Below are 57,671 nucleotides of genomic sequence, written 5' to 3'. Positions count from 1 at the left end.
CCTATTCCTTCGAAAGCCCCAAGGTGTTTGACAAGCTCTGTCTGCCGGCAGATTCTCCGCTGCGCCGGACCGTTACCATCATGAATCCGCTGGGCGAGGACTTCAGCATCATGAGAACGATTTCTCTTAATGGTATGCTGACGTCTCTGGCAACGAACTATAACCGAAGAAACAAGAATGTGAAGCTTTATGAGCTGGGCAACATCTATCTGCCCAAGGCTCTGCCTTTAACCGAGCTTCCCGACGAGCGCATGCAGATGACGCTTGGCTTCTACGGAGACGGTGATTTCTTCACCTTAAAGGGGGTTATCGAGGAAATCTTCGACCGCCTTGGCATGACGGAGAAGATCACCTATGATCCCAAGGCAGGAAAGCCCTTCCTGCATCCGGGCCGCCAGGCAGCGATCCATTACGCCGGACGGTGCATGGGGTATCTGGGCGAGGTTCATCCCGATGTGCTGGATAACTACAATATCGGTGATCGGGCCTATGTGGCCGTTCTTGATATGCCGGAGGTGACGGCATGCGCAAGCTTCGAACGCAAGTACACCGGAATCGCCAAGTTCCCGGCTGTAACCCGTGACATCAGTATGGTTATGGACAAGAGCATCCTGGTGGGCCAGGTCGAAGAGATCATCGAGAAGCGTGGCGGAAAGCTTTTGGAGTCCTATCATTTGTTTGACCTTTACGAAGGCTCCCAGATCGCGGAGGGCTGCAAGTCTGTAGCCTATTCCATCACATTCCGTGCGGCTGACCGTACCCTGGAAGACAAGGATGTAAGCGCCATCATGGAGAAGATCTTAAAGGATCTGAAGGAAATGGGAATCGAGCTTCGTGCGTAAAATCAGAATATATGAGGCGTCCGCAGAGTAATCTGCGGACGTTTTTCTTATGGGGCAAGGCCCTGTTTTCGTTTCATAGGAAAGTATGTCCCATGAAAAAATTTTTTATGGGAAATTTTTGTCTGCATATTCTGGACTCCTTTTTTTCACACTAATCAAAAAGGAGGATCGGATCATGGAGCGATATTTGAAGATCATCGGAGTACATGGAAGGGAAATTTTAGATTCCAGAGGAAATCCCACAGTGGAAGCGGAGGTGACAGTGGAGGGCGGAGTCATGGGGCGGGCTTCCGTTCCTTCCGGAGCGTCCACCGGCTCCTTTGAGGCGAAGGAGCTGCGGGATGGCGGAACACGGTTCGGAGGGCTTGGCGTCCGCCAGGCCGTAACCCATGTCAATACGGTGCTGGCTCATGCCGTTTTAGGGAAGAATGCAGCCAACCAGACGGAGATCGACCGCTGCCTGATCGAAGCTGACGGGACAGAGAATAAAAGCCGCCTGGGGGCCAATGCCATTCTCGGAGTCTCCATGGCAGCGGCCAGGGCAGCCGCTCAGGCGCTGGGGCTTCCGTTGTATGCGTATCTTGGCGGAATCCACGGAGAGCGGCTGCCGGTGCCCATGATGAATGTTTTAAACGGCGGGCGTCATGCCGACAACACCATCGATTTCCAGGAATTTATGATCATGCCGGTGGGAGCAGAATCCTTTTCCGAGGCGCTGGAGGCCTGTGCGCGGGTTTATCATAGCTTAAAGAAGCTTTTGAAGGAGCGGGGGCTGTCCACTGCTGTCGGTGACGAGGGCGGCTTTGCGCCGGATCTGCCGGATACAGAGGCAGTGCTGGGGCTTCTTTTAGAGGCCATGGAAGCATGCGGCCAGCGTCCCGGTATCGACATGTCCATCGCCATGGATGCGGCGGCCAGTGAGCTTTATGATGAGGAGCGGGATGCTTATTATTTCCCCGGAGAAAGTCGGATGCGGGGCCATGAGGTATGGCGGGTGAGGGACGAGATGATCGCGTATTATGAGGAGCTGACAGCACGGTTTCCCATTGTATCGCTGGAGGACGGTCTCACGGAGGAGGACTGGTGCGGCTGGAAGCTTCTCACAAAATATCTGGGAAACCGGATCCAGCTGGTGGGTGACGATCTGTTTGTCACCAATACGGAGCGGCTCCGCCGCGGGATCGATCAGCGGATTGCCAATGCAATCCTGATCAAGGTCAATCAGATCGGGACGCTGAGCGAGGCCTTTGCGGCGATCCAGATGGCTCAGAATGCCGGCTACCGGGCGGTGATCTCTCATCGGTCCGGAGAGACCGAGGATACCATGATTGCTGATCTGGCAGCTGCCTCCGGCGCCGGTCAGATCAAGACCGGAGCTCCCTGCCGAACCGACCGCACTGCCAAATACAACCAGCTTTTGCGGATCGAAGAGCAGCTGGGAGGAAGGGGAAGATTTGAAAATCCTTTTTCCGGGTATTGAGCTGCTGGCAAAGAAAAAAGCACTAAAATCAGTGCGAACTGCGATAAAAAGCACCGAAATTAGTGTTGAACTGCGATAAAAAGCACCGAAATCCGTGCGAACTGCTTGCCAAGAAAAGTCTTTTATGGTAAGATAATTGTGTTTGTACTGTAGGAGGTGTGGAAATGACAGTTCTTAAAGTGATTTTAACGGTAATCTTCCTGATTATATGTGTGGCTATGGTTGTGATCGTGCTGATGCAGGAGGGCGATCAGTCTGGCCTTACCGGTTCCATCAGCGGTGGTTCCGGAACATTCTGGGAGAAAAACAAGGGACGTTCGGCAGAGGGAAAGCTGGAAAAGCTCACCAAGTATGCGGCGGTTCTTTTCTTTGTACTTGCCCTTGTTCTGAATATTCTCTAATCAGAAATTGTGAACAGAAAAAACAGGACCCGATTACCGGCCAAGGCACAGATGATAACCTGGCGGTGAACGGGTCCTATTTTATGGAGAAATATGGAAGAAAAAAAAGTTTTGGAAGAACAGAAGAAACGGCTTCTGGAGCTGTTTCATCATAAAGATTATGTGCCCATGAAGGTGAAGGAACTGGCGATCCTTCTGGGGGTGCCGAGAGAGGAGCGCCCGGCGCTCCAGGCAGTGCTGGATGCACTGCTGTCCGAGGGAAAGATCGGAATATCCAAGAGGGGAAAGTATGCACTGGCGGAAAACTTTCTGATCACGGGAACCTTTCTTGGAAATAAAAAGGGCTTTGGATTTGTGACAAGAGAAACGGAGCCGGGAAAAGAAAAGCAGCAGGATTTATTTATTCCGGAGACCGAAACGGGAACCGCCATGGACGGCGATACCGTCCAGGCAGCGCTGCTTTACGGACATTCCTATGGGCGCCGGAAAAATCCCGAGGGCCGTGTGGTTCGGGTACTGGAACGTGCCCATAAACAGATCGTTGCTACCTATGAAAAATGTAAGAATTTCGGCTTTGCTGTGCCGGTAAATCTGAAGCTGGGGAACGATGTGTTTATCCCGGAGGAGGCTTCCATGGAAGCGGACAACGGGGAACGGGTTCTGGTAGAAATCCTGGATTATGGAAATGCCAGAAAGAATCCCGAGGGCCGCGTGGTGGAGATCCTGGGACCGGCGAATGCCCCGGGCGTGGATATTTTATCAGTGGCAAAGGCTTACGGCTTTGAAAGTGAGTTTCCGGCGCAGGTCATGGAGGAGGTAAGAAAAATCCCCACGGAGGTGCTTCCGGAGGAGCGGGAGGGCCGCATGGATTTTCGGGATCTCCAGACGGTAACCATAGACGGAGAGGATGCGAAGGATCTGGATGATGCCATTACCCTTTCGGAAAAGAACGGTGTGTACCGCCTCGGCGTACATATCGCGGATGTGTCCCATTATGTGAAGGAGGGAACGGCGCTGGATAAGGAGGCATTGAGCCGCGGAACCAGCGTGTATCTGGTGGATCGGGTGATCCCCATGCTGCCGAAGGAGCTGTCCAACGGGATCTGTTCGTTGAATGCCGGTGCAGACAGGCTGGCCTTCAGCTGTATCATGGAAATTGATCAGAAGGGGCGTGTTCTGGGCCATGAAATCGGAAAGTCTGTGATCCGGGTGGATCGGCGCATGACCTATACGGCAGTTAATGCGGTGATTTCCGGTGATGAAACGGCAGAGAAAGAGCATGAGGAGTTTGTGCCGCTGTTTCTTCGGATGAAGAAATTGTCGGATATTCTGCGGGAAAAGCGCCGGAAGCGCGGCTCCATCGATTTTGATTTTCCGGAGAGCAGGATCCTTCTGGATGAGAAAGGACGGCCGGTGGAGATCAAGGCTTATGAGCGCAATGCGGCAACCATGCTTATCGAGGATTTCATGCTGCTGGCCAATGAAACGGTGGCGGAGGATTATTACTGGCAGGGACAGCCCTTTGTCTATCGGACCCATGAAAATCCCGATCCCGATAAGATTCGGGAGCTGGGGCTTTTGATCAGCAATTTCGGGTATCATCTCCGGACAAATCAGGAAGAAATCCATCCGGGAGAGCTTCAGAAGCTGCTGGCAAAGATCCAGGATGCACCGGAGGAGGATCTCATCAGCCGTTTGACGCTGCGCTCCATGAAACGTGCCCGATATCAGACAGACTGTATCGGACATTTCGGGCTGGCAGCCAAGTATTACTGCCATTTCACCTCGCCCATCCGCCGTTATCCGGATCTGCAGATCCACCGGATCATGAGCGATGCCCTGAGCGGCCATATGGATCAGAGGCGGCAGGAGCATTATGAAGACTGCCTTCCGGCTGTCTGTGTCCAGTGCTCCAACAAGGAACGGCAGGCAGACGATGCCGAGCGGGAAGTGGAGAAGATGAAAAAATGCCAGTACATGGCTCATCGGATCGGTGAGGTTTATGACGGCGTGATCTCCGGCGTGACCGGCTGGGGAATGTATGTAGAGCTTCCAAATACAGTGGAGGGAATGATCGCTCTGGCAGCCATGGACAGCGATTACTATGAGTTTGATGAAAAACAGTACCGCCTTGTGGGCGTCGGAACGGGAAAGATTTATAAGCTGGGCCAGAAGATCCGTGTCCGCGTCATGGCAGTTGACCGGGTGGGCAGTACCATTGATTTTATGCCGGAGGAGGATTCGTAATGGCAAAAGAAAGTTATAAGCTGGTGGCTAATAATAAGAAGGCATACCATGATTACTTCATTGACGACACCTATGAGACCGGGATCGCCCTGGCAGGAACAGAGGTGAAATCAATCCGCATGGGGAAATGCAGTATCAAAGAGTCCTTTGTGAAGATCGAAAAGGGAGAGGTTTACATCTACGGTATGCACATCAGTCCTTATGAAAAAGGAAACATCTTCAACAAGGATCCCCTCCGGGTTCGGAAGCTTCTGCTCCATGGATATGAGATCAATAAGCTCATCGGAAAGATCCAGCAAAAGGGCTGCACACTTGTACCGTTAAAGGTCTATTTTAAAGGAAGCCTTGTAAAAGTCGAAATCGGTCTGGCACGCGGAAAAAAACTTTATGACAAACGCGCCGACATCGCCAAAAAAGATCAGAAACGCGAAGCCGAAAAAGAATTTAAAATCAGAAACTTGGGATAAGCACTGAGCCGTGCAAAAAGATCGGTCAATGCCGAAGAAAGCTTGCTTTCGAAAGGCAGATGACCGATCTTTTTATAGGGCGAACGCCCGCATCCAGAAAAAACAAAGTTTTTTCTGGATGGGAACGGCGAAGGATGTACCGTCGAGCAGAGCCGTGGAGGGCGAACGCCGGAAGCAACGGCGAAGAAAGCAGAGCCGTGCAGGCGAAGGCTTACACCACACACACAATTTCCATGAGGTGCTGTGACAGGATTTTATTTCCGATATTCCGAAGCAGCTTTTTCTGCCACATGGAGGCGATGAAGGTCTACATCAGTGGGCAGAGTGCAGTCGGCACCGAGGATCCAGCGTTTATCGCCGAAGGTATCCATGATCTCATGAACGGCGGCGATGATTTCCTCATCGGTTCCGTCCACCAGCACACCGTCACGGTCATCGAGACCGCCTAAGTATACCTTGTCTTCACCAAAGATCTTCCGGCCTTCGATCAGGCTGGGATTGTCGGAGAATACGCCCCAGTTGTAAACCGGAACATCGTATGCCTTGTAGCGGTTCAGGTTCAGATGATCCTTGCACATATGGAGCACGTTGCAGGGCGCATCCTTGGCGGCCTCCAGAATCTGAAGCTCGTAAGGCTTTACAAAGGTCTCGAATTCCTCATCGGTGAGCAGGAAATCTTCTCCTCCGAGAGCAGCATAGTAAACGCCGTCACAGCCGGCAGCCAGACATTCCTTGGAAAGGGTTGTCAGATAGTCAGCCAGAATGCCGAATACATGCTTCATGCCTTCCGGATTTTCACGGAGATATTCCACCAGGATCGCACGGTTTTCTTCAAAATTCTTTTCCACACCTACCAGTGCATGGAATGCGGAAGCGATGATCCCGTGAACGGTGATCAGCATAACAGCTTCTCCGTTCATTTTGCTGCAGATGTTCTTTACAAGCTCCACTTCACGGGTGATGATCGGATCATCATGGGAGATGGGCTTCATCTTATTGAGATCAGCGGCACAGTTGATCTCGGTCTGTCTCGGAACCGTATTTTCATTCATGATCTTGCACAGAGAGGTTCCGCTTTCCCGGAAAAATTTCAGGTGGGTATCAACGGCAGCCTGGCCATATTCATTTCCGGCAGGAAAGTGAAGCCAGAAGCCGCAGGGCATTTCATCGGGGCGCTCGCCGTTCAGAACCGCAAGTACCTGTTCTTTCTTTGTCATAGTGAGACTCCTTTCATCGGTCAGCAGGATTTGAAGAGATCCCGCCACTAATATGATTAGTTATAGTTTGATTATATACAGAAGCACCGGGAAAATCAACCAGATTTTATAAGGCAGCGGCCGGTAAAATTTATCTTGCCCGTTGCCAAAACAGGAGCAATTTGTTATAATACCCGGAAGAACACAGGATTTTCAGTGCCGTATGGCGGGAGACATACGGGTAAAAGGGAACCGGGTGGGAAGCCCGGACGGTCCGGCCACTGTAATCAGGGAGTGAACCTGCAGGATGTCATTGTATGGAGGAAAGTCCATATGAGAAGGCGCGGGGAAACGAAGATCTGTAAGTCAGGAAACCTGCTGAAAAGGTTGGTGAATTGCTTCCGAAGAAAGCACAGGGTTCATCGAATAAAGCTGCGAATTTTATTCAGATTCACCGACGGGTACACGGCCGCTTCCTGGGGCCGATATTTTTGTGCAATGACACAGACAGGAGGAATTATGAAACGTAGAGGCATGAGTATTCTGGCTCTGCTGCTGTCCTGCTCTATGGCGCTTTCTCCGGTTTCCTATGTAAGGGCATCGTCATCGTCGGTTTTGGAAGAATCTGAAACGGCAGCCGAGGAAGAGACAATACCGGAGGAAACAAAAGCACCGGAGCAGAAACCGGAGGAAGAAACCGGGACAGAACCGGAAACGAAAGAATCTGAGACTGTGGAAACGGTTCCGGAAACAGAGTCTTCCGTGGAGACAGAAGCCGGAGAAACAGACCCAGAAGAAACCAAAACGGAAACAGATGCAGAGACGGAGACCGCAGAAGAACCGACGGAGGCAGAAGCGGAAACGGTGCAGCCGACAGCATCTGTACGAAAAGAAGAAGTAAAGAAGATACAGAAAACTGCAGCTGATGCAGCGGAGACCATTGAGGAGATCGCACTTTTCGCAGCAAGGGAGACAGGACTTGCAGTGGCACCGACTATGGCGATTACCGGTGTTAATGTGCTGAAAAGTAATCCTGAGTCCGAGGACGGATACAGCGAATACGGGATGTTTCCGATCACAGATGCGGTCTGCACGGTAAAAGGAGATCAGATTGAGATCACCTTTCATACAGGCAGAAAAAAAGTTTTCGATGGAATCTATCTTGGTTTAAAGAGTGATGAAGGGAAGACCGTACAGTACAGCGGAAGCGGAAGTCCCGTGACGTTTACAATCCAGGTACCGTTATCAAAGAAAAATACCTGGATTCCCGTTACCCTGTATCGTTCAGATAAGGGAACCTGGAATGATAATGAGCTCTGGCTCAGCATTCCGGATGTAACAACTTTGACAAAGCAGCCGGAGGCAGCATCGAAGAAGAGCGGAGAAACAGTTTCGCTTTCCGTGGCAGCTGCCGGAACGGCCTCTTACCAGTGGCAGAAGAGCAGCGACAACGGTGCGACCTGGACAGACTGTCAGGGAGCCAATGTGGCAGTTTATGAATTTACCATGAGTGCTGAGACGGCCGGTCTGTACCGCTGCAAGGTAACAGCTGAGGGAAAGATCGGAACCGTTTCCGAGAACGTACAGGTAAGCGTGGCAAGCGAACAGGAGGGATATGTTTCCGATGATGGAGTATCCGCTGTTTATGCGAGTGATGATACCAAGAAGCCCGGACAGGTCTATTCGATGTTTAAAATCGGTGCATCAAGGGTTACGGTAAAGGGAGACCGTCTGGAGGTAAGTATTTGGGTGAAGCCTGCCAGCAGTGGAAAATTCTCCTATGATGCAATTTATATCGGAGACCGGAATGATGAAACGAAGGAGCCGGTCGTTCTTGGGGCAGAGGATCCGACTATGAGCGACAAGCTTCAGAAGTTTACCTTTACGGTACCTGTTTCCATGGCAGGAGGAGAAGTCCACTTTGTCCCGAGAAGTGCTTCCAAGGGAACCTGGAGTGTTACAAGTTCGCTGGCGTTTAAGCTTCCGAAGCTTTCCGATTTCAAGAAGCCTTCGGTGATCAATATTACGACTCAGCCCAAGGATGTAACCGTTAAGGCAGGAAAGCCTGTAACACTTTCGGTTGAGGCAGCAGGAGAAGCGGGCGTGACCCTGTCCTATCAGTGGCAGAAGAACAATGGAACCGAATGGGTAAACTGTGACGGAGACGGTGCACAGACCGCTTCTTATGGATTTACTATGAGCGAGGCGATGGCAGGAAGCTATCGCTGCCGGATCACAGACAGCACCGGAACAACGGTGACTACCAATTCTGTCAGTGCGGTGATCGCGACGGCACCGGCCGTGACCGGAACAGCTGTCTGCGTAGTAAAGAACAGCGGCGCGGTGTTCACAATGTTTAAAATCGCTGATTCCAGGGTTGTAGAGGATGGCGATGAGCTGGAAATCACCATTACCACAAAAAATACATCGTTTGATGAGCTGTATCTCGGGGAAAATGATGAGGAAAATAAGACTCCGGTGATCCGGGGAACAGAACTGACGGATGGTGGATGGAGCTTCACATTCCGCGTACCGAAGAGCCAGAAGGGTGCGGTTCTGCCTGTAGCTCTCCATAAAGTGAAGGACGGAAGCTGGTACACAAACCAGGATCTCTGGATCTATATTCCTGATGAGGGAATTGAAACCATTCCCACCGCAGAAAATGAGATCAGACTGACAGAGGGCGGAACAGGAACTGCCTCCAAGAAGCTGAATATCCAGAGCTCCAAGGCAGTATTAAAGGGTGATTCCGTGATCGTAACCCTGAATGTGACCGGAAAAGAGTATGACCGTCTCTACCTCGGGGTCCAGGCGGATTCCAATAAAACACCGGTGATCAGTGGAAGCTATTCGGCGGAAACCGGTCTGACAACCTTTACCTTTACGGTTCCGGCAGAAAAGCAGGGCATGAATATTCCGGTGACACCGGGAACCGCAAACAGCTGGTTTACGTATGCGAGAGACTTGTTTATCAGCATTCCCAACCTGGCCGGAAATGCCAATACTTCTGCAGACGGTATTTATGATCTTTACGGATCGGCTTATCCGGCAAGCAATACCTACAGCCTGAATTTTGAGCGGGAGAGCAGTCTTACCATCAAGGGCGATACCGCGACGGTGACCATGGTTACCCAGGCAGGAAATTATGACAAGCTGTATATCGGCGAAGTGTTCGATCCGGATTCGGAAAAGAATGCGAAAGCGGCAGAAGCCGTGGATCGTTCTGATATTGCCAGCGGATATAAGAGCTTTACCTTTACGATTCCCACCGCAGATCTCGGAAAGGATCTGAATTACGTGGTGCATCTGTCCAAGAGCGGTACCTGGGCAGTCAAGGCAGGAACGCTTCATATTAACGGAATCCTGCCGAAGACAGGGGACCTTCCGGATCCGGTTGATCCCAATCCGGTCGATCCGAATCCCGGCGTGAATGTTCCGGCAGACGGCATCTACACCATGGATGTTACCTCCAGCGCCGCCATGTTCCGCGTGGTGAACTGTGTGCTGACCGTTAAAGATGGAAAGATGAGCGCGGTTCTGACCTTAAGCGGAACCGGATACGGTTATTTGTATATGGGAACCAAGGAGGAGGCAGCCGCTGCGGCAGCATCCAGGTGGATTCCATTTGTGACGGATGCCGATGGAAAATATACCTATACCGTACCGGTGGAAGCACTGGACAAGGGAATTTCCGTGGCTGCATATTCGACAAAAAATAAAATCTGGTATGACCGGATCCTGACCTTTAACTCCGATACCCTGAAGAAGATCGGTGATGTGGATAATACAAAGCCTGCGGATCCTTCGAATCCGACAAAGCCGTCCGAGCCCGGAAACAACGGAACTGATAACGGAAACAATACGATTCCGGACAATGACGGCAAGGAAGATCATGAATCCAAGTATGAATCCGATACCAGCGGTTCTACAGCTAAGGTGGACAGCGCGACCGGACTGGCGGACGGCGTATATAAACCCGACAAGTTTTCCTGGTCTGGCGGAACCGGAAAGGTTCGGATCTCCTGCAACAAGATTACCGTGAAGAACGGTCAGGCTTATGCGACACTGGTATTCAGCAGCAGCTCCTATCAGTATGTAAAGGCAAGCGGAAACACCTATTACACCACAAAGAGCGGCGGATCGGCAATGGTTACGATTCCCATTGCATTAAATAAGAATAACAAGATTATCGGCATGACCACGAAGATGAGCGCGGCCCATGAGATCGAATACAGCATCTTCGTATATCTGGCTGTGGACGGAGCACAGTCCATCGGGGAGAACAGCAACAAGAAGCTGGATGAGGAAGCACCGGAGATCATTGGTCTGGAGTATCAGTCCGAGACCAAGCTGGATTATGCCGAGTATTTTAAGATTTATCATTATGATCAGGGGATTGTGCTTCTGGAGATCGATACCACAAAGGATACGGCAAGAGATCCGGAAAAACAGGAGTCTGAGGAGTCCGAGAGCACGGCAGATAACAAGGCAGATCAGACGGAAAGCAAGAAGACAGATGCTGCCGAAGAAACAGAAGATTTCTCCGGACAGGCGGCTGACAGCGATATCGTGGACGGTGAGGAGCTGGTTCCCAGCGAGGCAGAAAAGGCCGCAGAGCTCTATAAGGGCAATGTGGTAAAATATCTGCTGATCCCGGCCGGCGTGGAGGTTCCTGTTGGTCTGGAGGACGACATGATCCTGGTTCAGATGCCTGAGAAGGACGAGGATGCAGACGGGACCTCTGATACAAAGAAGGACGATACAAAGAATAAGGAATCTGCTTCTGAGAAGAAGAGCGATGAAGAAGAATGGATCACAGAGCGGAAGGCCTATGTGGCTGACGAAACACTTCTGGAGACCATGAAGGAGCTGGGTCTGTTAGACATGGTGGCAGCAGTCGGCATGGAGAAGGAGGAGTGCCAGGTTCCCGAGATCGTTCAGAAGATGGAAGCAGAGCAGGGCGAAAAGACGGCAGAGATCGTTTATGGCGGACTCTTTGATATGCCAGACTTTAAGACTCTGATCAAGCAGGAAGTCAATCTGGCTCTTATGCCGGCAGAGCTTCTTCCCAGGGAGGAAGAAACCGGTACCGAGAATGCAGACAGGACAAAGACTGAAGCAAAGGCTGTGACCGGAACAAAAACCGACAAGGCAGCCGCAGGCGAAACGGAGGAAACCGATGAGCCTCTTTCTGTGGAAGCACAGACAAAGCTTTATGAGGATCTGACTGAGAAGTTTGCCATGTTTGACATTCCGGTGATCGTGGACCGTTCCGCAGATGAAAAGACGGATCTTGCAAAATACGAGTGGATCAAGGTTTATGGTGTCCTGTTCGGCTGTGAGGAAAAAACAGACGAGCTGTTCCAGGATGCCGTGAAAGAAGCAAAGCAGCAGGAGAGCAGATCATGAGAAAGAAGTTTTATCGCCTGACCGCTCTGGCCCTGTCAGCAGTCCTCCTTCTGGGGGGCTGCGGCAGCCGGACGGCAGAAAATACAGAGACCACAAAGGCTGCGGCCGAGACGACGGCCGAAGCAGCGGAAACAAAGGAAAGCGAATCAAAGGCGGACGGAGAAACGGAAGCTGAGGAAAGCAGCAAGGCAGCTCAGAAAGACGAAAATGCACCGGAGCTTCCCGGACTGACTTATGAATCCACCATGGAGCTGACCTATGCGGAGTGCTTTGATGTATACAATTATGAGGGCGGCTATTCTCTGATCGATGTTCATGACAGCGCCAGATATCTGGTGGTTCCCGACGGGAAGGAAGCACCGGAGGGGCTGGATCCGGACATCATCGTGCTCCAGAAGCCGTTAAATAAGATCTATCTGGCGGCCACCTCTGCCATGGCATTGTTTGATTCCATCGATGCCCTGGATTCGATCCGGTTAAGCGGAACTCAGGCATCCGGCTGGTATATTGAGGATGCGGTGACTGCCATGAACGACGGAAAGATTCTTTATGCCGGAAAGTACAGCGAGCCGGATTATGAGCTTCTGGTAGACGAGGGCTGTAATCTGGCCATTGAGTCCACCATGATCCTTCACACGCCCAAGGTTCAGGAGATGATCGAAATGCTGGATATTCCGGTATTCATCGACCGATCCAGCTATGAGACCCATCCGCTGGGAAGAACCGAGTGGATCAAGGTTTATGGTGTCCTTACCGACAAGGTAAGCGAAGCAGAGCAGTTCTTTGAGGAGCAGACAAAGGTCATCAGTGACCTGAAGGATTTCCAGAACACCGAGAAAACGGTGGCGTTCTTCTATGTGAGCACCGATGGCTCCGTGGTTGTACGGAAGGCAACCGATTATATTCCCAAGATGATCGAGATTGCCGGCGGCCGCTATGTCTTCGCGGATCTGGCGGACGATTCCGGAAAAACCAACGTTTCCCTGTCTATGGAGGAATTTTATGCAACGGCAGTCAACGCCGACTATCTGGTATATAATGCGGCCATTGATTCGCCCATCCAGAGCATGGATGAGCTGATCGGCAAGAGCGAGCTGTTTGCAGATTTCAAGGCCGTAAAAGAGGGGAATGTCTGGACAACAGGAAAATCCCTGTATCAGGCAACTGACATCGTCGGAGAGCTGATCCGCGACCTGAATCTCATGCTGACAGACGGGGACGCTTCCCAGATGACCTTCTTAACAAAAGTACAGTAAAAGAGGAATGATATGCAGCAGAACTTTCACATGGAAAATTTTAAACGGCGCTCGCGTTATGTGCTGGTGTTCGCCGTTCTGACCGCAGCCTTTCTGGCCATCACGGTGCTGAATATCAATACGGGGAATGTGGATATTTCTGTTCCGGAGATCCTCCGGATCATCTTTAAGGGCGGAGGCTCCCAGACAGAGTATAACATCATCTGGAAGATCCGCCTGCCCCGGATCCTCATGGCGGCATTGCTGGGAGGGGCGCTGTCCCTTTCCGGTTTTCTGCTGCAGACCTTTTTTGAAAATCCGATTGCCGGGCCGTTCGTGCTGGGAATCTCTTCCGGTGCGAAGATGGTGGTGGCATTGACCATGATTTATTTTCTGGAGAAATTCCGGACGGTTTCCTCTTACACGCTGATCCTGGCGGCGTTTATCGGATCCCTGATCACGATCGGGTTTATCCTGCTGTTTTCAAGAAGGCTGCGCCACATGGCGACGCTTCTGGTGGCCGGTATCATGGTCGGGTATATCTGCTCTGCGGTTACGGATTTTGTGATTACCTTTGCAGAGGATTCTGATATCGTGAATCTTCACGGCTGGTCCCAGGGCAGCTTTTCGGGCATGAGCTGGAGCAATGTGGCAGTGGCGGCAGTGGTGGTCGGGATTACGGTCTGCATCACATTTTTCTTGTCCAAGCCCATCGGCGCGTATCAGCTTGGTGAGGCTTATGCACAGAGCATGGGGGTTAATATTAAGGCGTTCCGGGTGGCACTGATCCTGTTGTCCAGTATTCTGTCAGCCTGTGTGACGGCCTTTGCCGGCCCCATTTCCTTTGTCGGGATTGCCGTGCCGTATCTGATCAAGCAGTGTCTCGGCACCTCGCGGCCTCTGGTGGTGATCCCGGGAACATTCTTAGGCGGAGCCGTGTTCTGTATGCTGTGCGATCTCATTGCCAGAATTGCCTTTGCACCGTTGGAGCTGAACATCAGCACGGTAACCTCGGTGTTCGGTGCGCCTATCGTGATCTTTATGATGTTAAAACGGCAGAAAGGAAAGCGCTGATGGAAGAGTATTATCTGAAGCTGGAAAATCTGGAGGTGGGCTATGACGGAACCCCGCTGATCCATGATATCAATATCGGGATCCGGAAGGGGGAGATCGTGACCCTCATCGGCCCCAACGGCTCCGGAAAATCCACGATCTTAAAGAGCATTACCAGACAGCTGAAGCTCATCGGCGGAAAAGCCGTTCTGGATCAGAATGATATCGGTTCCATGTCTTATAAGAGCCTTTCCACGAAAATGGCGGTGGTTCTGACGGAGCGCATGAAGCCGGAGCTGATGACCTGTCATGACATTGTTGCCACCGGCCGTTATCCCTATACGGGACGACTGGGGATTCTGAGCCGGGAGGACGAGAAAAAGGTGGAGGACGCCATGTGCGCCGTCCATGCAGAGAATCTGGGAAGCCGGGATTTTAATGCCATCAGTGACGGACAGCGCCAAAGAGTCCTGCTGGCCAGAGCCATCTGCCAGGAGCCGGAGATCATCATTTTAGATGAGCCTACCTCGTTTCTGGATATCCGCCACAAGCTGGAGCTTCTGTCCATTCTGAACACCATGGCGAGGGAGAAGCAGATCACGGTGGTCATGTCCCTCCATGAGATCGATCTGGCCCAGAAGGTTTCTGATAAGATCCTCTGCGTCAAGGGTGAATATATTTCCCATTACGGCCGGCCGGAGGAGATCTTCCGGGAGGAGATCATACGGGAACTGTATGAGATCGATAACGGATCCTACGATCCCTGCTTCGGAAGCATCGAGCTTCCGGGGATTCTGGGAGAGCCGCAGGTACTGGTGCTTTCAGCCTGCGGGACGGGAATCCCGGTCTACCGCAGACTTCAGAAGGAGCAGATCCCCTTTGCGGCGGCCATTCTTTACGAGAACGATCTGGATTACCGGCTGGCCAGGGTTCTGGCGTCAAGAGTCGTTTCCGAGACCCCGTTTCAGGAGATCAGCGACCAAGCATTTTCGGAGGCACTGAAGCTGGTTCAGTCCTGTGACCGGGTCATCGATGCAGGTGTGCCCATCGGCTCCTGCAATCGCCGTATGGAGGAGCTTTTTAGGGCTGCGGGAGAAAAGCTGAAAAAAATCTAATATTTATAAAGAATTCAAAAAAAATAGAAAAAAACAAAAAAGCCGGACGCTGCGGGGTTGACAATCCGGGCGCTCCGGCTTATAATGTCAATACTGATTCTTCACAAACCAGGGCTTGTACTGGTTTCGACGGGGGTTCAGAAATCTGGGAAGCCATCCGTAGACCATGACTGCGTCACCAACATGGAAACCTAAATATAAACGCAGACGAACAGTTAGCGTACGCTGCTTAATTGCAGCTGTCGGCCTTAGGTCTCCCGCAGCTTAAGTAACCGGCATCGACGATGCGGGGAACTTCGCCTCCTAAGCTTTGCAGAGGTGGAAGATCTGATGAAGCTACTGAGCATGGAAGCCTGTCTTTCGGCATTCATGTGAGGGAATGTCCGTAGAGAGACTGTGATGGAAGAAACCTGGCTGGAAGGACTTTCGGACAGGGGTTCGATTCCCCTCAGGTCCATTAGAAAATGGATGAAAACCATGGCTTTTGGGCACATGGTAATCGAAAGGTAATCCCAAAGGTGATCAGACATATGTTCGATTGCCGTTGGGATCAGAAATTTCGACTCCTGGACAGACCTGCCCGGACCGATTCGGTTCCGGGCGGTTTTCATATAAAATACCGTTGCCTTGTAAACCGGGCAGGAATAAGACCTGCCGCTGTACAGAAGAGAAATACCACGGAGGTGACGAGGATGGATCAGGATATGAGAGACATGGTTCACATGATCATCGATGAGATGGCCCGTATGGAAGAGCGGATCTATAAACGCTTTGATTCCCATGAGAGCCGGCTTGGACGTATCGAAGAACGGCTCGATCGTATGGATCGGCAGCTGGATGCAATCTGGCATGAGGTCAATGCGAACCGTCTGGAGAAGGATACGCTGGTGATCATGGACAAGCGGATCACGCGGCTGGAACAGCTGGCCGGTGTGACAGTGTCTGTCTGATCTGCGGATACATAGGATTCGCGGATGATACAAAAGAGAAAAAACGGGAGCGCGGCCGGGATGGTTTGTGCTCCTGTTCTGTAATCGGAGACCGGTTCCCGAAAGAAAGGCAGTTCATGAAGGTTCTCAGAGTGAAGAAATATCTGAAATATGTGATTCTTAGTGCAGTTCTTATTTACCTGTTGTTTCTGATCATTCCCTATGTGAGCCATAAGGCAGTTTCGGAAGAACTAAAACAGTCGTTTTCTGCTGCGTCCTGTTACGGAACGGTGGCAGGAGAGGAGCGGGTTGCCTATGTGGCAGACAATGAGGAAGCATTAATCTGCCGGCTGCGTATGATCCATACGGCAAAAAAGGAGATCATTCTATCCACCTTTGATTTTAATGCGGACACCAGCGGAAAAGGGATGCTTTCGGCACTTCTGGAAGCATCGGAGCGCGGTGTGTCTGTAAAGGTGCTGATCGACGGGCTGAGCGGATTTCTGGATGTCCGCGGGAATCCCTATTTTCAGGCACTGGCCTTATCGGACAATGCTCAGATCCGGATCTATAATCCGGTAAATGGTTTAAAACCATGGAAGTTCCAGGCACGCCTCCATGACAAGTATGTGATCGCAGACGGTGTCCGGTATCTGTTAGGCGGGCGGAATACCGATGATCTGTTTCTGGGAAATTATTCAAAATCCCAGAATATTGACAGGGAGCTGTTTGTATGTACGGAAAGCGGTGCGGCCGGCCGGTCAGTCTGCCAGCTCCTTGATTATTTTGATGAAATATGGAATCTGGAAGACAGTAAAACGTTTCAGCCCGGACACTGGAATTCCAAAAAAGAAAAGGCCCGGAGTGAACTGGAAGATACGTATCGGCTGCTCACGGAACGATTACCGGAGGTATATGAAGAGAAACCGGACTGGACGGCAGAAACCATGCCGGTGAACAAGATCACGCTGCTGTCAAATCCAGTGGAAGCTGAAAATAAGGAGCCGAAACTCTGGTACTGCGCCGGTGAACTGATGAAAACAGGAACAGAAATCACAATCCAGACACCTTATATTATCTGCGGGCCGGAGATGTATCAGGATTTAACAGAAATCTGCCGGGGACGCCAGGTTGGGATTATCACCAATGCCGTGGAGAACGGGGCCAATCCATGGGGATGTACCGATTATCTGAACCAGAAAAAGAAGATCCTTCATACCGGAGTTACGGTTTATGAGTTTGTCGGAACCCATTCCAGCCATACCAAGACGATCCTGATCGATGACCGCATGAGTCTGGTCGGTTCGTATAATCTGGATATGCGAAGTACTTATCAGGATACGGAGCTTATGCTGGCTGTGGATTCCGAAGAGCTGAACGCAGTGCTCCGGAAGGAGGCAGAAGCCGACATGGCCTCCAGCAGAATGGTAAGGAAAGGCGAGGAACCGGTTTCAGGGGAAGCATTCCATGAAAAACCCATGGGAATCGGGAAAAAGATCCTGTATAGTGTTTTAAGAATTGTGACGCTGCCGATCCGTCGGTTTTTATAGCGGCGGAAGCTGTTGTACAAATGCAGACAGGCAAAAAAGGCAGTCTGGAAAGTTTGAGAAAGACATTGACTTTTTCAGGAAAGTATATTAGTATAAGGAAAGACGAACGTTTGTTCTAAATAAAACGGTAACGAAAGAACAGACGGATTTTGAGCGGAGGAGAAATTATGATAAGAGAAGAGAAGCAGAAAGCCCTGGATGCGGCGCTGGTAAATATTGAAAAAGCTTACGGAAAAGGTGCGGTTATGCGTCTGGGTGATTCTTCTGCCCATATGAATATTGAGACGATTCCTACGGGATCTCTGAGCCTGGATATTGCTCTGGGACTGGGCGGTGTACCGAGAGGAAGAATCGTGGAGATTTACGGACCGGAGTCCAGCGGTAAAACAACCGTAGCGCTTCACATGGTTGCGGAAGTCCAGAAGCGTGACGGGATCGCCGGTTTTATCGATGCGGAGCACGCGCTGGATCCTGTGTATGCAAAGAGCATCGGCGTTGACATTGACAACCTGTATATTTCCCAGCCGGACAGCGGCGAGCAGGCGCTGGAGATCGCGGAAACCATGGTGCGTTCCGGTGCTGTGGATATTGTAATTATTGACTCGGTTGCAGCTCTGGTACCCAAGGCGGAAATCGACGGAGATATGGGCGATGCCCATGTGGGTCTTCAGGCACGCCTGATGTCCCAGGCCCTCCGGAAACTGACGGCTGTGATCGGAAAATCCAACTGCGTTGTGATCTTTATCAATCAGCTTCGTGAAAAGGTTGGAGTTATGTTCGGAAATCCGGAGACGACCACTGGCGGACGTGCACTGAAATTCTATTCTTCTGTCCGGCTGGATGTAAGAAGAATCGAGACGTTAAAGCAGGGCGGAGAGATGATTGGAAACCGTGTCCGTGTGAAGGTGGTAAAAAACAAAGTGGCACCGCCGTTCAGAGAGGCAGAGTTTGACATCATGTTCGGAAAAGGAATTTCCAGAGAGGGAGATATCCTGGATCTGGCTGCAAAGGAAAATATCGTGGAAAAGAGCGGGGCCTGGTATTCTTATAACGGGAACAAGATCGGACAGGGACGGGAGAATGCAAAGATCTTTCTGGCAAACAATCCGGAGATCATGTCTGAGATTTCCGAGAAGGTAAGAGCACATTACGGATTGACAGACGGTGCGCCGGCACCGGTCTGGGGAAATGAAAAAGCAGCAGAAGAAGACCGGAAAGAAGAGAACGATAAATAGGACCATTTTTTCTGAGGACTTGCTTTCAGACCGGAATAATGCTTGACAATAACCTTAGAAAAGTTTAAAATTGTATTGTTGTGATGCTCATGGTATTATCGGCCATAAGATACCTGGGCAGCGTACAATGAAAACTAAATAAGGAGGTGCTCCTGTGGGAGGAACTATGATAGCTGTAATCGTAGCAATTTTAATTACACTATGCGTTGTAGCTCCTGTTACTTGGTTCATTGCAATAGCATACCGGAAAAAGGTATACGAGAGCAAAATCGGAAAAGCGGAAGAGAAATCCCGGGAAATCATAGATGAAGCTTTAAAAGTTGCGGAAACCAAGAAGCGCGAAGCTCTCTTAGAAGCCAAAGAAGAATCCATGAAGACAAAGAATGATCTGGAGAAAGAGGTTCGGGAGAGAAGAGCAGAGATACAGCGTTACGAAAGACGAGTTTTAAACAAAGAAGAAAACTTAGAAAAAAGATCCGAGGCACTGGAGAAAAGGGAATCCGGCCTGGCGTCCAAGGAAGAACAGCTTGTGAAGAAGAAGAAAGAAGCGGAAGAGCTGCTCGAAAAGGAAGTGCAGGAACTGGAACGGATTTCAGGATTTACCTCCGAACAGGCAAAGGAATATCTTTTAAAGACTGTTGAGAATGATGTAAAGCACGACACTGCGAAGATGGTCAAGGAGCTGGAAGCCAGAGCAAAGGAAGAAGCCGGTAAGAAAGCAAAAGAATATGTGGTTACTGCGATCCAGAAATGTGCAGCGGACCATGTGGCAGAATCTACGATCTCTGTGGTACAGCTTCCTAATGATGAGATGAAGGGACGGATCATCGGACGTGAGGGTCGTAACATTCGAACCCTGGAAACACTGACAGGTGTTGATTTGATTATCGATGATACTCCGGAAGCAGTGATCCTTTCCGGATTTGATCCGATCCGAAGAGAGATCGCAAGAATCGCTCTGGAGAAGCTGATCGTAGATGGACGAATCCATCCGGCCAGAATTGAAGAAATGGTGGAGAAAGCCCAGCGTGAAGTTGAAACCATGATCCGTGAGGAAGGCGAGGCCGCTGTCCTTGAGGTAGGCATTCATGGAATCCATCCGGAGTTGATAAAACTTCTGGGTAAGATGAAGTTCCGGACCAGTTATGGTCAGAACGCATTAAAGCATTCGATTGAGGTAGCACATCTTTCCGGCCTTCTGGCAGCGGAAATTGGTGTGGATGTTCGTATGGCAAAGAGAGCTGGCTTGCTTCATGATATTGGCAAGGCAGTGGATCATGAAATGGAAGGCTCGCATATTCAGCTTGGTGTTGAATTATGCAGAAAATATAAGGAATCCCCTGTGGTTATCAATGCAGTGGAATCCCATCACGGTGACGTGGAGCCTGAAACCCTTATCGCCTGCATCGTACAGGCCGCAGATACCATCTCTGCTGCTCGTCCTGGTGCGCGCCGCGAGACAATCGAAACATATACCAATCGGTTAAAACAGTTGGAAGATATCACGAACTCGTTCAAGGGAGTCGAGAAATCTTTTGCCGTTCAGGCAGGGCGGGAGATCCGCATTATGGTAGTGCCGGAACAGGTAAGTGACGACGATATGGTTCTGATGGCGAGAAATATCGCAAAACAGATCGAGTCGGAGCTGGAATATCCCGGACAGATTAAAGTTAATGTGATTCGAGAATCCAGAGTAACGGATTACGCAAAATAGTTATAAAAGAAAACGGACAACAGAATAACAATCTGATGTCCGTTTTTTGTTACCGCGGAGAGCCAAGCGGCTGACCGCGCTGGCGCAGGCTCAGCCATTTGGCAACCGCGCTCATCCATGGAATTTGCGGAGCAAATTCCATGGATGAGTCAAGAAAATCCGGAGGATTTTCTTGAGTAACAAAAAAATAATAAATAAAGAGGCAAGCGGCTGACTCAAGGAAATCCGGAGGATTTTCTTGAGTAACAAAAGAGTTATATGGATATACCAGAAAGGAGTTCTTATGGAAGAAATTAAACGGATCAAACGTGAGCTTGCTTATCAGGGCAGGATCTTAAATATTTACCGCGATTATATGTCTCTTCCCAACGGCCATACAGCAGTCTGGGATTATGTGGAGCATAAGGGCGCTGCAGCGGTGGTAGCTGTGGCAGATGATGGAAAGATCCTTATGGTACGCCAGTACCGTAATGCACTGGAGCGTTATACGCTGGAGCTTCCGGCGGGAGCTGTAAATGAAGTAGGAGAACCGAAGGAGGTCTGTGCAGCCAGAGAACTGGAGGAGGAGACCGGTTATCGGGCAGAGTCGCTGGAGTGGCTGATCAATGTCAACACAACGGTGGCGTTTTGTAATGAGTTTATCGGGATCTATCTGGCGGAGAAGCTGATCCCATCAAAGCAGCATCTGGATGAGGATGAGTTTCTGAATGTGGAGGCACATGAGCTGGATGAGCTGGTTCAGATGATCCTGGATGGACGGATTACCGATGGAAAAACAATTGCAGCGCTTCTGGCCTATAAAGTAAAGCGGGGCAGATAAAAGGAAAAGCTGATAGCTCATATTTCCGGCGGCCTGTTCATATAGTAGAACAGCAGACAGGCCGGGGCTGTGTGTTCCTGTGCCGGAAAGGACAGGAATGTCATGGGAAAAGAAAAGCGGCTGATACAGGTGGGTGGAGCAGTGTTTTTCGGAGCAGTTCTTCTTGGAACGATCGCAGCAAACCTGATTGGCAGACATAGTACGGACAGTTTTTCGGTTTATTTGTCACAGCTTCAGAATGCGGTTAATCGTGTATCTTTTTCCAAAGAAACTTATTTTTTTTACCTGTTAAGACTTCGGCTCATGGAAGTGGGAGCAGTCTGGTTATTATCCATGACATCCTTTGGGGGTGTATGCCTTTGGGCGGTGATTCTGTGGCTGGGATTTTCCGGCGGAGTTCGGATTTCCATGGCAACGCTGGTCTACGGAGGACGCGGGATCCTGTTTTTTCTTGCCAGTATCTTGCCGCAGATCATTTTTTATATTCCGGCAGTTCTCCTGCTTTGCGGAAGAGGCTTCGGAATCTATCGGTTTATGAAGAAACAGCGGGACTGGGGGCAGTATCGGAGAATTCGTATGACGAAAGATATTCTTATGCTACTGATTCTGATCTTATGTATCCTTCCGGGAATTATCTGCGAAAGCTATGTAAGTCCGCTGCTTCTGAAACTGTTTTTCCGGTAGTCGCGAAGTAAACAGAGTTCTTTTTGGATTTCCCGGAGCAAGATTGACAGCGTGAACAGGCAGTGTTAAGCTGAATATAAGGACAGAAATAGAAATCTGGCTGCTGAAAGAAAAGGAGGAATTACGATGAAGGTATTGATATTAAACGGAAGTCCCAGGATGAAGGGCAACACAAAAGCGGCACTTTCAGCTGTGGCAGATGGAATCAGAGAAGGGCTGAAGCCGGAAGAACTGGAAATTTATGACGTGTCAAAGCATAAGCTTTCGGCCTGTCTTGCCTGCGATGGCTGTAAGAAAAACGGAGGAACCTGTGTTCAGCCGGACGATACAGCGGAACTGATCCAGAAGATTTATGATGCCGACATTCTGGTATTTGGAACTCCGGTTTATTTCTGGGGTATGTCCGCGCAGTTAAAGATGGTGGTGGACAAGCTGTATTCCAGGGATGATGCATTGAAAAAGCTGGATAAAAAGGTTGGCCTGGTGACGATCGGGGCAGCAGCTCTTGATGATCCGGAATATAAGCTTATTGAGGATCAGATGGTATGTATCTGTGACCATTTCGGATGGAAGCTGACCTTCTCTTATCAGGTATCGGCATGGGAGGCCGGAGAACTGGAAGCGGATGAGGAGAAGATGAGTGTGTTCAGAGGAGCATGGGAGTCGATGGAAGAATAAAGGGAAGCTGACGCCGCCAGTCCACCCATGTATATCCGTGGCACATAGTTGAGCTGCCCCGGCCATACATGGGAAGTGGACTGGCGGCTGTTTTTTTATTTCATAGGAAAGTTCGTCCTATGAAATAAAAAACGCTCCGCGGGGATCGCACTGCGGCGGAACGGAAGATTGCCGCTTTGCGGCCCGCCGCAGGCGGAGAATCCTGCGAGCAGGATTCTTTTATTTACACCTGTTCTGCAATGTCGTATACGAGCTGTCTGGATTCTTCCCAGCCGAGGCAGGGGTCGGTGATGGAGCAGCCGTAGATGTGGCCGCCGATTTTCTGGCTGCCGGGCTCGATATAGCTTTCGATCATGACGCCCTTTACCAGGCGCCGGATATCCATGGAGTGGTTTCGGCTGTGAAGAACCTCCTTCACGATCCGGATCTGCTCCTGATACTGCTTGTTGGAGTTGGAGTGATTCGCATCAACAATACATGCCGGATTCTTCAGATCACGCTTACCGTACATATCACAGAGGAGACGAAGATCCTCATAATGGTAGTTCGGCTGGCTTTGACCGTGCTTGTTCACTGCACCGCGGAGGATTGTGTGAGTGTAAGGATTGCCATCCGTGTGAACCTCCCAGCCGCGGAAAATGAAGGTATGACCATGCTGCGCGGCCATGACGGAGTTCAGCATAACCGAATAATCACCACTGGTGGGATTCTTCATGCCGGCGCCGACATCCATACCGCTGACAGTCAGACGGTGCTGCTGATTTTCCACAGAACGGGCACCGACTGCCACATAGGAAAGCAGATCGGAAAGATAGCGGTAGTTCTCCGGATAAAGCATTTCATCGGCAGCGGAAAGACCGGTTTCTTTTAAAACGCGCATATGAAGCTTTCGGATTGCCAGAAGTCCCTCAAACAGATCAGGTGCTTTTTCCGGGTTGGGCTGGTGAAGAATGCCTTTGTAGCCGTCGCCGGTGGTTCTGGGCTTATTGGTGTAGACTCTGGGAACGATGAGAAGACGATCCTTCGTATCCTCCTGAACACGGATCAGCCTGGAAACATAGTCACAGACAGAATCCTCATTGTCGGCAGAGCAGGGACCGATGATCACCAGGAAACGGTCATCCTTTCCGGTTAGGATATCACGGATCTCCTGATCCCGTCTGTGTTTGAGCTGGGTCAGTTCCTCGGAAAGAGGAAACTGGTGGCGGATCTCCGCCGGGGTCGGAAGCTTGCTGATAAATTCAAAGCTCATGATAAATGTCCTCCTGCGTTTGGTTAGCGTGTTTCGCCCATGTACCAGGTACCGAAAGCACCGGCGATCATGAGAATGATACCGATGATCAGACTGCCCACGGTAACGTGAGCCAGGGCACCGGTGTTATGGAAGATCCCGAAAGGGGAGGATAAGATCAGTCCAAGGATCGCAGCATAGGTGGATACCGTATGGCGCTCAAACAGATATTCGATCAATTTGGCGATCAGGAAAATGCCCAGAACACAGCCGATTCCAAACGGGATCAGAATGGCAGCCTCGCCCAGGAGTGCATTCCAGTTTCCGGCCTTTAATGCGTCCATAAAACCGGTGATGGAATTGATCACACCGTAATAGTAGCCGAGGATCATCAGGATCATGGAACCGCTGACACCGGGAATAACCATGGTAGCGGCAGCAATGATACCCATGAAAAACAGCACGATCATGGTTCCGGGAGTAGCTGTTAAGGTGGTCAGGGTATCCGTACTTTCTTTGAGGAACGGAAGTGCGGCAGCCAGGAGAAACATCACCAGAAACGCCAGTACGTTCATGGCGGTCAGCTTCCGTCTGCGGCTTTTCCGGATCCCGGTTTTCATTTCACGGATCAGCACCGGCACACCGCCCAGGATCAGGCCAAGGAAGGTCAGACAGGTGGGGAGCGGCTGGTTGGTCAGCAAATACTTGATGGCATAGGTGAAGCAGACAATTCCGATCACACAGCCAATGAGGATGGGAAGCAGCGTTCGGATGCTCTTCTTAAACTGGCTGAACAGGTGGGAAACAGAGGAAATCAGCTTGTTGTAAATTCCCATGGAAACCGCCATGGTGCCGCCGCTGACACCGGGAATCACGTTGGCAATTCCGATCATGGCGCCTTTTAGCATGTCAAGAATAAAATTCATAAGCAATGTCCTTTCAAGTATATATATAGTTTCTAATTATAGGGGGAATCCAGAGGGATGTCAAGACGAAGCAGAGCGGAGAAAAATGTTGAAATTTGAGTAAAAAAATCGTAAAATTCACCTATATAAATCAAAAAGAAAATCTGATATATTGGATAAAGTATTTTGGATGAAAGGGTGGAATTATGAAGAATCGATTTAACAGACTGCGGGCATGGATGGACCATTACCCGCTGGCGGCCTGTTTTCTGACTGCACTGGCACTGAATCTGATTGTGGAGATTCTGTCCCGTCGTTCGCTGATCCAGGGATTTGTTTATCTTGGAACCAGACCCCTCATGTTTCTTTACAATACGATTATTATTTTCTGGTGTTTCTCGCTGTTGCTTCTGGTAAAACGGAAACTCTTTCTGGGCACAGTGATCAGCATTTTCTGGATTATTTTAGGCATCGCGAATTTTGTGCTTTTGGGCTGTCGGGTCACGCCGTTTAATGCGGCTGATCTGCGTCTGACAAAGGATGCACTGGCCGTCGCCGGAAAATACCTGAAATGGTGGCATGTCGTGCTCATGGTGATTGCACTGATAGGCCTGATCGTGGGACTGCTGTACCTGTTTAAAAAGCTTCCCAGGTGGCAGAAAAAGCCGGCAAGGCTGAAGGGACTGATCTTCTCGGTATTTTCCCTTCTGGCACTTCTGGGTCTGAGCAGCATCGGTATGAAGTCCGGGATCCTTGCCAGCCAGTTTGGAAATCTGGCACAGGCTTATCTGGATTATGGTTTTCCGTACTGCTTTGCCAACAGTGTGATCAATACCGGGATCAGTAAGCCGGATGATTACAGTACGGAGACGGTAAAGGAAATCAAGGAGGCAGAAATCGTTCCGGAGGAGCATGTCTGGGCGCAGCTCATTGAGGAGGATCAGCCGGAGATCGTGGATACCAAAGGCGTTGCAACATCGGAACAGACGCCGAATATCATTTTTCTTCAGTTAGAGTCCTTCAGTGATCCGCTGAAATATCTTCATATGAAATGTTCGGAGGATCCGATCCCCAATTTTCGGAAACTGATGAGTCAGTATTCCTCTGGTTATCTGTCTGTTCCGGCAGTGGGGGCAGGGACTGCCAATACGGAGTTTGAGGTAATTACCGGCATGAACCTGGACTTTTTCGGTCCTGGAGAGTATCCTTATAAAACAGTGCTTCAGAAGCAGGTCTGTGAAAGCCTGCCCTTTGATTTAAAGGACATTGGATATCATGCCCAGGCGATCCATAATAATTCAGGAACCTTTTATGACCGCTACACGGTTTTTTCCCAGCTTGGATTTGATACCTTTACTTCCTTAGAATATATGTCCGGCTATGACAAGACCTACATGGGATGGGCGAAGGACCGGATCCTGCGGGATCAGATCAGCAGGGTTTTAAATTCAACCACCGGTGCGGATATGATCTATACGATCTCCGTTCAGGGACATGGCGCTTATCCACAGGAAAAGGTTCTGGAAGCTCCGGATATCACGGTTACCGGACTGCCCACAGAGGGTGAGACAAATGCTATGGAATATTATATCCATCAGATCCATGAAATGGATCAGTTTGTGGCGGATCTTGTGAAGCTTCTGGAGACCAGAAAAGAGCCGACGGTTCTAGTAATGTACGGGGATCATCTTCCCAGCCTCAATCTGACGGAGGACAAGCTGGAAAACAAAAATGTGTTCCAGACGGAGTATGTGATCTGGGATAATCTGGGACTGGAACGGAAAGAAACGAACGTAGAGGCCTACCAGCTTGCAGCATATGTAACCGACCGGATCGGGCTGCATAAGGGAACCATGTTCCGCTTCCATCAGAATTATTTGCAGAAGGAGAGTCATAATGCAGCAGAGGAGGAATCCTATCTGGCGGACATGAAGATCCTGGAGTATGATATTCTTTACGGTGATCAGGATGTCTTCGGGGGGGAGATGCCTTATAAGGCAACGAATCTTCATATGGGCGTCCAGCCCATTACCATCAACCGGGTACTGACGGAGGGCAATGGGTTATATGTGACCGGCTGGAACTACACACCAAACAGTGTGATCTATGTCAACGGAAAGGAAGTGGAGACCAGGTACGTGTCCACGAATCTTCTATATGCGGAGGGTGTAACATTTGAGGATGAGATTGACAACGAGGTGACAGTCAGCCAGGTAAGCGATGATAATATCGTACTGAGCACCACAGAGCCTTATATCGTAAAGGAATAGAAAATCAGAACAGAAGCATGTGTTGGGACAAAAATTCCGAATGAATTCACAGGAGTGGCTGAGTTGATCAGCTGCTCCTGTTTTATTTCCCGGAAAAGTGCCTCCTGTGAAACAAAAACACTTTGCCGTATGAATAAACACGTTTGAAAGGTTCTGTTTGCCAGAAAACCATTTACTTAGATTTTACATCGATTACCTCTCTTTTACCGGATCTATAGAGTAGGGTGGTGTCTGCCGTCCGGAAAACATGCTATGGTTAATCCTGCAAAGCGGAGCGGGATGCTTCGCCTGAAAAAAAGGAGGAGAATTCATGAAACAGTCTGGTTTCAGTATCATTGGAAACGGTAAAGCCAAAAAACGGACCGAACAGGCCGCGTCCGGGATATTTTTCCTGTGCGGTATGTTTGCAATCCTGGCGGTCGTTGTTATTACAGCCTATATGATCTTAAAAGGAACACCGGCGCTTGGAAAGGCCGGAATCCTGGAGGTTTTGTTTGGAACAGTATGGAAGCCGGAGGCGGCAGATCCGTCCTTTGGTATTCTGTATGTTATTTTGACTTCCATCATCGGCACGGCACTGGCGGTTCTGATCGGTGTGCCGATCGGCCTGATGACGGCAATCTTCATGGCGGAGGTAGCACCGGAGCGCGTTACAAGAGTTGTCCGTCCGGCCGTACAGCTTCTGGCCGGAATTCCGTCGGTGGTTTACGGACTTGTGGGACTTCTGGTTCTGAACCCGCTTATGTATAAGCTGGAGCTGTGGGTATTTAAGGGCTCCTCGACCCACCAGTGGACCGGAGGCTCCAATCTGTTATGTGCCGTTCTGGTGCTGGCCGTTATGATCCTGCCAACGGTCATCAACATCAGCGAATCGGCGCTTCGTGCCGTACCACGGGATTACCGCATGACTTCGCTGGCGCTGGGAGCGACAAAGATCCAGACCATTTTCAAGGTGATCCTGCCATCGGCAAAATCGGGAATTGCAACCGCCATCGTTCTTGGTGTCGGAAGAGCCATCGGTGAGGCCATGGCAATCTGTATGGTGGCAGGCAATGCGGTGAAGCTGCCGCTGCCGTTTAATTCGGTTCGGTTCCTGACAACCGCCATGGTAAGCGAAATGTCTTATTCCACGGGACTTCACCGGGAGGTGCTGTTCACGATCGGCCTGGTATTGTTTGTCTTTATCATGATCATCAATCTGGTGCTCAGCCGGATCATGAAGAAAGGAGCGGAAGATGGAAGCAAGTAAAAAAGAGGCTCTGTGTGCAGCAGAAACGGCCGGAATCGGATGTACCATCATGGAAAAGCGGAAGCGTCCCTCCGATATGATTTTAATGGGAATTATTTATCTGTGTGCAGCCATTTCGATGTTTTTGGTTGTCGGCATTGTGGTTTATGTATTTGTCCGCGGAATCCGATCGATTAACTGGACGTTTCTGACTACCGTACAGAATACAAAGACGGGGACCTTCGGAATCGCCGGAAACCTGTTAAATACATTATATATTATCATTCTGTCCCTGCTGATCGCCACACCGCTTGGCATTGGCGCAGCCATCTACTTAAACGAATATGCAAAGCCGGGGAAGCTGGTCCGTGCCATTGAGTTTACCACAGAGACGCTGTCCGGAATCCCTTCGATCATCTTTGGTATGTTTGGTATGGTATTCTTCGGAACAACGCTGCATCTGGGCTACTGCATCCTTACCGGAGCCTTGACACTGACGCTTTTGATCCTGCCGCTGATCACGAGAAATACTCAGGAGGCACTTCGGACCGTGCCGGACAGCTATCGAAGCGGTGCACTTGGAATCGGTGCGACAAAGTGGTATATGATCCGGACGATCCTGCTGCCGTCGGCCATGCCTGGAATTATCACGGGTGTCATTCTTGCCATCGGCCGAATTGTCGGCGAGTCAGCCGCACTTATTTTTACCGCAGGAAGCGGTTATATCCTTCCGAAGACCATCGGCGGAGCCTTTCACAAGATCCTGGAATCCGGCGGAACTCTGACGATCCAGATGTATTTAAGCATGAGCAAGGCAAAGTATGATGATGCCTTCGGAATTGCACTGGTGCTTCTGGTGATCGTACTGGGAATTAACGCCCTGACCAGAGCCCTGACGAAGAGATTTGATGTAACCAGGCTGGATGAACGAAAAACGAAAAAGAGCAGATAAGAATGGAGGAAGCATATGCCTGTCAATAAAATTATTACGAAAGACCTTAATTTATATTATGGAGAAAACCACGCACTGAAGTCGGTGAATATGGACATTAAGGAGAACGCGGTTACCGCATTCATTGGTCCCTCCGGCTGCGGGAAATCCACTTTTTTAAAGACGCTGAACCGGATGAATGATCTGGTCCAGGGGGTGAAGATCACCGGAGCAGTAACCATTGACGGAGAAAACATCTATGATCCGGGCGTGGATACCACCCTGCTTCGGAAAAAGGTGGGTATGGTGTTCCAGCAGCCGAATCCGTTTCCGATGAGTATTTATGACAATGTTGCTTATGGTCCCAGAATTCATGGGATCCGTCATAAGGCAGAGCTTGATGAGATCGTGGAAAAGAGTCTTCGGGATGCGGCTATCTTTGATGAGGTAAAGGACCGGTTAAAAAAGTCTGCCCTGGGACTTTCCGGCGGACAGCAGCAGAGGCTTTGCATTGCAAGAGCGCTGGCGGTGCAGCCGGAGGTGCTTCTTATGGATGAACCGACCTCGGCGCTGGACCCCATTTCCACCCTGAAGATCGAGGATCTGATGGCGCAGCTGAGAGAGCAGTATACCGTAGTGATCGTAACACACAACATGCAGCAGGCATCCCGAATTTCGGATTACACGGCATTTTTTCTGGTAGGCGAGATGGTTGAGTTCAATACCACGGATGAGATCTTTGCAAGACCGCAGGATAAGCGGACAGAGGATTATATTACCGGCCGGTTCGGCTAAAGCAGACCGTATACAGGTGGCCAGACTAAAGCAGACAGCGCACAGGTGGCCTGGCCTGCATGGGTGTTATGGAGAAGCTGGATGATTTGATGGGTATTATGGAAAAATTGGATGATTTGGTTGAAAAGGAGGAGAATCTTGACAACGAGAGTGAATTTTCAAAAGGAGTTGGAAATTTTAAACAAGTCGCTGGAGGACATGGCAGGGCTGGTGGAAAATAACATCGAAAAGTCACTGGTGTCCTTTGAAAAGCGGAATGTGGAGCTGGCAGAGGAGATCGTTCACGGAGATCGGGCGGTGGATGACATGCAGCGGTCCATCGAGGCGCAGTGTCTGTCACTTATGCTTCATCAGCAGCCGGTGGTGGCACGTGACTTAAGACTGGTTTCTTCGGCACTGAAGATCGTGACGGATCTGGAGCGGATCGGGGATCATGCCCAGGATATTGCGGAGCTGGTGCTCCGGATCACGGATGCCAATGTGGCCTATAATGTAGGTCATATCATCGAGATGGCAGCAAAGGCAAAGGCGATGATGAAGCAGGCAATCCAGGCCTATATTCACCGTGATACGAAGCTGGCGGCACAGGTGGCTGCTTCCGATGATGAGGTGGATGAGCTGTTCAATCAGGTCAAGAATGAGATATCGGTCCTTCTTCGTGAAGGAAAGGAGTCTGTGGATGACTGCGTGGATGTGCTTATGATCGCAAAATATCTGGAGCGGATCGGGGATCATGCCTCGAACATCTGTGAATGGACGGAGTTTAATGAGACAGGAACAGTGAAAAATATCCGTCTGATTTAAAAAAAGAGGTTTACCGTTCTTATAGGCAGGTTTACAGAAGCTTTACAGAAATCACAGATAACTGTGATGGCTTTCGGAAAACTCCGGTGTTATAGTGTGGGTGTTCCGAAAAAAAGAAAAAGAAAATTCAAAAAGGAAAGTAAAAGGAGAGTATCAAAATGAAAAAGAAATTTCTTGCAGCCGTTCTGGCAGGTATGATGGTGATGTCCATGGCAGCATGCGGCGGCAAAGCAACTGAGACCACGAAGGCAGAAGAAACGACCAAGACAGCAGAGACTACCAAGGCAGCTGAGACCACGAAGGCAGATGCATCCAAGGATACAGGAAGCAGTGATCTTTCCGGAAGCATTTCCATGAGCGGTTCTACTTCCATGGAAAAGCTGGTAACAGCACTGAGCCAGGATTATATGGAAAAGAATAAAAATGTGACGGTAAATGCAGAGTTCGTTGGTTCCGGTGCCGGAATCGAGGCCGTAACTGCTGGCACGGTAGATATCGGGAATGCATCCAGAGCCCTGAAGGATGAAGAAAAGGCAAACGGCATTGTGGAAAACATTGTTGCTATCGATGGAATTGCAGTTGTTACCGATCCGGCCAGCAAGGTTGAGGATCTGACCAAGGATCAGCTTACCAAGATCTACACAGGTGAGATCACAAACTGGAAGGATCTGGGCGGTTCTGACAGCCCTATCGTTGTAATCGGAAGAGAGTCCGGCTCTGGTACAAGAGGCGCATTTGAGGAGCTTCTGAAGGTTGAAGATCAGTGTGTATATGCTTCTGAGCTTGACAGCACTGGTGCAGTTATGGCAAAGGTTGCTGCTACACCCGGAGCAATCGGCTATGTATCTCTGGATGTCATTGATGATACCGTAAAGACGTTAAAGCTGGATGGCGTGGAGCCCACAGAGGAGAACATCAAGGCAGGAAGCTACAGCTTAAGCCGCCCCTTCGTAATGGCAACTAAGGGTGAGATCTCCGAGCAGAGTGAGCTGGTTCAGAACTGGTTCGAGTACATCAAGAGCAGCGAGGGACAGGAGATCATCAAGTCCGTAGGCCTGATCATTCCCGACTAAGATTCCAAGGTTTACAAAGCAGATAAAATGATTTACACTGAAAGGGTGAGCAGGTTTCCTGTTCACCCTGCTTTGCAGTAAGACAACAGGTCTGGGAGGATACGATGGAACTGATTTATGTGATAGAAGACGACGAAAATATCAGAGAGCTGATCAAAGCCGCTCTGGAGAGCTATGGATATCAGATAGAAGCCTTTGAAGCGGCAGAGCCGGCGCTGGAGAGCATCGTGCGGGATCAGCCGTCCCTGGCAATTTTTGACATCATGCTTCCCGGCATGGACGGGCTTTCGGCCATTGAGGAGATCCGAAAGGATCCGAAGATCGGAAATCTTCCGATCATTGTCCTGACAGCAAAGGACAAGGAATTTGACAAGGTTATCGGCCTGGACCGCGGTGCAGATGATTACATGACAAAGCCCTTCAGTGTGCTGGAGCTGGCGGCCAGAGTCCGTTCCCAGCTAAGACGGGAAAGCGGACGGGAGGCAAAGCAGCCGGATTCCATAAAGGAAGGAGATCTGACGATCTGTCCGGAGACCAGAGAGGTCTATTTAAGGGATCAGCTGATCCATCTGACGTTAAAGGAATATGAGCTGTTAAAATATCTGATGGAAAACAAGAGCCGGGTCGTGACCAGGGAGCAGATCCTGAATCAGATCTGGGGCTATGAATATGAGGGTGAGTCGAGGACTTTGGATATGCACATCCGGAGCCTGCGCCAGAAGCTGGAAGACGGAAATGCCGAGATGATCCGGACCGTCCGTGGTGTGGGCTATCGGTTCTGCGGACAGGAGAAGGAATCGTGAAAAAAGCTATTTTCCGAAAGTTTGTGTGGATGATTTTGCTGGCACTGGTGGTAAGCAGTACCGTGTTTTGTATGGTTATGAGCCGGAAAAGCTTAAAGAATACAGAAAGGCAGATGGTGGATACACTTCATATGATGGACTACGCTCTGGATTATGAGGGAAATCTGGAACAGCAGATCGCGGATCTCTGTGCCATAGACGGAAACAGGGACAGCCGCTGTACGGTGATCCTTACCGACGGAACGGCACTGGCCGATAACGGCGTGGCAGATGTGGATCAGATGGAGAATCATCTGAACCGGGAGGAGGTTCAGACAGCGCTTTCCGGCGGCGAAGGGTTTGCCAGACGGTATTCTGATACGATCCACCGCCAGATGCTTTATGCAGCGATCCAGAGCAGTGACGGTCAGCATATCCTCCGTCTGGCGCTTCCGTATGAAGGGCTGTATACCTATTTAAAAGTTCTGATCCCGGCGGTGCTTCTTGGTATTGGTGTGGCGCTGCTGGCCTCGTTTTTCCTGGCGGAGCGGTTTGCGGCTTCCATCACGAACCCCTTAAATGAAATCGCCGGAGAGCTTCGGAAGGTGGATAAGGGCGATACCGAGATCTTCATGAAGCGTTATGAGTATGAGGAGCTGAATGTTATTATTGAGGCTATGAACCAGATGTCCACGGAGATCAGCGGTTATGTGAAGAAGCTGGAGCTGGAACGGATTATCCGCCAGGAGTTCTTTTCCAATGCGTCCCATGAATTAAAAACGCCCATTACCTCCATCAAGGGATATACAGAGCTTCTGGAGAGCGGCCTTGTGACGAAGCCGGAGGTCCAGAAGGATTTCCTGGGTCGGATCGAGAGTGAGACGGACCACATGACAAATCTGATCAATGATATTCTCATGATATCCAAGCTGGAGACCAGGGAGGTTGAGGTTGAAAAGGAGCCTGTGGCAGTTTATCCGCTTCTGGAGGATCTTTTAGGAACGGTGGAGCCCATGGCGGCGGAGCAGGATATTAAAGTCTATACGGAGTGCCGTCCGCTGACGGTGATCATGAATCCACAGCAGCTCCGGGAGCTGATCTCCAATCTGCTGGTCAATGCCATTAAATATAACCGCCCTGAGGGAATTGTGCGTCTGACGATCACCTCAGAGCAGGAGGATATGATTCTGATTGTCAGTGATACGGGTGTCGGAATTCCCAAGGAAGCCCAGCGGCGTGTCTTTGAGCGGTTCTACCGGGTGGATAAGGGCAGAAGCAGGAAGATGGGCGGCACCGGTCTGGGACTTGCCATTGTAAAGCATATTGTGGGATATTACGGCGGCACCATCAGTCTGGACAGTCAGGTGGATGTGGGAACAACCTTCACCGTCCGACTGCCGGTTATCGCAGAGCCGGGAACCAGGGCGGTTCCGGATTCCGGAAGTAAAACCTCCGAAACGTAATCAGTTCAGCTCCGCGATCCGGGAAACGGCCACATAGATTTCCGAGATCTTATACCAGGTACGGAAATCGGTCACGCCGGTCTGAGAAAGACCGAATACCGACTGAAAGGCGCGGACGGAATTGGCGGTTGCTTCGCCGTAGATCCCGTCCGGCGTCAAAGAGGGAATGGCATAGTACACGCTGGCAACGGTGTTTAACTGCTCCTGAAGCTGAAGAACCTTCTGGCCGCTGGAGCCGATGGTGAGATCTTCACCGGGCCAGGACGAGGGAATTCCGGAGATCTGCTCTGCCGAGTTAATATAAAGATCCTGTCCGTAGTAGTTTCGGAGAATCCGGATCGCTGAGTAGCCCTGGTCACCGAGAGCCTTCGAGCCCCACTGGGTCATCCTTATAGGGAAGGAATCGGTTTTTATCAGAGAAAAAGTTTCCAAATGAGAATGTATCACTTGATGCGGCAGTGGATTCGGTTAGGGATACGGTTTGGTGCCCGGCATCATAGACGATGGAACCATAAAACATACGGATAAGACGGCCTTCCGGTTCTGAGAATAAGGAAGGTACAGCAGCAGGAACCACCCGGAGTGGCAGCAGTGCCTCCGGGAGAGTTCCTGCTTTCTGCTCTTCTGAAAGTGCCGTCCGGATCATGGTGCAGAGTGCCCGTTCGCTGATCTGATGAGAAATAGGACAGCGGCCTTTCAGATAGCCGCAGCACTGGAGGCTTCGGTAGATCTGCCCGCGGGAGCCTTTGTGAGAGGAAATTGCCAGAGAGCGTCCGCAGGCACTGCATTTCACAAATCCGGAGAGCCAGGAACGGGAAGCTGCGGCGGATGTCTGAGGTCTGTGTCCGGGAGAACCGGTATTTAGCCGTGCCTGGGCGCGGAAAAAGGCTTCTCTGGAAATCAGCGGCGGAAAAGCTGCATCTGCCCAGATCCAATCCTCCGGCGCGTTTTTGGAAGCACCGGTATTTCCCCGGCGGTTCCAGCAAAGAATCCCGGCATAGGCGGGATTGGATAAGAGATAACGGACAGCCCGCGATTCAAAGGCTCCGCCGGAGCCGGTACGAAGTCCTTCCCGGTTTAAGGCTTCTGCAATCCGGCGGGGGCTTTTTTTCTGTTCCAGAAATTCTTCAAAGATCCGCCGTACCAGACCGGCCTCCGGTTCCGTCGGAAGAAGTGTGCCTCCGGGGACGGAGAGCCGGTAGCCGAGCGGTGCCCGGGCCTGATGTCCGCCGTTTCGCGCCCGCTCACTCATGCCGCGGAATACATCGCCTGACAGGCGGATCGAATAATATTCGTCCATCCATTCAATAATCCGTTCGATCAGGCTTCCGAAGGGGCCGGATAAAGAGGGTTCACTGATGCTGACCACCTCCACGCCATCCCGTTTCAGGCGGTTTTTATAGACAATGCTTTCCTCCTGATTTCTGGCAAACCTGGAATATTTCCAGACCAGGATCACCTGAAATGCATGGTGCTTCGCCAGGGCGATCATCTCCTGAAATTTCGGGCGTTTATCTGCCCGTCGTCCGGAAACACTTTCCGTAAAAATGTATTCCTCCGGGACGGAAAGGCCATGGGCGGCGGCATAGTCGAGCAGCAGCCGTTTCTGTGATTCCGGGGAAAGCTCTGCCTGTTCCTGGGTGGAAACCCGGATATAGAGGGCGGCGGTGCGTGCTGCATCTGAATGGGAAGAGGTGGTTGGAGAAATCTGGTTTGACATGATTTTGAACAAATGCATTTTTTCTATCTGTATGCAAGACCGGAACAAATCTGCACATACTGAGAGGGTAATCCGGCAACAAATCAGAACAGGAGTGCAGAAAAATGGAAAATCAGAAGAGGTATGATGTGATCGTGATCGGCGGCGGCCCGGCGGGACTGACCGGAGCCATGTATCTGGCGCGTGCCAAAAAGCGGGTTCTGGTACTGGAAAAGCAATACTTCGGCGGACAGATCGCACTGACGGACGAGGTGGTAAATTATCCGGGGATTGAGCGAATCTCCGGAGCAGAGCTGACAAACGTGATGAAGCGGCAGGCCGCGCAGTTCGGAGCGGAGTTTCTTCAGGCTGAGGTAAAGAAGGCTTCGGTAAATGGGGAAGAGAAACAGGTGGAAACAGGAAAAGAAATCCTGCGGAGCCGTGGGCTTCTGATCGCGTCCGGTTCACATCCAAAACGGGTCGGATTCGAGGGAGAAACCGAGTTTACCGGAAAAGGTGTTTCCTATTGTGCCGTCTGTGACGGGGCATTTTATAAAGGAAAGCCGGTGGTTGTGATCGGCGGCGGGCTGTCTGCTGTGCAGGAAAGTCTGTTTTTGACCAGGTTTGCCAGCCATGTGACCATGCTGATCCGCCGTGACCGGTTTTCCTGTCCGGAGGCACTGGCAAAACAGGTCATAAAACATGAGAATATCACAGTACTGTTTCAGTGTGAGGCAGTCCGGGCAGAGGGCAATGAGCTGGTGACAAAGCTGTGGTATCGCGATCAGAAAAGCAGAATCCTTCATTCCGTATCGTCCGAAACCGGAATCGGTGTATTTGTATTTGCAGGCTATGAGCCGGAAACCTCATTTTTAAAAGGGCAGCTTCCGACCGATAAAAATGGATATTTGCTCACCGATGAAACCGGAAACCTGGGATTTCCACTGGTCTATGCTGCTGGTGATGTGCGAAAAAAGCAGGTTCGCCAGGTGACAACTGCCGTCGGAGACGGAGCGGCCGCCGCCGCAGCGATGACAGAGGAACTGGGATAATGGGAGCAGTTGAGAAAACTTCATCTGGAAAAACTCCCGTATTTCTGCTATGATATGGAAGATACGAAGGGCAGGCAGTGCAGAGTAATCCGGTATCTGCGAAGGCAAATGAATTCAAAAGAGGAACGGAGCATGGCAGAGAAACAATATTTTGAATACGGCGAGACAGAGCTTTCTTACCTTCGAAAGAAAGATTCCAGGCTTTGTGCGGTGATCGATCAGATTGGAATGATCCGGCGGGAAGCAGATCCGGATCTGGTATCCTCGGTGGTCCATCACATCGTCGGCCAGCAGATTTCCACAAAGGCCCAGGCGACGATCTGGGGACGGATGCAGGACGCACTGGGCGAGGTGAATGCGGAAACACTTCTGGATGCGGGCATTCCGAAGCTTCAGTCCCTTGGAATTACCTTTCGAAAGGCGGAATACATCTGTGATTTCGCGGAAAAGGTGAAAAGCGGGGAGTTTGACCCGGAGGCGGTCTGCCGGATGGACGATGAAGCGGCGATCCGGTCACTGAGTACATTAAAAGGAATCGGTGTCTGGACGGCGGAGATGATTTTACTGTTCTGCCTGCAGCGGCCGGATATTTTCAGCTATGATGATCTTGCTATTCAGCGGGGGCTGCGCATGGTATATCATCATCGAGCCATTGACCGGAAGCTTTTTGAGAAATACCGGAGGCGGTTCAGCCCGTACTGCAGCACGGCAAGCTTATATCTGTGGGCAGTTTCCGGCGGTGCGGTTCCCGGCATGCGGGATTATAAGCCGAAAAATCCGGGAAGGCAGCGGCAGACGATAAAATGATACAGGACGGTTTGAAATAAGGAGAACGACCATGTATGAGACAGCATATCAAAGACTGGAAGAAAGCCTGACGGATCTGGTGGCAGAGGAGCAGGCAAAGCTGGGATACCGAAAGGAAGAGATCCGGTTATATTATCCCTTATCGACCTTAAACCACTTTTTTGCGGCACAGTTTTCAGCGGAGGAAATGCAGGAGGCACTGATCGGATTTTCGGACGCGTCCGGTGAGCGGCTGGGGAAGACGACCGTGACTCATAAGGCAGAACGGTTCTGCTTTCATTTATCACCGGAAGCTTCGGAGTATGTCCATGAGCAGAAAGCGAAAAATGAATTCATTGAGCAGCTGGTGGCACTTCTCAGCCGCCATGATATTACATTGGAGCAGATAACGGCGTTTTTTAAATCCTGGGATGAAGCCTGTGAGGTGGAGCCGGTGAATAACGGCGAGTTTGATATCCTGATCCGGTTCCGTGGCAGAGATGACCGCTACTATTACTGTTTTAAGGACGAAGGCTGTCATATTATTTATCATCGGTTCCTGCCGGAAGATTATGAGGATTTCGGATTTTAAGAAAAGAGAGGCAGAAAGTATGAACGGAACCATAGAAGAGTATCAGACAAAACCAAAGGCATTGACAGGATTGGAAATGGAACAATTACATAAGGAGCTGCTTTCGGAGATCGGTTCGGATGCGGATGGACAGGAGCTTTATGAGGAGCTTCTGGAAACAGCCGTCCGTTATGCGGCAATCCGTGCAGGCTGGAGCCTGTTGAGTCCCAAAGAGCGCACGGAGCAGGATCCCGGACGTACCTCCTGTCATAATTCAGTAATCACCCATCTGAACATGCTTGCACGGTATGAACGGCAGCAGGGAAAAGAGGCCGCCTGGCGGGAACAGCTGGGATATGAGGAGGATGACACCAATAACCGGAAGGCCATGGGAGACTTCGCCTGCTATCTGGCATTTGTAAACGCACTGCTGGCACGGTAGAAAAGAACCGGAAAGAATCAAAAAAGCCCGGAAACCATTGATTTTCCGAGCTTTTTCCATATGGAGCATAGGGGATTCGAACCCCTGGCCTCAACAATGCGAATGTTGCGCGCTCCCAACTGCGCTAATGCCCCTCACGCTTATTTATTTTAGCACAATCTTGGAAAATGTAAAGAAAAAATTCAGTTCGTATGACAGAAAAAAATACAGTTCCTTTCCCATAAGGTCATCCAGCCGGGGCATGAAACCTGCCGTCCGTCGCAGTACTGGGTGAGGATCGGCTGTTTGACATCGGGCCGGGAGAGGTAATCGCTGAAGATCTCGTCAACGATGACAGAGATGCTTTCAAAGATATTGCGTCCGTAGATCCACTTGTGATCGTAGGCCGTGGAGGAGGTAATGGTGAAATCGTAGCCACGGTTCCGGTAGAACTCCGTGTAGACCCGGTTCATGGTGAAGGACATGATCGCCAGCACATTGGCGGTGATGGCAGCTTCGGGCCAGTTGGCATAGATTTCGCTGGAGGCTACATTTTTAATGTAGTCTTTATAAGGAACATAATAATTTTTTGCGGAAGAATTGGTGGGAGCGCCGTCGTGGACAATGATGGTCTCCGGTGTGACGACGCGGCTTAAAACAATGCTTCCGCTTTCGGCGATAGGTTTTACCTCCGGTTCGGCAATCTTCGGCGGATAAAAGCCGTAGAGGGTATGATCGGGAATCTGGATCACCGGAGCGGCGCCTTCGTCTTCGGACAGAGGACGGAGACGGATATTTTGGAGAGCCTCAGCTTCCGGGAGAACCTCGGTGCCCTCGACAGTCTGAGATTCATAGCCGGGAGCAGAGACCGTAATGGTGAATTCGGCATAGGGGCGCGATTCACCCGGCTCCATGCTGTATTCCAGCGGCGGTGTGCCGACGGTGATCTCTTCTGTCTGTCCGGAGGTGTCGGTGCGGAGCTCTTCAACGGGCCGTTCCTCCGGTCCGGTTCTGGTGATCCGGACCTTGGCGCCGGATATGGGAAAATTATTCTGGGCGGAAAGGACAGAAACGGAAAGCTGCCCGCTGTCCACGGGATCGGTCTGCGCAAGTCTCAGTTTCAAGGGAAAATCTCCACAGGTTTGTTTCTATTAAAATATGGAAATCATCCGGGATCTGTGCTATGATAAGAAAAGCAAATGAGACAGCAGCGGTTCGGAGAAAAACAGAATCGGTCGCAGATCGGAATCGCCGCAGACATTCCGGGAAAAAGGGCTTGCATTGTAGAGCACGTTGTGGTAGAATCTTTACAATTTGAGCTTAAGTTGGTGAATGCGCGGTTTCCGCGCATTTTGCAGGACTACGAAAGGAAACGGTGGACTAATGAACGCATTTCTAATATTAGAAGATGGAACCGTCTTTTCCGGCACCAGTATCGGTTCGGCAAAAGAAATCATCAGTGAAATTGTTTTTAATACTTCAATGACAGGATATCTTGAAGTTCTTACAGACCCTTCTTATGCCGGACAGGCAGTAGTAATGACGTATCCCCTGATTGGTAATTATGGAATTTGTTATGAAGATATGGAATCGGAACGTCCCTGGCCTGATGGCTATATCGTGAGAGAGCTTTCCAGAATGCCCAGCAATTTCCGGTGCGAGGATACGATTCAGAATTTCCTGGAGAAGCATGATATTCCCGGAATCGCCGGGATCGATACCAGAGCTTTGACGAAGATCCTGAGAGAAAAGGGTACCATGAACGGAATGATCACGACCAATGAAAATTATGACCTGGATGAGATCCTTCCGAAGATCAAGGCGTATACGCCTACCGGTGTTGTCCGGAGGACCACCTGTAAGGAAAAATATGTGCTGGAGGGGGACGGTCCCAGAGTGGCGCTTCTGGACCTTGGGGCGAAGCGCAATATCGCCCGTTCCTTAAATGAGCGCGGCTGCCGGGTAACGGTTTATCCTGCTTACACCACAGCGGCAGAGATCATCGCCGATGCACCGGACGGAATCATGCTTTCCAACGGCCCCGGAGATCCCAAGGAGTGTGTGGAGATCATCGCCGAGATCAGGAAGCTTTATGATACCGATATTCCGATCTTTGCCATCTGCCTCGGTCATCAGCTCATGGCGCTGGCAACCGGCGGAGACACCTATAAGATGAAGTACGGCCACAGAGGCGGAAACCACCCGGTAAAGGATCTGGCCACCGGAAGAGTCTATATTTCGTCCCAGAACCATGGCTATGTGGTGGATACCGATTCTCTGGATGAAAAGATTGCGGTACCGGCGTTTGTGAATGTCAACGACAAGACAAACGAGGGTCTTGCTTACACGGGAAAGAACATTTTTACGGTTCAGTTCCACCCCGAGGCATGCCCCGGACCGAGAGATTCGGCGTATCTGTTTGACCGTTTCTTAAAGATGATGGAGGTGAATGACTAATGCCTAAGAATCCTGACATTAAAAAAGTACTTGTAATCGGCTCCGGCCCCATCGTCATCGGCCAGGCTGCAGAGTTCGACTATGCCGGTACCCAGGCATGTCGTTCCTTAAAAGAAGAGGGCGTTGAGGTTGTTCTGCTGAATTCCAATCCGGCGACCATTATGACCGATAAAGACATCGCAGATGAAGTTTATATTGAGCCCCTGACCGTTCCGGTTCTGGAGAAGCTCATTGAAAAAGTAAAGCCTGACAGCATTCTGCCGACCCTGGGCGGCCAGGCAGGACTGAACCTTGCCATGGAGCTGGCTGACTCCGGTTATCTGGAAAGTCACAACGTAAAGCTGATCGGTACCACACCGGAGACGATTAAAAAGGCAGAAGACCGACAGGAATTCAAGGATACCATGGAGAAGATCGGTGAGCCCTGTGCGGCATCTCTGGTCGTTCATGATGTTCAGGCAGGTATTGATTTTGCCAGTGAGATTGGCTATCCGGTTGTTCTGCGTCCGGCTTATACCCTTGGAGGAAGCGGCGGCGGTATCGCGGATAATGAAGAGGAGCTGATCGAAATCCTCCAGAACGGTCTGCGTCTGTCCCGTGTAGGCGAGGTATTGGTAGAGCGGTGTATCGCCGGATGGAAAGAGATCGAGTACGAAGTAATGCGTGACGGAAATGGAAATGTGATCACCGTCTGCAATATGGAAAACATTGACCCTGTCGGTGTTCATACCGGTGACAGTATTGTTGTGGCACCGTCTCAGACCCTGGGAGATAAAGAATACCAGATGCTCCGAAGCGCCGCACTGAATATTATTGATGAGTTAAAGATCACCGGCGGATGTAATGTACAGTTTGCTCTTCATCCGGAGAGCTTTGAATACTGTGTTATTGAGGTAAATCCCCGTGTAAGCCGTTCTTCGGCTCTGGCCTCCAAAGCGACCGGCTATCCCATCGCCAAGGTGGCAGCAAAGATCGCGCTGGGCTACACGCTGGACGAGATTCCCAATGCCATCACCGGAAAGACGTATGCAAGCTTCGAGCCCATGCTGGACTACTGCGTGGTAAAGCTGCCCCGCCTGCCGTTCGATAAGTTCATCAGTGCCAAGAGAACGCTGACGACTCAGATGAAGGCAACCGGTGAGGTTATGAGTATCTGCACCAACTTTGAAGGCGCCCTCATGAAGGCCATCCGTTCTCTGGAGCAGCATGTGGACAGCCTGTTAAGTGTGGACTTCACCAAGGATACCGACGAAGAGTTAACGGAGCGTCTCCATGTGGTAGATGACCGCCGGATCTATGTGATTGCGGAGGCACTGCGCCGCGGATTCTCCTATGACCTGATCCATGATATTACAAAGATCGACAAGTGGTTTATTGATAAGATCGCCATCTTGACTGAGATGGAGAAGCGCCTTGCCGGAGAGCCGTTAACGAAGGAACTTCTGGCAGAGGCAAAACGGATTGAGTTCCCCGATAATGTGATCGGAAAGCTTACCGGAAAGACAGAAAAAGAGATTAAGGCGCTGCGGAACGAGTATGGCATTCATGCGGCGTTCAAGATGGTTGATACCTGCGCGGCTGAGTTTGCGGCAGAAACTCCGTATTACTATTCCTGCTTTGGCAGTGAGAACGAAGCTGCAGGCGAGCGTACCAAAAAGAAGGTTCTCGTCCTCGGCTCCGGCCCCATCCGGATCGGCCAGGGTATCGAGTTTGACTTCTGCTCCGTTCACAGTACCTGGGCGTTCAGCGAAGCCGGCTATGAGACCATTATCATCAACAATAATCCGGAGACGGTAAGTACCGACTTTGATATTGCCGATAAGCTGTATTTTGAGCCGCTGACTCCCGAGGATGTGGAGAACGTGGTTGAGCTTGAAAAGCCTGACGGAGCTGTGGTTCAGTTCGGCGGCCAGACAGCCATCAAGCTGACAGAAGCACTGATGAAGATGGGCGTTCCGATCCTTGGAACCTCCGCAGAGGATGTTGATGCGGCAGAGGACCGTGAGCTTTTTGACCGGATCCTGGAGGAATGCTGTATTCCGAGACCGGCGGGACATACCGTATTTACCTGTGAGGAAGCCATCAGGGCAGCACATGATCTGGGCTACCCGGTTCTGGTTCGTCCTTCCTACGTACTGGGCGGACAGGGTATGCAGATCGCCATCAACGATCAGGATATCACCGAGTTCATCGGTGTCATCAACCGGATCGCACAGGAGCATCCGATTCTGGTAGACAAGTATCTCATCGGAAAAGAGATCGAGGTTGATGCGGTATGTGACGGTGAGGATGTTCTGATTCCCGGTATCATGGAGCATATTGAGCGTGCCGGAATCCATTCCGGTGACAGTATCTCTGTATATCCGGCACAGAGCCTGAGTGATAAGACAAAGAGAGTCATCGAAGATTATACAAGAAAGCTGGCAAGAGCGCTTCATGTACGGGGCCTCATCAATATCCAGTTCATTGTGAGCAACGAAGAGGTTTATGTCATTGAGGTGAACCCCCGTTCTAGCCGTACGGTTCCTTATATCAGCAAGGTGACCGGTATTCCTATCGTAAAGCTTGCAACGCAGGTGATCATCGGTTCTACGATTAAGGATCTGGGATATGAGCCCGGACTGCAGCCGGAGGCAGATTATATCGCTATTAAGATGCCGGTATTCTCCTTTGAGAAGATCCGCGGCGCAGATATCGGACTGGGCCCGGAAATGAAATCCACCGGTGAGTGTCTCGGTATTGCAAAGACCTTTAATGAGGCACTTTACAAGGCGTTCCTCGGTGCAGGCTTCAACCTGCCCAAGACCAAGAAGATGATCATGACGGTAAAGGATGCTGACAAGCTGGAGGCCGTTGACATCGGACGCCGGTTCGCAGCCCTCGGCTATAAGATCTATGCCACAAGAAGCACGGCGAAGGTTCTCAATGAGAACGGCGTAAAGGCCATCAAGATCAATAAGCTGGAGCAGGAGTCTCCCAACCTTCTTGACCTGATCCTGGAGCATGACATCGATCTGGTTATCGATACGCCTAATCAGGGAGCAGCGAAGAGCCATGACGGCTTTGTGATCCGCCGGAATGCCATTGAGACTGGTGTGAATGTTCTGACAGCCATAGATACGGCAAAGGCACTGGTTACCAGCCTGGAAAACCGGGAGGACGGCCTGACACTGATTGATATTGCGACAGTAAAGAGCAGGGGAAAGGCAGAATAGGAGCGTGGTTATGAAACAGGAAAGCTGGGGAAGGAGAGTCTGGAGACTGCTTTATCCGGGACTTGTATACTACGGTATCTGTTTCTTTGTGCAGACCCTTGTAACTCTGTATATCTCGTTTCAGACCATTGCAGGCTATGATTCGGCGAGTCTGAGCAGCCAGATGAACGAGATATTTAATGAAATATTAAACCGGACGCTTTCTGTGGCGCTGGAGCTCCAGGTGATCGGAGCGGCACTTACCCTGCCGCTTCTGATCCTGTTTTACCGCATGGACCGGAAACGGGATCGGATCGCCGGAAGAGAGCACTGCTATACAAAGGTTTCGGCTCCGCTGTTTGTACTGATCGCGGTGCTTGGTGCCGTGACCTGCCTTGCGGGAAACAATCTGATCATGGTGAGCGGCCTTTACAGCGTGTCCAGCGCTTATGATGAGGTTTCCGAGGTTCTTTACGGCGGAAAGCTTGTGCTGGAGTTTGTGGGACTGGGATTTCTGATCCCCATTGTGGAGGAACTCATTTTTCGTGGTCTCATTTATCGGAGACTCCGGGAGTATACCAGTCTGGGGACCGGTGCGGTGCTCAGTGCACTGATCTTCGGTATTTATCACGGAAATCTGGTGCAGGGTGTGTATGCGTTCCTTCTGGGACTTCTGTTTATCTATGTGTATGAGCGGTATCATACTATGGCGGCACCGATCCTGTTCCATATGGCGGCAAACCTTTTGTCTGTGCTGGGATCGGAGACGGGAGCACTTGACTGGATGTACGGTTCCCTCGGTGTGTTCTGGGGAGTGACGGTGATCTGCTGTTTGCTGATTGTTGTGATGGTTTATCTGATCGAACGGTTTGTTCATTCAACGGAAATCCTGCCGGAGACGCCTCCGGTCATGGAAGACGGGCAGACCGGAAATACGCCTGTTGATCCGCAGTAAAGGCATCTGTTCCATAAAAAGCGGCTTCTTCCCGGATTTGCGGGAGGGAGCCGTTTTCAGATAAGGAGGAAACATGAAGAATTGCAGAACAAAAGGAAACGATTCTATGGCGGGAAAACGAACGGCGGTCTGCTTTATGCTGTCTCTTCTTTTGTTTGCCTCTGCCTGTGCCTTTCCGGGAAAAGGCAGTAATTCCGGCGAAACCGCTGTGGCCGGAGGAAATCAGGCGGCGGAAAGCAGTGCCGCAGCCGAAGAATCGGACTGGCGGCTTATTTTGGTGAACCGGTGGAATCCGCTGCCGTCGGATTACCAGTTTGAGAAGGAGGAGCTTTCCGGCGGACAGGCCGTGGATGCAAGAATTTATCCGGAGCTTCAGCAGATGTTTGACGATGCGAGAGCCGAGGGAGTTACGCCTCATATTTCCTCCTCCTACCGGACAAATACCGAGCAGCAGGAGATCATGGATGATAAGATTGCCGAGTATGAAGCCCAGGGCTATTCTGCAGACGAGGCAAAAACCGCCGCTGAGGAATGGGTGGCGATCCCCGGAACCAGCGAGCATGAGTTGGGTCTTGCGGTGGATATCACCACCAACAACTGGGAAACCCAGGACGCCAACATTGTCTGGGACTGGCTCAATGAGAACTGCTGGAAATACGGCTTTATCCGCCGTTATCCGGAGGACAAGACCGATATCACCGGCGTCATCAACGAGCCGTGGCATTACCGGTATGTGGGGAAAGAAGCCGCAAAAGAAATCATGGAGCAGGGGATCTGTCTGGAGGAGTATCTGGGCAAACAGTAGGAAATTTTGGAATCGACGCCCCGAGCTGCTTCCAAGCCCGCCAGCAGGCACATATCGAAGCTGCCTCTGTCGTGCATGGAAAGCAGCACGGGGCTGGCTATTGCGGGAATCAATCTGTTTGCATGGAGAATCGATTATTATGATTAGAAAGTTACAGAAAGTAGATCTAAATGAGGTTGCTGATATATGGTTAAAGACCAATCGGAAAGCACATTTTTTTATTTCAGACCAATATTGGATAAGTAATTATGAATTTGTCGGCTAAGCCATTTAAAGGCCGGCGTTGTATGGAATTTTGCGGACCGCCTCAGACGGAAGAAGCAGAATGTTATACCTGCCGGCCTTCTATGGTTCATTTTCTATGGTTATTCGGTAAAGGTATATCGAACGGAGTAGCCGTGGGAATCTCCGGTGACGATGATGGTGTCGCCGTCCTCGTTCTGGAACTGCTCCAGGATCGGAAATAATCCGTGTTCGTTTACATATGCTTCAGGGCTTTCGGCCTCAGCTTCAATGATTTCCTTCTGAGCGTGCTTTGTGCCGCCGCAGGGGTTAATGGATTCGATGATGATTTCATATTCGTGCATGATAGAGTCCTCCTGGAACGATTGATCAATTTATTACAGGAATTATAAAGGATTTTCCGAAAAAAATCAAAGGGATTTTCGCATGTAATTTATGTTTTTTTACAGGTACAATCATGTCCGTGGAGGATATCAATTGTATTAGACAGGAGAAAATACTGGGAAAAAGCCGAAATAAGACAGACAATACAAGATATAAATAATAAAATTCAAATAATCAGACAATTAAGCAAAAAGTTTTTATTTACAATCGAAAACAACAGGTGTATGATAATGCACAAGTCAAAACGAGACAGGAACGAAGCATAAGCAGGCGGAGGAACCGTCCCGGACGCGTTTTTGCATAACAGGATATGATCAGACACAAAGGAGTGCCGTAAAACGGAATCGGAAACGATTTGGTTTTGCAGGCACTTTTTTATTTCATAGGAAAGTTCGTCTTATGAATAAAACGTGCAATTGATCAGGAGAAAATTGCAAAACGAATCTGAACAGAGAAAGGAAGCTGACTATGGAAGGAAACCAAGCGGTACAGGCAAAGGAACAACGAATGGTGCCCGGTCTTTACGAGGAGCGCTTTGAGCATGATAACTGCGGAATCGGCGCGGTTGTGAATATTAAAGGCATCAAGACTCATAAGACGGTGGATAACGCGCTGAAGATCGTGGAAAACCTGGAGCATCGTGCAGGAAAGGATGCGGAGGGAAAGACCGGAGACGGTGTCGGAATCCTTTTGCAGATTTCCCATAAGTTTTTCAAAAAAGCGGCGGCGCAGTGCGGAATCACCCTCGGTGATGAGCGGGAGTACGGTGTCGGCATGTTTTTCTTTCCACAGGATGAATTATCCAGAGCCCAGGCGAAGAAGATGTTTGAGATCATTGTGGAGAAGGAGGGCATGAAGTTTCTCGGCTGGAGAAGGCTTCCCATCAATGAAGGAATCCTTGGCAAGCGGGCACTGGACTGTATGCCCTGTATCGAGCAGTGCTTTATCGGAAAGCCGGAGGATGTGGAGAAAGGGCTGGATTTCGACCGGAAGCTTTATGTGGCACGCCGGGTTTTTGAACAGAGTAATGATGATACCTATGTGGTATCGCTCTCCAGCCGGACCATCGTTTACAAGGGCATGTTCCTGGTAAAGCAGCTGCGTCTGTTCTTTGAGGATCTTCAGTCGCCTGATTATGAGACGGCTATCGCCGTGATCCATTCCCGGTTCAGTACCAACACGACGCCCAGCTGGATGCGTGCTCATCCGTACCGTCTGATCGTACATAATGGTGAGATCAACACCATCCGCGGCAATGTGGACCGGATGATCGCCAGAGAAGAAAATATGGAATCCGAGTTTACCAAGGAGGAAATGTTAAAGGTCGTTCCGGTGGTCAACGAAAGCGGTTCTGACTCGGCCATGCTGGATAACACCCTGGAATTTCTGGTTATGAGCGGCATGGAGCTTCCGCTGGCAGTAATGATTACCATTCCGGAGCCCTGGGCAAATGACAAATACATGAGCCAGAAGAAGAAGGACTTCTATCAGTATTATGCCACCATGATGGAACCCTGGGACGGTCCTGCATCCATCGTTTTCTCCGATGGTGACCTTCTGGGTGCAGTCCTTGACCGGAACGGTCTGCGGCCTTCCCGGTATTATGTGACAAAGGACGGCTACATGATCCTGGCTTCCGAGGTCGGTGCGCTGGATATTCCTGTGGACAATATTTTAAAGAAAGAACGGCTCCATCCCGGAAAAATGCTTATGGTCGATACGGTGAAGGGCGAGATCATTGACGATGAGGAACTGAAGGAGCGCTACATCAACCGCCAGCCCTACGGCGAGTGGCTGGACAGCAACCTGGTGGAATTAAAGGAGCTGAAGATCCCCAACCAGAAGGTGCCGGGCTTCACCGATGAGGAGCGGGCAAGGCTTCAGAAGGCTTACGGCTACACCTATGAGCAGTATAAGACTATGATCCTGCCCATGGCACGGGACGGTGCAGAGGCGATTTCCTCCATGGGAGCGGACAGTCCCCTGGCGGTTCTTTCCAGACAGCATCAGCCCCTGTTCAATTATTTCAAGCAGCTGTTTGCGCAGGTTACCAACCCGCCCATCGATGCGATCCGTGAGGAGATCGTAACCTCCACATCGGTATACATTGGCTGTGACGGAAACCTGTTAAAGGAATCACCGGAAAACTGCCGGATCTTAAAGGTCAATAACCCGATCTTAACAGATACGGATCTGTTGAAAATCAAAAGCATGAAGGTGGACGGCTTAAAGCCGGTGGTGATCCCGATCATTTATTATAAGAATACTTCCCTGGAGAAGGCACTGGATCATCTGTTCCTGGAGGCAGACCGGGCACACCGGGACGGCGCCAATATCCTGATCCTGTCGGACCGCGGCATTGATGAAAACCATGTACCGATCCCGTCACTCCTGGCTGTTTCGGCGCTGCAGCAGCATCTGGTACGGACCAAGAAGCGGACTTCGGTGGCTATGATCTTAGAGAGCGGCGAGCCGAGAGAGGTTCATCATTTTGCAACGCTGCTGGGCTACGGCGCCTGTGCCATCAATCCGTATCTGGCTCATGAGTCGATCCGTCATCTGATCGATTCGAACATGCTGGACAAGGATTATTACGCTGCTGTGGCCGATTATGATTCCGCAGTACTCCATGGGATCGTGAAGATCGCGTCCAAGATGGGCGTTTCCACGATTCAGTCCTATCAGGGATCCCAGATCTTTGAGGCAGTGGGTATTTCCAAGGAGGTTATCGACCGTTACTTTACCGATACGGTGAGCCGGGTCGGCGGCGTGACCTTAAAGGATATCGCGGCAGATGTGGATGCCCTCCATTCGGCGGCCTTCGATCCGCTGGGGTTACAGGTGGATCTGACCCTGGAGAGTGTAGGAAGTCATAAATCCCGTGCCGGAAAAGAGGAGCATTTATACAATCCCAAGACGATCCATCTGCTCCAGGAATCCACAAAGACCGGAAATTATGAGATGTTCAAGGAATATTCGGAGCTGCTCCATGAGGAGCGCAAGCCCATGAACCTCCGCGGGCTTCTGGATTTCAATTATCCGGAGAAGGGCATTCCCATCGACGAGGTGGAGAGTGTGGATTCTATTGTGAAACGATTTAAGACCGGAGCCATGTCCTATGGTTCTATCTCCCAGGAGGCCCATGAGACGCTGGCGCTTGCCATGAATGCGATCCATGGAAAGTCCAACACCGGTGAGGGCGGCGAGGCACTGGAGCGTCTGGCTACGAAGGGAATCATCGGACAGGACCGCTGTTCGGCCATCAAGCAGGTAGCATCTGCAAGGTTTGGTGTAACATCCAGATTTTTAGTCAGTGCGGATGAGATTCAGATCAAGATGGCACAGGGGGCAAAACCCGGAGAGGGCGGCCAGCTTCCCGGCAAAAAGGTATATCCCTGGGTGGCAAAAACAAGACACTCAACGCCTGGTGTGGGCCTGATCTCCCCGCCGCCTCATCATGATATCTATTCTATCGAGGATCTGGCACAGCTGATCTATGATCTGAAAAATGCCAATAAAAATGCAAGGATTTCCGTAAAGCTGGTTTCCGAGGCCGGTGTGGGAACGGTTGCGGCCGGTGTAGCAAAGGCCGGAGCCCAGGTAATCCTGATCTCCGGATTTGATGGCGGAACCGGTGCGGCGCCCAGAAATTCCATTTACAACGCCGGACTTCCCTGGGAGCTGGGACTTTCGGAGACCCATCAGACGCTGATCATGAACGGGCTTCGCGACAAGGTGATCCTGGAAACAGATGGAAAGCTGATGAACGGACGCGATGTGGTGATCGCCGCGCTGCTGGGCGCTGAGGAATTCGGTTTTGCAACGGCTCCTCTGGTGACTATGGGCTGTGTCATGATGCGGGTCTGCAACCTGGACACTTGTCCGGTGGGCATTGCGACCCAGAATCCGGAGCTGAGAAAGCGGTTCCGCGGCAAGCCGGAGTACGTGATCAACTTCATGCACTTTGTGGCACAGGAGCTGCGGGAGTACATGGCAAAGCTGGGTGTCCGCACGGTGGATGAGCTGGTTGGACGTACTGACTTATTAAAGGTAAAGAGTGAGTTGGATTTTGACCGCGCAAAGACCGTGGATATGTCCAGAATTCTGGATAACCCCTATGTGGGAACAAAGCTGGCCGGTTATCATCATAAAAAAGTATATAATTTTGAGCTTCAGAAGACGCTGGATGAACGGGTGCTGGTTAAGAAGCTGCTTCCTGCACTGGAGGCCGGACAGAAGCGCAGCATCGAGGTAGACATCAAGAATACCGATCGGACCTTCGGAACCATGTTCGGCGCAGAAATCACGAGGCATTATCCGGAGGGACTGCCGGAGGATACCTTTACGGTGAAGTGTAACGGCAGCGGCGGTCAGAGCTTCGGAGCCTTTATCCCGGCAGGGCTGACACTGGAAGTGGAGGGTGACAGCAACGATTACTTCGGAAAGGGCTTATCCGGCGGTAAGCTGGTGATCTATCCGCCCCAGGGTGCTGTCTTCCGGGCAGATGAAAATATCATTATCGGCAACGTGGCTCTTTACGGTGCTACCGGCGGAAAGGCTTATATCAGCGGCCTTGCCGGTGAGCGGTTCGCCGTGAGAAATTCCGGAGCCAGAGCCGTTGTGGAAGGTGTGGGAGACCATGGCTGTGAGTACATGACCGGCGGCTGTGTGGTGGTTCTCGGAAAGACCGGGAAGAACTTTGCCGCAGGCATGAGCGGCGGAATCGCCTACGTGCTGGATGAGGAAAACGATCTGTACCGCAGACTGAACCGGGAGATGGTCTCCATGGAAGAACTGACCAACAAATATGATGTGCTGGAACTGAAAAAGATGATTCAGGATCATGTGGCATACACCAATTCGGAGCGCGGAAAAGAGATTTTGGAGCACTTTGGCGAATACCTTCCGAAATTCAAGAAGATCATTCCTTATGATTATAAGCGGATGCTCAATACCATTGTCCAGATGGAAGAAAAGGGACTGAGCAGCGAGCAGGCACAGATTGAAGCATTCTTTGCCAATGCAAAGGGTGAAGCGGAAGGAGGACGCTAAAAGATGGGAAAGCCAACTGGATTTCTGGATTATGAACGGGAAAACGGCGTTGTCGTGGCGCCTCTGGAACGGATCAAGAATTTTAAGGAGTTTCATCTGCCGCTCCCGACGAAACAGCAGCGGCTTCAGGGAGCAAGATGTATGGACTGCGGAACGCCGTTCTGCCAGTCTGGAGTGCTGTTTAAGGGAATGGTTTCCGGCTGTCCGCTGAACAACCTGATTCCGGAGTGGAACGATTTGATCTATCATGGAAACTGGAGACAGGCTTATAACCGGCTTCATAAGACCCACTCGTTTCCGGAATTCACCTGCCGGGTCTGCCCGGCGCCCTGCGAGGTGGCATGCACCTGCAACCTGAACGGAAAGCCGATTTCCATTAAGGAAAATGAGATGTGTGTCATCGAAACGGCATATAAAAACGGCTATGTGAAGCCCATGCCGCCGGAAGTCCGCACCGGAAAGCGGGTTGCCGTGATCGGAAGCGGTCCCTCCGGCCTGGCAGCGGCCGATATGCTCAATAAGCGCGGGCACCTGGTAACGGTATTTGAACGGCGGGACCGGATCGGAGGTCTTCTTCGCTACGGAATCCCCAACATGAAGCTGGATAAGTCGATCATCGACCGGAAGCTGGCAATCATGCGGGAAGAGGGCGTGGAGTTTGTGCCAAATACTGATGTAGGAAATACCATGAAAGCGGAGGAAATCCTGAAGCAGTTTGACAGCGTGGTTCTGGCCTGCGGTGCTTCCAATCCGAGAGACATCAAGGTTCCCGGACGAGAGGCAAAGGGTATCTATTTTGCCGTAGACTTTTTGACAGCGACCACCAAGAGCCTGCTGGATTCGGATCTGAAGGACGGAAAATTTATTTCTGCCAAGGGAAAGCGTGTCATGGTCATCGGCGGCGGCGATACCGGAAACGACTGTGTCGGAACCTCGATTCGCCATGGCTGCAAATCCATCGTTCAGCTTGAGATGATGCCGAAACCGCCGGAAACAAGACTTCCGAATAATCCCTGGCCTGAATGGCCCAGGATTCTGAAAACCGATTACGGTCAGGAGGAGGCCATTGCCGTGTTTGGTCATGATCCCCGGATCTACCAGACCACGGTGAAGGAGTTTATTGCCGATGGAAAGGGCAATTTAAAGAAAGCCGTTCTGGTGAAGCTGGAGCCGAAAAAGGACGAAAAGACGGGACGCATGAACATGGTTCCTGTCGCCGGAAGCGAGGAGACCATCGATGTGGATCTTGTCCTCATCGCTGCAGGCTTTCTGGGCAGCCAGTCCTATGTGACAAAGGCATTTGGTGTGGAGGTCAGCGAACGGACCAATGTAAAGACTGAGCCCGGCAAGTATCAGACCAGTGTGAAAAACGTTTTTACCGCCGGAGACATGCACCGTGGCCAGTCTCTGGTCGTCTGGGCGATCCGCGAAGGGCGTGAAGTAGCAAGAGCCGTGGATGAGAGTCTGATGGGCTATTCCAATCCGGTGTAGAAGTGAAAGAAATATAGAAAATGAGATTCAGGCAGACTGCGCTATCCCAAGAACGATACGCAGTCTGTTTTTTATTCGAAATATTCCACCTGATTGACGACCTGAAACTCCAGCTTCTGATACAGCTCCCATGCGGCGGTGTTTCGTGTAGACACCTGCAAAAGCAGATTCTGGTTTTCCGGAATCCGGGAGAGAACATGGTTCAGGGTCTGAGCGGCCAGTCCCTGGCGCCGGAACGCCGGGAGGATTCCCAGCCCCATAAAATAAAAGGATTTTCCTCCGGAGGTAAGATGATAAAGTCCTACAGGTTCCGATCCGAGAAATAATAAAAATGAGTTTGTGGCGGGATCGGAGAGAAGCGTGTCCATGTATCCGACAGCCTCTTCTTCCGTCATAAAACCGGGGGTTCCGGGGAGAAAGGAACCGAGATGAAGCCGGATCAGAAGCTCCCGGTCGGAAGCTTTGGCGGGGCGGATGGAGAAATCGGATGGAAGGCTTGTTCCCACAGATCCTGGATGGCTCATCATACATTCCCGGAACGACAGGGAAAGATGATGGTGCCGGCAAAAGGAGGCCGTATCGGGATCTTCGGAAAGTCCCTGGTACAGAAAATAAAGAGGCTGGAAGCGTTTTTCCGCCTCTTTTTTTGCAGCGGATAACAGTCTGGAAAAATAGCCGCGATGACGCTCGGCAGGATCCGTGAAGCCGGAAATTTCAACAGTATCACCATCGGGGCAGAATACGGAAAGGAAACTGAGCAGTTTTCCGTTGGCTTCAAAGGTCAGATAGAAGGTGTCCTCATAGACCTCACCTTCCTCCGGAAGCACCAGGCTGAGCTGGGCAGATGAAACCGGAACGGCAGAAAGACAGCGGTCGTGAAGTCCTTTGATCTGTCGGCATTGGCGGTCGTTTAAGGTGTTGTGAAGAAACACTGACATAATTCAGAGAGCTCCTTTTTATAAAAACACCAGAACTGTATCAAAAGCAGCTCCGGATGAAACAGGTTTCATGTTTACATGATCCAGGAAAGAATACCGGTGGACTGTAAAAAGAGGATCAGCATCATAGCGGGGACAACATAGCGGATCATGACCCGGTACAGTCTCTTGCGGCGGAAGGTATGACCGTTTTGCTCCATTTCTTCGATGACATAGTCCGGCTTTTTGATCCAGCCGATGAGGATCGTGGAGAGCAGGGCGATAAAAGGCATCATGACGCTGTTGCTGATGTAATCGGCGATGTCCAGAAGCTGGCCGACGGATCCATTGGGAAGCGTTGCTTCAAAATAGAAGATACTGTAACCGAGGGCGATCACCGCGGAAGCAGCCAGATAGATAACGGCCAGAACCAGGACGGTCTTTTTCCGGCTGGAATGAAAAATTTCCATGCAGTTTGCGGTGATGGATTCCAGCACGGAAATGCAGGAGGTCAGGGTTGCAAAAATCGCGGCGATGAAAAACAGTGCACCGACAATGATCCCGGCCGTTCCCATGGCATTAAACACCTTCGGCAGGGAAACAAACATCAGGCTGGGGCCGACTCCCATACCGTCCGTACCGGAAAAGACAAAGACGGCGGGAATGATCATGGCGCCGGCAATCAGTGCAACACCGGTATCAAACAGCTCGATCCGGTTGACGGCTTTTCCCAGATTAACCTCCGGCTTCACATAAGAACCGTAGGTGATCATGATGCCCATGGATACGCTCAGCGAGAAGAACAGCTGGCTCATGGCATCCAGAAGAATCTGAAGAAAACGTCCGGGGGTCAGACCCTCCAGATGAGGGGTGATGTAATAAAGAAAGCCTTCCATGCCGGTCCGTACCTGGCCGGAAGCGTCTGTATGCTTCAGGGTCAGGGAGTAGACTGCGATAACAACGACCAGAACCAGCAGGATCGGCATCATGTAGCGCGATACCCGCTCGATTCCGCCCTCCACGCCGTTGTAAACGATGAATGCTGTGACAGCCATGAATAACAGGGCAAAGATCACAGGAGACACCGGAGAGGTGATAAAGGAGGTAAAAAAGTTATCCTGAGCAGCAGCACCGGACTGACCGGTAAGATAAAGGATTGCATACTTCGAGATCCAGCCGCCGATGACTGCGTAATAGGTCATAATGAGAACCGGAACCAGGAATGTCAGGATTCCGAGAAATTTCCATTTGGGATTCATCTGCGTATAGGCGCCGATGGCACTTTGCTTTGTCCGGCGTCCGATGGCAATGTCGGAGGTCAGAAGCGTGAAGCCGAAGGTCAATACAAGAACCAGGTAGATGATCAGAAACAGACCGCCGCCATCCTTGGCTGCCAGATAGGGAAAACGCCAGAGGTTGCCGACACCGACGGCGCTTCCGGCTGCCGCAAGGATAAATCCGATCTGTCCTGAAAAGTGATTTGATTTCTTTTCCATAAATAATTCAGACTCCAATCTATACAGTTTGCTAACCAGTATATCATGTGGTAAGATATTAGGAAAATGAATGATTTTAATGCACTACATAAAAAAAACTTATAGGTGAAAACGATGAAAGAACAAAAAGACCGATATGAAATTTTTTTAAAAGTCTGCGAAACAGGGAGCTTTTCCAGGGCTGCGGAAGCACTTTCCTATACGCAGTCCGCCATCAGCCAGATGATGGCGGGGCTGGAGGAGGAACTGGGCGTGCAGCTGTTTGTCCGGGTCAAGCGGGGCGTGTGCTTAACGGACAACGGAACAAGACTGTTTCCGTACATCCAGGAGATGGTGAACCAGAAAGCGAAGCTCAGGCAGGCAGCCTTCAACATCAACCATAAGATTGAGGGAAAGCTGCGTGTCGGGAGCTTCTCCAGCATCACAGCACTCTGGATGCCAGAGGTAATCCATTTTTTTCATGAGCATTATCCAAAGATCGAAGTAGAAATCCAGGACGGCAACTATAATGAGATCCGGGACTGGATTATTCACGGACAGGTAGACTGCGGATTCCTGTCGGCCATCGTAGCAGATGATCTGACCTTTTATCCTCTGCTTCATGATCCGCTCTGTGCGGTTTTTCCAGAAGGTCATCCGCTGGAAGCAAAAGACAGCGTTACATTGGAGGAACTGTTTCAGTATCCGTTTATCATCGAAACGCCGGGCTGCAGTAATGATATCCAGCATCTGATCGATTCCTGTCCGGTGAAGCCGAAGATCAGTTACCGCTTTCGGGACGATACGCTGATCATGGCATTTTTGCGGAGCCATCTCGGCGTGACCATTTCCCAGGATCTGGTTCTGAAGGCCTTTGCCCATCATGTAGTTTCCCGTCCCCTGGAGCCCTCCTGCTGCCGTACCATCGGGCTGGCATTCTCCAAAACAACCAGCTCTGTTGTGTCGAAGATTTTACTGGAGTATTTGCAGGGAAAGATGAAAAGCAGTTGCAAGTCATAACATAATAAGGCATAATAAAAGAAAATAAACACTAAATAAAAAGAAGACATAAACGAGGAAAGAAACCAGCGAGGATTAAGAAAAAAAGCCTGCATAGCAGGCTTGATCCACACACTGTGGGTTGCTGAACGCAACGATTTGAATTAAATTCGTATTTGAACTTATGATGTAAGTTAGTATGGTACTTAACTTGTAATTTATTGTATAACAGATTGGCTGAAATGTCAACGAGATAACGTGGGGAGGTACATCAGATGGAGAAAAGCTTTGTAGATTACTGTATGGTTTGAGAATGGTATAGGGAATAAAATATTTTGGAGTTGGGACAAAGAATCTCAGCTCCTTTTTATTGCGACAAGGCACTATCCCTGTTAGTAAGCAGTAGAATTCGAGGACTTTCCGCAGAGATATTTTCGTCTGTCACGACAAAACTGTTCAACTGTCTGGTAGAAGGTAAACGGCAGATCAGAAAACGAATGGCAAGTAGAAAATGAAAAAATTCGTTGAATGAATTTTAAAAATCTGATTTGGGTATAGAAACCATAAGTTAGTCATGCAATGGTATACTGAATAGGTATCCTCCTGCAGAAGGAGGTCCTATGGCGAAAGAAG

Annotated in this window: 43 protein-coding genes, 1 tRNA gene, 1 other RNA gene, 2 pseudogenes and 1 riboswitch (1 of these 48 running past the window's edge); of the genes and pseudogenes, 37 read left to right on the top strand and 10 right to left on the bottom strand. The window is 50.6% G+C overall.

Annotated features, from left to right (window positions below):
• The 5 genes from pheT to smpB form a co-directional block, all read left to right on the top strand.
• Positions 1 to 842: the 3' end of a phenylalanine--tRNA ligase subunit beta gene (gene pheT, locus ACTQ3K_RS07660; RefSeq protein ID WP_441566927.1), read on the top strand. The gene continues 1,573 nt to the left of window position 1, outside the view; the window shows 842 of its 2,415 coding nt (coding positions 1,574–2,415); its start codon lies off the left edge, out of view; its stop codon occupies positions 840 to 842.
• A 175-nt stretch (positions 843 to 1,017) separates the two neighbouring features.
• Positions 1,018 to 2,322, top strand: a complete 1,305-nt coding sequence (gene eno, locus ACTQ3K_RS07655) for a phosphopyruvate hydratase (RefSeq protein WP_441566929.1) — start codon at positions 1,018 to 1,020, stop codon at positions 2,320 to 2,322.
• A 164-nt stretch (positions 2,323 to 2,486) separates the two neighbouring features.
• Entirely contained in the window at positions 2,487 to 2,723 is a 237-nt protein-coding gene (gene secG / locus ACTQ3K_RS07650; RefSeq protein WP_441566931.1) for a preprotein translocase subunit SecG, read from the top strand.
• 93 nt (positions 2,724 to 2,816) lie between these two features.
• On the top strand, positions 2,817 to 4,970 hold the full coding sequence (rnr, locus tag ACTQ3K_RS07645) for a ribonuclease R (protein WP_441566933.1): 2,154 nt from the start codon (positions 2,817 to 2,819) through the stop codon (positions 4,968 to 4,970).
• Complete coding sequence (gene smpB, locus ACTQ3K_RS07640; RefSeq protein ID WP_441566935.1) at positions 4,970 to 5,437, top strand: SsrA-binding protein SmpB; 468 nt, start codon at positions 4,970 to 4,972, stop codon at positions 5,435 to 5,437. Before rnr ends, smpB begins: the two co-directional genes overlap by 1 nt.
• A gap of 254 nt (positions 5,438 to 5,691) precedes the next feature.
• On the opposite strand, the gene ACTQ3K_RS07635 is transcribed toward smpB, so the two are convergent.
• Positions 5,692 to 6,654, bottom strand: a complete 963-nt coding sequence (locus ACTQ3K_RS07635) for a uroporphyrinogen decarboxylase family protein (protein ID WP_441566937.1) — start codon at positions 6,652 to 6,654, stop codon at positions 5,692 to 5,694.
• Positions 6,655 to 6,830: 176 nt separating this feature from the next.
• Positions 6,831 to 7,030: riboswitch (cobalamin riboswitch) on the top strand.
• 122 nt (positions 7,031 to 7,152) lie between these two features.
• On the opposite strand from ACTQ3K_RS07635, the gene ACTQ3K_RS07630 reads away from it, so the two are divergent.
• The 12 genes from ACTQ3K_RS07630 to ACTQ3K_RS07575 all read left to right on the top strand — a co-directional run bounded on the left by ACTQ3K_RS07630 (position 7,153) and on the right by ACTQ3K_RS07575 (position 23,055).
• On the top strand, positions 7,153 to 12,042 hold the full coding sequence (locus ACTQ3K_RS07630) for an immunoglobulin domain-containing protein (RefSeq protein ID WP_441566939.1): 4,890 nt from the start codon (positions 7,153 to 7,155) through the stop codon (positions 12,040 to 12,042).
• A complete protein-coding gene (locus ACTQ3K_RS07625) occupies positions 12,039 to 13,298 on the top strand; it encodes an ABC transporter substrate-binding protein (protein WP_441566941.1) in 1,260 nt (419 codons plus the stop codon). Before ACTQ3K_RS07630 ends, ACTQ3K_RS07625 begins: the two co-directional genes overlap by 4 nt.
• Before the next feature lie 30 nt (positions 13,299 to 13,328).
• The gene (locus tag ACTQ3K_RS07620; protein WP_441566943.1) at positions 13,329 to 14,351 is read left to right on the top strand and encodes a FecCD family ABC transporter permease; all 1,023 of its coding nucleotides are present in this window, start codon (positions 13,329 to 13,331) and stop codon (positions 14,349 to 14,351) included.
• Positions 14,351 to 15,445 carry an ABC transporter ATP-binding protein gene (locus tag ACTQ3K_RS07615; RefSeq protein WP_441566945.1) on the top strand — a complete coding sequence of 365 codons (1,095 nt, stop codon included), beginning with the start codon at positions 14,351 to 14,353 and terminating at the stop codon, positions 15,443 to 15,445. Before ACTQ3K_RS07620 ends, ACTQ3K_RS07615 begins: the two co-directional genes overlap by 1 nt.
• 111 nt (positions 15,446 to 15,556) lie before the next feature.
• Positions 15,557 to 15,905: a transfer-messenger RNA gene (gene ssrA, locus ACTQ3K_RS07610) on the top strand.
• 232 nt (positions 15,906 to 16,137) lie between these two features.
• On the top strand, positions 16,138 to 16,395 hold the full coding sequence (locus ACTQ3K_RS07605; RefSeq protein ID WP_441566947.1) for a hypothetical protein: 258 nt from the start codon (positions 16,138 to 16,140) through the stop codon (positions 16,393 to 16,395).
• A 116-nt stretch (positions 16,396 to 16,511) separates the two neighbouring features.
• Positions 16,512 to 17,924: a phospholipase D-like domain-containing protein gene (locus ACTQ3K_RS07600; RefSeq protein ID WP_441566949.1), complete on the top strand. Its 1,413-nt coding sequence runs from the start codon at positions 16,512 to 16,514 to the stop codon at positions 17,922 to 17,924.
• 167 nt (positions 17,925 to 18,091) lie between these two features.
• A complete protein-coding gene (gene recA / locus ACTQ3K_RS07595; protein WP_441566950.1) occupies positions 18,092 to 19,159 on the top strand; it encodes a recombinase RecA in 1,068 nt (355 codons plus the stop codon).
• A gap of 166 nt (positions 19,160 to 19,325) precedes the next feature.
• Positions 19,326 to 20,873 (top strand): ribonuclease Y, encoded by a 1,548-nt coding sequence (gene rny, locus ACTQ3K_RS07590; RefSeq protein ID WP_441567011.1) that lies wholly within the window; start codon positions 19,326 to 19,328, stop codon positions 20,871 to 20,873.
• Positions 20,874 to 21,156: 283 nt separating this feature from the next.
• Entirely contained in the window at positions 21,157 to 21,693 is a 537-nt protein-coding gene (locus tag ACTQ3K_RS07585; RefSeq protein ID WP_441566952.1) for an NUDIX hydrolase, read from the top strand.
• 102 nt (positions 21,694 to 21,795) lie between these two features.
• Positions 21,796 to 22,377 (top strand): stage II sporulation protein M, encoded by a 582-nt coding sequence (locus tag ACTQ3K_RS07580; protein WP_441566954.1) that lies wholly within the window; start codon positions 21,796 to 21,798, stop codon positions 22,375 to 22,377.
• Between the two features lie 126 nt (positions 22,378 to 22,503).
• The gene (locus ACTQ3K_RS07575) at positions 22,504 to 23,055 is read left to right on the top strand and encodes a flavodoxin family protein (protein WP_441566956.1); all 552 of its coding nucleotides are present in this window, start codon (positions 22,504 to 22,506) and stop codon (positions 23,053 to 23,055) included.
• Positions 23,056 to 23,278: 223 nt separating this feature from the next.
• Here ACTQ3K_RS07575 and ACTQ3K_RS07570 read toward each other — a convergent pair whose 3' ends face one another.
• Both ACTQ3K_RS07570 and ACTQ3K_RS07565 read right to left on the bottom strand, forming a co-directional pair.
• Complete coding sequence (locus ACTQ3K_RS07570; protein WP_441566958.1) at positions 23,279 to 24,307, bottom strand: 3-deoxy-7-phosphoheptulonate synthase; 1,029 nt, start codon at positions 24,305 to 24,307, stop codon at positions 23,279 to 23,281.
• A gap of 23 nt (positions 24,308 to 24,330) precedes the next feature.
• Positions 24,331 to 25,212: a DUF368 domain-containing protein gene (locus ACTQ3K_RS07565; RefSeq protein ID WP_441566960.1), complete on the bottom strand. Its 882-nt coding sequence runs from the start codon at positions 25,210 to 25,212 to the stop codon at positions 24,331 to 24,333.
• Between the two features lie 185 nt (positions 25,213 to 25,397).
• On the opposite strand from ACTQ3K_RS07565, the gene ACTQ3K_RS07560 reads away from it, so the two are divergent.
• From ACTQ3K_RS07560 to ACTQ3K_RS07520, 9 genes are all read left to right on the top strand, one after another.
• Positions 25,398 to 27,461 (top strand): LTA synthase family protein, encoded by a 2,064-nt coding sequence (locus ACTQ3K_RS07560; RefSeq protein ID WP_441566962.1) that lies wholly within the window; start codon positions 25,398 to 25,400, stop codon positions 27,459 to 27,461.
• Between the two features lie 310 nt (positions 27,462 to 27,771).
• Entirely contained in the window at positions 27,772 to 28,710 is a 939-nt protein-coding gene (gene pstC / locus ACTQ3K_RS07555; RefSeq protein WP_441566964.1) for a phosphate ABC transporter permease subunit PstC, read from the top strand.
• Positions 28,697 to 29,641, top strand: a complete 945-nt coding sequence (gene pstA / locus ACTQ3K_RS07550) for a phosphate ABC transporter permease PstA (RefSeq protein WP_441566966.1) — start codon at positions 28,697 to 28,699, stop codon at positions 29,639 to 29,641. Before pstC ends, pstA begins: the two co-directional genes overlap by 14 nt.
• Before the next feature lie 15 nt (positions 29,642 to 29,656).
• Positions 29,657 to 30,415 carry a phosphate ABC transporter ATP-binding protein PstB gene (gene pstB / locus ACTQ3K_RS07545; protein ID WP_441566968.1) on the top strand — a complete coding sequence of 253 codons (759 nt, stop codon included), beginning with the start codon at positions 29,657 to 29,659 and terminating at the stop codon, positions 30,413 to 30,415.
• Positions 30,416 to 30,474: 59 nt separating this feature from the next.
• Positions 30,475 to 30,636: a hypothetical protein gene (locus ACTQ3K_RS07540; protein WP_441566970.1), complete on the top strand. Its 162-nt coding sequence runs from the start codon at positions 30,475 to 30,477 to the stop codon at positions 30,634 to 30,636.
• The gene (gene phoU, locus ACTQ3K_RS07535; RefSeq protein WP_441566972.1) at positions 30,614 to 31,219 is read left to right on the top strand and encodes a phosphate signaling complex protein PhoU; all 606 of its coding nucleotides are present in this window, start codon (positions 30,614 to 30,616) and stop codon (positions 31,217 to 31,219) included. The genes ACTQ3K_RS07540 and phoU overlap by 23 nt, the downstream gene beginning before the upstream one ends.
• A 158-nt stretch (positions 31,220 to 31,377) precedes the next feature.
• Positions 31,378 to 32,292, top strand: coding sequence for a phosphate ABC transporter substrate-binding protein (locus ACTQ3K_RS07530; protein ID WP_441566974.1), 915 nt, complete (start codon positions 31,378 to 31,380; stop codon positions 32,290 to 32,292).
• Between the two features lie 104 nt (positions 32,293 to 32,396).
• Positions 32,397 to 33,095, top strand: a complete 699-nt coding sequence (locus ACTQ3K_RS07525; RefSeq protein WP_441566976.1) for a response regulator transcription factor — start codon at positions 32,397 to 32,399, stop codon at positions 33,093 to 33,095.
• Positions 33,092 to 34,537, top strand: coding sequence for an ATP-binding protein (locus tag ACTQ3K_RS07520; protein ID WP_441566978.1), 1,446 nt, complete (start codon positions 33,092 to 33,094; stop codon positions 34,535 to 34,537). Before ACTQ3K_RS07525 ends, ACTQ3K_RS07520 begins: the two co-directional genes overlap by 4 nt.
• Here ACTQ3K_RS07520 and ACTQ3K_RS07515 read toward each other — a convergent pair.
• Both ACTQ3K_RS07515 and ACTQ3K_RS07510 read right to left on the bottom strand, forming a co-directional pair.
• Positions 34,538 to 34,939 (bottom strand): annotated as a pseudogene (locus ACTQ3K_RS07515) (peptidoglycan-binding protein); the annotation flags it as partial.
• Entirely contained in the window at positions 34,893 to 36,269 is a 1,377-nt protein-coding gene (locus ACTQ3K_RS07510) for a recombinase family protein (protein ID WP_441566980.1), read from the bottom strand. The pseudogene ACTQ3K_RS07515 and the gene ACTQ3K_RS07510, both read right to left, overlap by 47 nt.
• Before the next feature lie 92 nt (positions 36,270 to 36,361).
• On the opposite strand from ACTQ3K_RS07510, the gene ACTQ3K_RS07505 reads away from it, so the two are divergent.
• From ACTQ3K_RS07505 to ACTQ3K_RS07490, 4 genes are all read left to right on the top strand, one after another.
• Entirely contained in the window at positions 36,362 to 37,288 is a 927-nt protein-coding gene (locus tag ACTQ3K_RS07505) for an NAD(P)/FAD-dependent oxidoreductase (protein WP_441566982.1), read from the top strand.
• Between the two features lie 132 nt (positions 37,289 to 37,420).
• A complete protein-coding gene (locus ACTQ3K_RS07500; protein WP_441566984.1) occupies positions 37,421 to 38,095 on the top strand; it encodes a DNA-3-methyladenine glycosylase family protein in 675 nt (224 codons plus the stop codon).
• A gap of 31 nt (positions 38,096 to 38,126) precedes the next feature.
• Positions 38,127 to 38,666: a DUF3877 family protein gene (locus ACTQ3K_RS07495; protein ID WP_441566986.1), complete on the top strand. Its 540-nt coding sequence runs from the start codon at positions 38,127 to 38,129 to the stop codon at positions 38,664 to 38,666.
• A 19-nt stretch (positions 38,667 to 38,685) separates the two neighbouring features.
• Entirely contained in the window at positions 38,686 to 39,087 is a 402-nt protein-coding gene (locus ACTQ3K_RS07490; RefSeq protein ID WP_441566987.1) for a hypothetical protein, read from the top strand.
• A 61-nt stretch (positions 39,088 to 39,148) separates the two neighbouring features.
• Here the strand turns inward: ACTQ3K_RS07490 and ACTQ3K_RS07485 are convergent.
• Positions 39,149 to 39,221: transfer RNA gene (locus tag ACTQ3K_RS07485), tRNA-Ala, on the bottom strand.
• Positions 39,222 to 39,305: 84 nt separating this feature from the next.
• A pseudogene (locus ACTQ3K_RS07480) lies at positions 39,306 to 40,160 on the bottom strand (peptidoglycan-binding protein); the annotation flags it as partial.
• A gap of 289 nt (positions 40,161 to 40,449) precedes the next feature.
• Between ACTQ3K_RS07480 and ACTQ3K_RS07475 the strand changes: the two are divergent.
• The 4 genes from ACTQ3K_RS07475 (at position 40,450) to ACTQ3K_RS07460 (ending at position 46,477) form a co-directional block, all read left to right on the top strand.
• The gene (locus ACTQ3K_RS07475; protein ID WP_441566989.1) at positions 40,450 to 41,523 is read left to right on the top strand and encodes a carbamoyl phosphate synthase small subunit; all 1,074 of its coding nucleotides are present in this window, start codon (positions 40,450 to 40,452) and stop codon (positions 41,521 to 41,523) included.
• A complete protein-coding gene (gene carB / locus ACTQ3K_RS07470) occupies positions 41,523 to 44,738 on the top strand; it encodes a carbamoyl-phosphate synthase large subunit (protein WP_441566991.1) in 3,216 nt (1,071 codons plus the stop codon). The genes ACTQ3K_RS07475 and carB overlap by 1 nt, the downstream gene beginning before the upstream one ends.
• A gap of 10 nt (positions 44,739 to 44,748) precedes the next feature.
• Positions 44,749 to 45,672 carry a CPBP family intramembrane glutamic endopeptidase gene (locus ACTQ3K_RS07465; protein WP_441566993.1) on the top strand — a complete coding sequence of 308 codons (924 nt, stop codon included), beginning with the start codon at positions 44,749 to 44,751 and terminating at the stop codon, positions 45,670 to 45,672.
• 73 nt (positions 45,673 to 45,745) lie between these two features.
• The gene (locus tag ACTQ3K_RS07460) at positions 45,746 to 46,477 is read left to right on the top strand and encodes a M15 family metallopeptidase (RefSeq protein WP_441566995.1); all 732 of its coding nucleotides are present in this window, start codon (positions 45,746 to 45,748) and stop codon (positions 46,475 to 46,477) included.
• A 365-nt stretch (positions 46,478 to 46,842) separates the two neighbouring features.
• Here ACTQ3K_RS07460 and ACTQ3K_RS07455 read toward each other — a convergent pair whose 3' ends face one another.
• On the bottom strand, positions 46,843 to 47,064 hold the full coding sequence (locus ACTQ3K_RS07455; protein ID WP_441566997.1) for a hypothetical protein: 222 nt from the start codon (positions 47,062 to 47,064) through the stop codon (positions 46,843 to 46,845).
• A gap of 508 nt (positions 47,065 to 47,572) precedes the next feature.
• Here ACTQ3K_RS07455 and gltB point away from each other — a divergent pair.
• Complete coding sequence (gltB, locus tag ACTQ3K_RS07450; RefSeq protein ID WP_441566999.1) at positions 47,573 to 52,156, top strand: glutamate synthase large subunit; 4,584 nt, start codon at positions 47,573 to 47,575, stop codon at positions 52,154 to 52,156.
• Positions 52,157 to 52,159: 3 nt separating this feature from the next.
• A complete protein-coding gene (locus tag ACTQ3K_RS07445; protein WP_441567001.1) occupies positions 52,160 to 53,647 on the top strand; it encodes a glutamate synthase subunit beta in 1,488 nt (495 codons plus the stop codon).
• A 71-nt stretch (positions 53,648 to 53,718) separates the two neighbouring features.
• Here the strand turns inward: ACTQ3K_RS07445 and ACTQ3K_RS07440 are convergent, their stop codons facing one another.
• Together ACTQ3K_RS07440 and ACTQ3K_RS07435 are read right to left on the bottom strand one after the other, a co-directional pair.
• Positions 53,719 to 54,585 carry a GNAT family N-acetyltransferase gene (locus tag ACTQ3K_RS07440; RefSeq protein ID WP_441567003.1) on the bottom strand — a complete coding sequence of 289 codons (867 nt, stop codon included), beginning with the start codon at positions 54,583 to 54,585 and terminating at the stop codon, positions 53,719 to 53,721.
• Positions 54,586 to 54,659: 74 nt separating this feature from the next.
• Positions 54,660 to 56,060, bottom strand: coding sequence for a sodium-dependent transporter (locus ACTQ3K_RS07435; protein ID WP_441567005.1), 1,401 nt, complete (start codon positions 56,058 to 56,060; stop codon positions 54,660 to 54,662).
• Positions 56,061 to 56,174: 114 nt separating this feature from the next.
• Here ACTQ3K_RS07435 and ACTQ3K_RS07430 point away from each other — a divergent pair, with 114 nt between their 5' ends.
• On the top strand, positions 56,175 to 57,059 hold the full coding sequence (locus ACTQ3K_RS07430; protein WP_441567007.1) for a LysR family transcriptional regulator: 885 nt from the start codon (positions 56,175 to 56,177) through the stop codon (positions 57,057 to 57,059).
• Positions 57,060 to 57,671 lie beyond the last annotated feature (612 nt).

Source organism: Candidatus Paralachnospira sp. LCP21S3_A2 (genome assembly GCF_052118925.1).
Classification (GTDB): Bacteria; Bacillota; Clostridia; order Lachnospirales; family Lachnospiraceae; genus Lientehia.
Note: the sequence above shows the minus strand (reverse complement) of the source record. Positions and strands in the feature narration are given on the sequence as shown.

Bases quoted from the DNA above. Each gene is read 5' to 3' on its own strand.
- ACTQ3K_RS07540 (WP_441566970.1), top strand. From the start codon at position 30,475: ATGGGTGTTATGGAGAAGCTGGATGATTTGATGGGTATTATGGAAAAA.
- smpB (WP_441566935.1), top strand. From the start codon at position 4,970: ATGGCAAAAGAAAGTTATAAGCTGGTGGCTAATAATAAGAAGGCATAC.
- rnr (WP_441566933.1), top strand. From the start codon at position 2,817: ATGGAAGAAAAAAAAGTTTTGGAAGAACAGAAGAAACGGCTTCTGGAG.
- ACTQ3K_RS07455 (WP_441566997.1), bottom strand. From the start codon at position 47,064: ATGCACGAATATGAAATCATCATCGAATCCATTAACCCCTGCGGCGGC.
- ACTQ3K_RS07565 (WP_441566960.1), bottom strand. From the start codon at position 25,212: ATGAATTTTATTCTTGACATGCTAAAAGGCGCCATGATCGGAATTGCC.
- ACTQ3K_RS07560 (WP_441566962.1), top strand. From the start codon at position 25,398: ATGAAGAATCGATTTAACAGACTGCGGGCATGGATGGACCATTACCCG.
- ACTQ3K_RS07500 (WP_441566984.1), top strand. From the start codon at position 37,421: ATGGCAGAGAAACAATATTTTGAATACGGCGAGACAGAGCTTTCTTAC.
- ACTQ3K_RS07585 (WP_441566952.1), top strand. From the start codon at position 21,157: ATGGAAGAAATTAAACGGATCAAACGTGAGCTTGCTTATCAGGGCAGG.
- ACTQ3K_RS07445 (WP_441567001.1), top strand. From the start codon at position 52,160: ATGGGAAAGCCAACTGGATTTCTGGATTATGAACGGGAAAACGGCGTT.
- ACTQ3K_RS07605 (WP_441566947.1), top strand. From the start codon at position 16,138: ATGGATCAGGATATGAGAGACATGGTTCACATGATCATCGATGAGATG.
- ACTQ3K_RS07575 (WP_441566956.1), top strand. From the start codon at position 22,504: ATGAAGGTATTGATATTAAACGGAAGTCCCAGGATGAAGGGCAACACA.
- ACTQ3K_RS07460 (WP_441566995.1), top strand. From the start codon at position 45,746: ATGAAGAATTGCAGAACAAAAGGAAACGATTCTATGGCGGGAAAACGA.
- ACTQ3K_RS07525 (WP_441566976.1), top strand. From the start codon at position 32,397: ATGGAACTGATTTATGTGATAGAAGACGACGAAAATATCAGAGAGCTG.
- secG (WP_441566931.1), top strand. From the start codon at position 2,487: ATGACAGTTCTTAAAGTGATTTTAACGGTAATCTTCCTGATTATATGT.
- gltB (WP_441566999.1), top strand. From the start codon at position 47,573: ATGGAAGGAAACCAAGCGGTACAGGCAAAGGAACAACGAATGGTGCCC.
- ACTQ3K_RS07600 (WP_441566949.1), top strand. From the start codon at position 16,512: ATGAAGGTTCTCAGAGTGAAGAAATATCTGAAATATGTGATTCTTAGT.
- pstB (WP_441566968.1), top strand. From the start codon at position 29,657: ATGCCTGTCAATAAAATTATTACGAAAGACCTTAATTTATATTATGGA.
- ACTQ3K_RS07490 (WP_441566987.1), top strand. From the start codon at position 38,686: ATGAACGGAACCATAGAAGAGTATCAGACAAAACCAAAGGCATTGACA.
- ACTQ3K_RS07570 (WP_441566958.1), bottom strand. From the start codon at position 24,307: ATGAGCTTTGAATTTATCAGCAAGCTTCCGACCCCGGCGGAGATCCGC.
- ACTQ3K_RS07620 (WP_441566943.1), top strand. From the start codon at position 13,329: ATGGAAAATTTTAAACGGCGCTCGCGTTATGTGCTGGTGTTCGCCGTT.
- rny (WP_441567011.1), top strand. From the start codon at position 19,326: ATGATAGCTGTAATCGTAGCAATTTTAATTACACTATGCGTTGTAGCT.
- ACTQ3K_RS07635 (WP_441566937.1), bottom strand. From the start codon at position 6,654: ATGACAAAGAAAGAACAGGTACTTGCGGTTCTGAACGGCGAGCGCCCC.
- ACTQ3K_RS07435 (WP_441567005.1), bottom strand. From the start codon at position 56,060: ATGGAAAAGAAATCAAATCACTTTTCAGGACAGATCGGATTTATCCTT.
- ACTQ3K_RS07630 (WP_441566939.1), top strand. From the start codon at position 7,153: ATGAAACGTAGAGGCATGAGTATTCTGGCTCTGCTGCTGTCCTGCTCT.
- pstA (WP_441566966.1), top strand. From the start codon at position 28,697: ATGGAAGCAAGTAAAAAAGAGGCTCTGTGTGCAGCAGAAACGGCCGGA.
- ACTQ3K_RS07615 (WP_441566945.1), top strand. From the start codon at position 14,351: ATGGAAGAGTATTATCTGAAGCTGGAAAATCTGGAGGTGGGCTATGAC.
- ACTQ3K_RS07440 (WP_441567003.1), bottom strand. From the start codon at position 54,585: ATGTCAGTGTTTCTTCACAACACCTTAAACGACCGCCAATGCCGACAG.
- ACTQ3K_RS07430 (WP_441567007.1), top strand. From the start codon at position 56,175: ATGAAAGAACAAAAAGACCGATATGAAATTTTTTTAAAAGTCTGCGAA.
- ACTQ3K_RS07625 (WP_441566941.1), top strand. From the start codon at position 12,039: ATGAGAAAGAAGTTTTATCGCCTGACCGCTCTGGCCCTGTCAGCAGTC.
- ACTQ3K_RS07530 (WP_441566974.1), top strand. From the start codon at position 31,378: ATGAAAAAGAAATTTCTTGCAGCCGTTCTGGCAGGTATGATGGTGATG.
- ACTQ3K_RS07475 (WP_441566989.1), top strand. From the start codon at position 40,450: ATGAACGCATTTCTAATATTAGAAGATGGAACCGTCTTTTCCGGCACC.
- carB (WP_441566991.1), top strand. From the start codon at position 41,523: ATGCCTAAGAATCCTGACATTAAAAAAGTACTTGTAATCGGCTCCGGC.
- ACTQ3K_RS07465 (WP_441566993.1), top strand. From the start codon at position 44,749: ATGAAACAGGAAAGCTGGGGAAGGAGAGTCTGGAGACTGCTTTATCCG.
- eno (WP_441566929.1), top strand. From the start codon at position 1,018: ATGGAGCGATATTTGAAGATCATCGGAGTACATGGAAGGGAAATTTTA.
- ACTQ3K_RS07495 (WP_441566986.1), top strand. From the start codon at position 38,127: ATGTATGAGACAGCATATCAAAGACTGGAAGAAAGCCTGACGGATCTG.
- pstC (WP_441566964.1), top strand. From the start codon at position 27,772: ATGAAACAGTCTGGTTTCAGTATCATTGGAAACGGTAAAGCCAAAAAA.
- phoU (WP_441566972.1), top strand. From the start codon at position 30,614: ATGGCAGGGCTGGTGGAAAATAACATCGAAAAGTCACTGGTGTCCTTT.
- recA (WP_441566950.1), top strand. From the start codon at position 18,092: ATGATAAGAGAAGAGAAGCAGAAAGCCCTGGATGCGGCGCTGGTAAAT.
- ACTQ3K_RS07580 (WP_441566954.1), top strand. From the start codon at position 21,796: ATGGGAAAAGAAAAGCGGCTGATACAGGTGGGTGGAGCAGTGTTTTTC.
- ACTQ3K_RS07505 (WP_441566982.1), top strand. From the start codon at position 36,362: ATGGAAAATCAGAAGAGGTATGATGTGATCGTGATCGGCGGCGGCCCG.